50 protein-coding genes and 1 CRISPR repeat array (1 of these 51 cut by a window edge) are annotated in these 57,671 nt (G+C 40.6%); of the genes, 17 read left to right on the forward strand and 33 right to left on the reverse strand.

The annotated features are described in order from the left end of the window. Positions 1–82: 82 nt before the first annotated feature. Together GQR93_RS11565 and GQR93_RS11570 are read right to left on the reverse strand one after the other, a co-directional pair. On the reverse strand, positions 83–637 hold the full coding sequence (locus GQR93_RS11565) for a DUF7679 family protein (protein ID WP_159298794.1): 555 nt from the start codon (positions 635–637) through the stop codon (positions 83–85). Positions 638–945: 308 nt separating this feature from the next. Beyond that, a complete protein-coding gene (locus tag GQR93_RS11570) occupies positions 946–2,133 on the reverse strand; it encodes a phosphopentomutase (protein ID WP_004466613.1) in 1,188 nt (395 codons plus the stop codon). A 302-nt stretch (positions 2,134–2,435) separates the two neighbouring features. Between GQR93_RS11570 and GQR93_RS11575 the strand changes: the two genes are divergently transcribed. Further along, on the forward strand, positions 2,436–3,623 hold the full coding sequence (locus tag GQR93_RS11575) for a PucR family transcriptional regulator (RefSeq protein WP_004466611.1): 1,188 nt from the start codon (positions 2,436–2,438) through the stop codon (positions 3,621–3,623). 323 nt (positions 3,624–3,946) lie between these two features. On the opposite strand, the gene GQR93_RS11580 is transcribed toward GQR93_RS11575, so the two are convergent. Both GQR93_RS11580 and GQR93_RS11585 read right to left on the reverse strand, forming a co-directional pair. Beyond that, positions 3,947–4,264: a hypothetical protein gene (locus GQR93_RS11580; RefSeq protein WP_004466609.1), complete on the reverse strand. Its 318-nt coding sequence runs from the start codon at positions 4,262–4,264 to the stop codon at positions 3,947–3,949. A gap of 302 nt (positions 4,265–4,566) precedes the next feature. Then, entirely contained in the window at positions 4,567–5,805 is a 1,239-nt protein-coding gene (locus tag GQR93_RS11585; protein WP_035444668.1) for a pyridoxal-phosphate-dependent aminotransferase family protein, read from the reverse strand. 337 nt (positions 5,806–6,142) lie between these two features. On the opposite strand from GQR93_RS11585, the gene GQR93_RS11590 reads away from it, so the two are divergent. Genes GQR93_RS11590 through GQR93_RS11615 form a run of 6 tightly spaced genes read left to right on the forward strand, consistent with a single transcriptional unit; the run spans position 6,143 to position 11,655 of the window. Further along, a complete protein-coding gene (locus GQR93_RS11590) occupies positions 6,143–7,225 on the forward strand; it encodes an ABC transporter substrate-binding protein (protein WP_004466606.1) in 1,083 nt (360 codons plus the stop codon). 1 nt (position 7,226) lies between these two features. Further along, a complete protein-coding gene (locus tag GQR93_RS11595; RefSeq protein WP_004466604.1) occupies positions 7,227–8,051 on the forward strand; it encodes an ABC transporter permease in 825 nt (274 codons plus the stop codon). Beyond that, positions 8,051–8,848, forward strand: a complete 798-nt coding sequence (locus GQR93_RS11600; RefSeq protein WP_004466602.1) for an ABC transporter permease — start codon at positions 8,051–8,053, stop codon at positions 8,846–8,848. Before GQR93_RS11595 ends, GQR93_RS11600 begins: the two co-directional genes overlap by 1 nt. A 1-nt stretch (position 8,849) precedes the next feature. After that, positions 8,850–9,887: an ABC transporter ATP-binding protein gene (locus GQR93_RS11605; protein ID WP_004466600.1), complete on the forward strand. Its 1,038-nt coding sequence runs from the start codon at positions 8,850–8,852 to the stop codon at positions 9,885–9,887. A 2-nt stretch (positions 9,888–9,889) separates the two neighbouring features. Further along, a complete protein-coding gene (gene hisJ / locus GQR93_RS11610; protein WP_004466598.1) occupies positions 9,890–10,762 on the forward strand; it encodes a histidinol-phosphatase HisJ in 873 nt (290 codons plus the stop codon). A 14-nt stretch (positions 10,763–10,776) separates the two neighbouring features. Further along, on the forward strand, positions 10,777–11,655 hold the full coding sequence (locus tag GQR93_RS11615; protein ID WP_004466595.1) for a metallophosphoesterase family protein: 879 nt from the start codon (positions 10,777–10,779) through the stop codon (positions 11,653–11,655). Here the strand turns inward: GQR93_RS11615 and GQR93_RS11620 are convergent. Beyond that, entirely contained in the window at positions 11,652–12,299 is a 648-nt protein-coding gene (locus tag GQR93_RS11620) for a cadmium resistance transporter (RefSeq protein WP_004466592.1), read from the reverse strand. The genes GQR93_RS11615 and GQR93_RS11620 overlap by 4 nt on opposite strands. A gap of 279 nt (positions 12,300–12,578) precedes the next feature. Between GQR93_RS11620 and GQR93_RS11625 the strand changes: the two genes are divergently transcribed. Continuing rightward, positions 12,579–13,433 carry an NAD(P)-dependent oxidoreductase gene (locus tag GQR93_RS11625; RefSeq protein WP_187117484.1) on the forward strand — a complete coding sequence of 285 codons (855 nt, stop codon included), beginning with the start codon at positions 12,579–12,581 and terminating at the stop codon, positions 13,431–13,433. Between the two features lie 154 nt (positions 13,434–13,587). On the opposite strand, the gene GQR93_RS11630 is transcribed toward GQR93_RS11625, so the two are convergent. Then, positions 13,588–14,961: an aspartate aminotransferase family protein gene (locus GQR93_RS11630; RefSeq protein ID WP_035444667.1), complete on the reverse strand. Its 1,374-nt coding sequence runs from the start codon at positions 14,959–14,961 to the stop codon at positions 13,588–13,590. Positions 14,962–15,238: 277 nt separating this feature from the next. On the opposite strand from GQR93_RS11630, the gene GQR93_RS11635 reads away from it, so the two are divergent. The 3 genes from GQR93_RS11635 to GQR93_RS11645 all read left to right on the forward strand — a co-directional run bounded on the left by GQR93_RS11635 (position 15,239) and on the right by GQR93_RS11645 (position 19,567). Next, on the forward strand, positions 15,239–16,693 hold the full coding sequence (locus GQR93_RS11635) for an APC family permease (RefSeq protein WP_159298795.1): 1,455 nt from the start codon (positions 15,239–15,241) through the stop codon (positions 16,691–16,693). Positions 16,694–16,820: 127 nt separating this feature from the next. Beyond that, positions 16,821–17,384, forward strand: a complete 564-nt coding sequence (locus tag GQR93_RS11640; RefSeq protein WP_004466584.1) for a DUF1440 domain-containing protein — start codon at positions 16,821–16,823, stop codon at positions 17,382–17,384. 314 nt (positions 17,385–17,698) lie between these two features. After that, a complete protein-coding gene (locus GQR93_RS11645; protein ID WP_004466582.1) occupies positions 17,699–19,567 on the forward strand; it encodes a MucBP domain-containing protein in 1,869 nt (622 codons plus the stop codon). Between the two features lie 88 nt (positions 19,568–19,655). Here the strand turns inward: GQR93_RS11645 and aguB are convergent, their stop codons facing one another. Genes aguB through GQR93_RS11685 form a run of 8 tightly spaced genes read right to left on the reverse strand, consistent with a single transcriptional unit; the run spans position 19,656 to position 27,907 of the window. Next, complete coding sequence (gene aguB, locus GQR93_RS11650; protein ID WP_004466580.1) at positions 19,656–20,507, reverse strand: N-carbamoylputrescine amidase; 852 nt, start codon at positions 20,505–20,507, stop codon at positions 19,656–19,658. Between the two features lie 36 nt (positions 20,508–20,543). After that, on the reverse strand, positions 20,544–21,923 hold the full coding sequence (locus tag GQR93_RS11655) for a putrescine aminotransferase (RefSeq protein ID WP_004466578.1): 1,380 nt from the start codon (positions 21,921–21,923) through the stop codon (positions 20,544–20,546). Between the two features lie 12 nt (positions 21,924–21,935). Then, positions 21,936–23,579 carry an amidohydrolase gene (locus tag GQR93_RS11660; protein ID WP_004466576.1) on the reverse strand — a complete coding sequence of 548 codons (1,644 nt, stop codon included), beginning with the start codon at positions 23,577–23,579 and terminating at the stop codon, positions 21,936–21,938. 14 nt (positions 23,580–23,593) lie between these two features. Beyond that, entirely contained in the window at positions 23,594–24,394 is an 801-nt protein-coding gene (locus GQR93_RS11665; RefSeq protein ID WP_004466574.1) for an ABC transporter permease, read from the reverse strand. Between the two features lies 1 nt (position 24,395). Beyond that, on the reverse strand, positions 24,396–25,304 hold the full coding sequence (locus GQR93_RS11670; RefSeq protein WP_004466572.1) for an ABC transporter permease: 909 nt from the start codon (positions 25,302–25,304) through the stop codon (positions 24,396–24,398). Positions 25,305–25,315: 11 nt separating this feature from the next. Continuing rightward, positions 25,316–26,443, reverse strand: a complete 1,128-nt coding sequence (locus GQR93_RS11675; protein WP_225430327.1) for an ABC transporter ATP-binding protein — start codon at positions 26,441–26,443, stop codon at positions 25,316–25,318. A gap of 14 nt (positions 26,444–26,457) precedes the next feature. Continuing rightward, positions 26,458–26,802 carry a P-II family nitrogen regulator gene (locus GQR93_RS11680; RefSeq protein ID WP_035444712.1) on the reverse strand — a complete coding sequence of 115 codons (345 nt, stop codon included), beginning with the start codon at positions 26,800–26,802 and terminating at the stop codon, positions 26,458–26,460. Positions 26,803–26,845: 43 nt separating this feature from the next. Continuing rightward, positions 26,846–27,907, reverse strand: coding sequence for an ABC transporter substrate-binding protein (locus tag GQR93_RS11685; protein WP_225430326.1), 1,062 nt, complete (start codon positions 27,905–27,907; stop codon positions 26,846–26,848). 259 nt (positions 27,908–28,166) lie between these two features. Here GQR93_RS11685 and GQR93_RS11690 point away from each other — a divergent pair, with 259 nt between their 5' ends. Together GQR93_RS11690 and GQR93_RS15665 are read left to right on the forward strand one after the other, a co-directional pair. After that, a complete protein-coding gene (locus GQR93_RS11690; RefSeq protein ID WP_004466565.1) occupies positions 28,167–28,928 on the forward strand; it encodes a LuxR C-terminal-related transcriptional regulator in 762 nt (253 codons plus the stop codon). Between the two features lie 200 nt (positions 28,929–29,128). After that, positions 29,129–29,374: a helix-turn-helix domain-containing protein gene (locus tag GQR93_RS15665; protein ID WP_004466563.1), complete on the forward strand. Its 246-nt coding sequence runs from the start codon at positions 29,129–29,131 to the stop codon at positions 29,372–29,374. A gap of 585 nt (positions 29,375–29,959) precedes the next feature. Continuing rightward, a CRISPR array of direct repeats spans positions 29,960–30,788; the repeat unit is 36 nt; unit sequence GGGTTTAACATCATTGATTTAACATCCTACTAAAGC. A 21-nt stretch (positions 30,789–30,809) separates the two neighbouring features. Here the strand turns inward: GQR93_RS15665 and csn2 are convergent. The 7 genes from csn2 to GQR93_RS11730 all read right to left on the reverse strand — a co-directional run bounded on the left by csn2 (position 30,810) and on the right by GQR93_RS11730 (position 40,459). Then, entirely contained in the window at positions 30,810–31,490 is a 681-nt protein-coding gene (csn2, locus tag GQR93_RS11700) for a type II-A CRISPR-associated protein Csn2 (RefSeq protein WP_004466561.1), read from the reverse strand. After that, complete coding sequence (gene cas2 / locus GQR93_RS11705) at positions 31,487–31,792, reverse strand: CRISPR-associated endonuclease Cas2 (RefSeq protein ID WP_035444665.1); 306 nt, start codon at positions 31,790–31,792, stop codon at positions 31,487–31,489. The genes csn2 and cas2 overlap by 4 nt, the downstream gene beginning before the upstream one ends. Then, a complete protein-coding gene (gene cas1 / locus GQR93_RS11710; RefSeq protein WP_035444664.1) occupies positions 31,770–32,675 on the reverse strand; it encodes a type II CRISPR-associated endonuclease Cas1 in 906 nt (301 codons plus the stop codon). The genes cas2 and cas1 overlap by 23 nt, the downstream gene beginning before the upstream one ends. Before the next feature lie 213 nt (positions 32,676–32,888). Next, complete coding sequence (gene cas9 / locus GQR93_RS11715; protein WP_004466556.1) at positions 32,889–37,022, reverse strand: type II CRISPR RNA-guided endonuclease Cas9; 4,134 nt, start codon at positions 37,020–37,022, stop codon at positions 32,889–32,891. A 366-nt stretch (positions 37,023–37,388) separates the two neighbouring features. Further along, positions 37,389–37,784, reverse strand: coding sequence for a pyridoxamine 5'-phosphate oxidase family protein (locus tag GQR93_RS11720; protein WP_004466554.1), 396 nt, complete (start codon positions 37,782–37,784; stop codon positions 37,389–37,391). A 420-nt stretch (positions 37,785–38,204) separates the two neighbouring features. Beyond that, the gene (locus GQR93_RS11725; protein WP_035444663.1) at positions 38,205–39,323 is read right to left on the reverse strand and encodes an iron-containing alcohol dehydrogenase family protein; all 1,119 of its coding nucleotides are present in this window, start codon (positions 39,321–39,323) and stop codon (positions 38,205–38,207) included. Positions 39,324–39,664: 341 nt separating this feature from the next. Beyond that, positions 39,665–40,459 (reverse strand): DUF3658 domain-containing protein, encoded by a 795-nt coding sequence (locus tag GQR93_RS11730; RefSeq protein ID WP_159298796.1) that lies wholly within the window; start codon positions 40,457–40,459, stop codon positions 39,665–39,667. A gap of 122 nt (positions 40,460–40,581) precedes the next feature. On the opposite strand from GQR93_RS11730, the gene GQR93_RS11735 reads away from it, so the two are divergent. Continuing rightward, positions 40,582–40,923, forward strand: coding sequence for a hypothetical protein (locus GQR93_RS11735; protein ID WP_004466550.1), 342 nt, complete (start codon positions 40,582–40,584; stop codon positions 40,921–40,923). Positions 40,924–41,017: 94 nt separating this feature from the next. On the opposite strand, the gene GQR93_RS11740 is transcribed toward GQR93_RS11735, so the two are convergent. The 11 genes from GQR93_RS11740 to GQR93_RS11790 all read right to left on the reverse strand — a co-directional run bounded on the left by GQR93_RS11740 (position 41,018) and on the right by GQR93_RS11790 (position 52,211). Further along, positions 41,018–41,230 carry a hypothetical protein gene (locus tag GQR93_RS11740; RefSeq protein WP_004466548.1) on the reverse strand — a complete coding sequence of 71 codons (213 nt, stop codon included), beginning with the start codon at positions 41,228–41,230 and terminating at the stop codon, positions 41,018–41,020. 35 nt (positions 41,231–41,265) lie between these two features. Continuing rightward, positions 41,266–42,042, reverse strand: coding sequence for a DUF1828 domain-containing protein (locus GQR93_RS11745; RefSeq protein ID WP_035444662.1), 777 nt, complete (start codon positions 42,040–42,042; stop codon positions 41,266–41,268). 19 nt (positions 42,043–42,061) lie between these two features. Continuing rightward, entirely contained in the window at positions 42,062–42,502 is a 441-nt protein-coding gene (locus tag GQR93_RS11750; protein ID WP_147605405.1) for a DUF6978 family protein, read from the reverse strand. Positions 42,503–42,751: 249 nt separating this feature from the next. Beyond that, the gene (locus tag GQR93_RS11755; protein ID WP_004466542.1) at positions 42,752–43,798 is read right to left on the reverse strand and encodes a lipoate--protein ligase; all 1,047 of its coding nucleotides are present in this window, start codon (positions 43,796–43,798) and stop codon (positions 42,752–42,754) included. Between the two features lie 12 nt (positions 43,799–43,810). Further along, the gene (locus GQR93_RS11760; protein WP_004466541.1) at positions 43,811–44,683 is read right to left on the reverse strand and encodes an SIR2 family NAD-dependent protein deacylase; all 873 of its coding nucleotides are present in this window, start codon (positions 44,681–44,683) and stop codon (positions 43,811–43,813) included. 2 nt (positions 44,684–44,685) lie between these two features. After that, positions 44,686–45,471 carry a protein-ADP-ribose hydrolase gene (locus GQR93_RS11765; RefSeq protein ID WP_035444708.1) on the reverse strand — a complete coding sequence of 262 codons (786 nt, stop codon included), beginning with the start codon at positions 45,469–45,471 and terminating at the stop codon, positions 44,686–44,688. Positions 45,472–45,519: 48 nt separating this feature from the next. Next, positions 45,520–45,852: a glycine cleavage system protein H gene (locus GQR93_RS11770; protein WP_004466536.1), complete on the reverse strand. Its 333-nt coding sequence runs from the start codon at positions 45,850–45,852 to the stop codon at positions 45,520–45,522. Between the two features lie 18 nt (positions 45,853–45,870). Continuing rightward, a complete protein-coding gene (locus GQR93_RS11775; RefSeq protein ID WP_004466534.1) occupies positions 45,871–47,094 on the reverse strand; it encodes an NADH-dependent flavin oxidoreductase in 1,224 nt (407 codons plus the stop codon). Between the two features lie 166 nt (positions 47,095–47,260). Continuing rightward, a complete protein-coding gene (locus GQR93_RS11780; RefSeq protein ID WP_004466532.1) occupies positions 47,261–50,398 on the reverse strand; it encodes an AAA family ATPase in 3,138 nt (1,045 codons plus the stop codon). Further along, a complete protein-coding gene (locus GQR93_RS11785) occupies positions 50,398–51,531 on the reverse strand; it encodes an exonuclease SbcCD subunit D (protein WP_004466530.1) in 1,134 nt (377 codons plus the stop codon). Before GQR93_RS11785 ends, GQR93_RS11780 begins: the two co-directional genes overlap by 1 nt. A 146-nt stretch (positions 51,532–51,677) precedes the next feature. Beyond that, entirely contained in the window at positions 51,678–52,211 is a 534-nt protein-coding gene (locus GQR93_RS11790; protein ID WP_225430325.1) for a hypothetical protein, read from the reverse strand. A 389-nt stretch (positions 52,212–52,600) separates the two neighbouring features. Here GQR93_RS11790 and GQR93_RS11795 point away from each other — a divergent pair, with 389 nt between their 5' ends. The 3 genes from GQR93_RS11795 to GQR93_RS11805 all read left to right on the forward strand — a co-directional run bounded on the left by GQR93_RS11795 (position 52,601) and on the right by GQR93_RS11805 (position 57,233). Continuing rightward, a complete protein-coding gene (locus GQR93_RS11795; RefSeq protein ID WP_004466525.1) occupies positions 52,601–54,316 on the forward strand; it encodes a DUF5776 domain-containing protein in 1,716 nt (571 codons plus the stop codon). Positions 54,317–54,434: 118 nt separating this feature from the next. Next, positions 54,435–55,301, forward strand: a complete 867-nt coding sequence (locus tag GQR93_RS11800; RefSeq protein ID WP_050757964.1) for a C40 family peptidase — start codon at positions 54,435–54,437, stop codon at positions 55,299–55,301. Between the two features lie 99 nt (positions 55,302–55,400). Continuing rightward, the gene (locus GQR93_RS11805; RefSeq protein WP_004466522.1) at positions 55,401–57,233 is read left to right on the forward strand and encodes an amidase family protein; all 1,833 of its coding nucleotides are present in this window, start codon (positions 55,401–55,403) and stop codon (positions 57,231–57,233) included. 151 nt (positions 57,234–57,384) lie between these two features. Here GQR93_RS11805 and GQR93_RS11810 read toward each other — a convergent pair whose 3' ends face one another. Then, on the reverse strand, positions 57,385–57,671 hold the 3' end of the coding sequence (locus tag GQR93_RS11810) for an NAD(P)-dependent alcohol dehydrogenase (protein ID WP_004466519.1). Its footprint extends 847 nt past the window's final position; 287 of the gene's 1,134 nt are visible here — the last part of the coding sequence; its start codon lies off the right edge, out of view; its stop codon occupies positions 57,385–57,387.

Below are 57,671 nucleotides of genomic sequence, written 5' to 3' on the forward strand. Positions count from 1 at the left end.
CATTTTTTAATTCCCTTTACCTATTTCCTCATCCATGTCAATAATTGTTAGCCAAAGGGTTCAATGTCAACCATTCCCGACCCTAAACTTTCCAATTCTTTAGATCGCTTAGATATTGTGAGTATCTAATTTTTTTCAACTGATGTTTAACACGATAACTCGAAACCCATTTCCAAAACCAATTTTGTCGCGTATTTCTCTTAAATAACTGATTTTGCCAATATGTAATATCGGCGGCAATTTGTTTCTGGCTCAACCAGGGATAATCATGTCTTAAATAAGAGTTGCAACTTTTAAACGGTCTGACCGTCCAATATTGATGACCGATAAACTGGCTTCGCGTGACCTGAAAATAGCGGGCCTGCCCAGATGATAGTCGATAAATTCTTCTAACCAATCCGATTCCAAACGGTGGTTGAGACGTTTGCAGCAGACTTTTCCGATCATCAACGGATTTGGATTTTTCTGTACGCAAATAGGGTGCCAAGGGAATCACAATCAATGCATTCTGCATTTCGTTTCTTCCACGGGAATCGCTATTTAATGCATGCTGAAGATCCCTTGTTAAACGATACTTGACCACCCGGCCATTGGGTCGAATAACATCGGCACACCAAATTTGTTTAAGCCTCGCCATCTTGATTCACCTACCTCAATCTGATCTATTGCGATTCATTGTATCATTAGAAACCAATAGAAAAGGCGTGGACGGCTAAATGTAAACTGAATTTAACGGAAAAGTCTAAAGTGACGTGCCTTATTCACTATATATAACAGTGCTCATCACTATTCCTGCGCGGATAAACACAAAAACACGCCAAGTCTTTATCCTTGAACAAGCGTGCGAACTTCCAGGATCTTAAACTCAGTGTGCTGTATTTGTTTTTGATTCGTGTGCAAAAGGCATCAAAAACGCACTAGTAAATATTTAATTTAACAGTTGGTTTACGAAATTTGATTTAGGAAAGACTTTCCCGGTAATTGATTGCCGATTTCAAAATTTGATAAAATTGTTTTGCCCAAGTCGCTAAACGTTGAACGAATGCCCAGTTGATTGCCATTCGCATTGGGGGATGCAGCAATCAACGGAACAAATTCTCTGGTGTGGTCAAAGCCCTTAAATGTAGGATCATTACCGTGATCAGCAGTAATTAAAATCAAGTCCGTGGGCGTCATCTTCTCAATAATTTCTTTTAATTGAGAATCTATTCTCATTAGTTCTATCCCATAACCTTGTGGATCCCTTGCATGACCATATTTATCCAAATTTCCCAAATCCGCAAAAATCAAACCGATACTTTGAGTTTCCATGGTTTCAAGGAGCTTGTAGAAACTGCTTTGTTTGTTATAAATCTGAATCCGATTTTCAATTCCCCGACCGGAAAAAAGATCATTTACCATGCCAATACCGGAAACCGGGGTATGGTTCTCAGCAAGGAAATCCAAGACGGTATTAGCTTTTGGCACAATTGCAAAATCACGCCGATTATCGGTAAGCTTAAAATCTGAAAGGGTCTTACCAACAAATGGGCGAGCAACAACTCTGCCGATTTCTAAATGACTTTCATCGACCACGAAACGAATATATCTACAAATCCGATACAGTTCCTCGAGCGGTACTACTGCTTCATTGGAGGACACCTGCAATACTGAATCGCTTGAAGTATATACAATTAAGTCACCTTCTTCCGATTGCTGTTGACCAAAATCCTTAATCGCAGTTAATGTTGCAGCTGGACGATTTAGAATCACTTTACGATTTGAAAACGTCTCAATTTTGTGAATCAGCCGAGACGAAAAACCACTTGGAAATGTATCCAATTGCTCTTTTAGCGGTGCACCCATCATTTCCCAATGGCCATTCAAACTGTCCTTACCAGCAGAAATCTCCTGCATTCTGCCAACTTGACTTATTAGTGGTTTCGTCGCTAAAATCCCCGTTAACGGCGATTGACGTGGAATATTTCCCAATCCCAGTTTAGTTAATGTTGGCAAGGCTAAAGATCCCCGCCAGTAATCGCAAACATGTCCCAACGTATCTGAACCTTGGTCGCTAAATTTATCGGCATCGGCAGCTTCGCCAATCCCGACTGAACTAAGCAAAATCACGACAACTCGCTTAAATCTCCTCATGATTAATTCACCCGGTGAAGCTTACGTTAAATCCCCCTTAACAGAAAAGCTGAAATTCTTAGCCTTTCATTATTAGTGTAGCATCTCAGGACAAAAAGATTATTGTACTAAGTTACAAAATATTGGTGACGATTATTGTGGTAGTATACAACAACTATTTTGAAGATTTCCCGCAACCACGCGTTATAATAGCATTTTTTGTAGTTTATACTTAAATAAAGAATGGCTTACCAATGTGTACGTACGAATCAAAATGCGTTAAAGTAGACTAAAAAGTTAGTACACTTTTAGGGTGAAGAATAATGATTGATTTGCGAACAGTAGTTAAAAAAGAAAAGAAGCGTATCTTTCAGGTTAATAGCGCCTCCCTTCATGGGCGAACTGCAAATGCAATTACAATCATGGATAACGACGCGGTCCATCAATGGGCCCGAAGTGGGGAAATCGTCATTACAAGTTCCCGAATGATGCCCGAAAATATCGATATTGCCAAACAAGTGATCCAGAAACTTGCGCAGAAAAACACTTGTTGTCTGATGGTAAAACCATACACTGACAGTATCAGTTCAAAGTTTCCGGCGGAACTCAGGGACTATGCCGATCAACTCGATTTCCCCCTATTCGAAATCGATAAAGATGTTACATATATTCAAATTATGAATGATTTTAATACGTTACTTTTTCAAGACCGGCGAACCAACAAAATGGCCGATCTTGATTTGGATTATTTACTAAAATCAAACTCAGCCAGCGATAAGGACTTTGATTTTATTTCAGGTCTAAAGGGCGTTGATTTATACAAATTGTATACCAGAGTTACAAGAATTTCTTTGGCTGAAACACCAAAATCCAGTGAACGGATGATGGTTCAGTATAATTTGATCAGTCAATTACATGCACTTTTTGCAAAACTCGAAACGGATAAAAAGATCACGACTTACTTTGTTTTGGAGTCAGCAGACGGTGCCACGATCGTTTCTTTCTTCAACGACGACCAAGCTGAAAAGCCGCCTTATGACAGACAGGTTTATCATCGACTTATGAGCACCATCAAAATCCCCCACTTTTCGTTATATGAGGGTGTTGCCAGTCTTCATGAAGCCAAAAACCTCCACCGCTCTTTTACCGAGGCGTGTTTCGGCATGGATGTTGCTAAAACAATGGATTGGCAAAATCATCCGGTCTTTTACCGTGACGTCAGTCTCTGGGAATTAGTTAATCAAATTTCCAGAATTCAGGACAGCAGGCTGTATCCGGTTGAAATGGATCAAATATTGACTAATAAAGAAGTCTTTGAAACTGTTCAACAATTTTTTAATCATAATGAATCGATTAAAGAGACCAGTGAAGCACTTTACACCCATCCCAATACGGTTCGTTATCGATTAAACATGATTTACAAACAAACGGGATTGGATTATCGGCGAACAAATGATAAATTTCTGATCTACATTGCATTAATTGAAAAATTGCTGTCGGAAAAAGAATAGTGTGCGCAGCAAAGCGGTTAACATTCGGAGCATAAGGCGTTTATTTCGGAAATCCCGGGTTTGGATTTTGGAAATAAATCCCTTATGTGTAGAATGTTGCTTTGAGGAGCAGTCCTAGAAGTGTGTGGAAAAAGACGTTTTTGATCCCAGAGTACAAGGAGCTAAATTCAATATTCCCGAATTTGGAATATTGGATTTAGTTTCTTGTATGGCAGGGATCAGTCTTTTGGAACAGTCCTAAAATAGTGTGCGCAGCAAAACACTCACCCATAACCCAAAAATGCCTGCCAATTTCACATTGGCAGGCATTTTTTTCTTATAAACTAAACGCGCCACGTACCATCCATATTTTTACGAATGATTTTTGTCCGTCCAAGATCAACATCGTCTTTGGCTAACTCAATGATGCCCTCTTTTAGCGGCTCGGGTAAATCCCATACAATTCTGTAAAACTCATCGGTTGTCATTGAAGTACCGGTGATTTCTTCATATTGTCGAATTGCTTTTTTACGAAGTGCGGAAAAGATCTCTCCGGCCTCACGATCTGAATACAACTGCTCTTGTAGAAAAACGATTTGAAACTGATATAAATAGTCTTTGGCAATATCCTCAATCTGAGTATGTTCCAATACTTTCATCATAGATCAATCCTCCATTTTTCAAAACAGTGACAATTGATGGGGCTCTCTCTAAGCCCCTTACAATTACAAATCAAAGCGAATCAGTCATAACTCAATTTAAATGAGGTAGGTGTTTATTTCGCAGATTTGGTGACCATTTGTCTGCAAACCTAGAATAACACCTACTTTCCGGAAAACCGGTGAAATTTACGAATCTGTACAAAACATTTACAATAATCAGTCTAAAAGGCATCCCCGTCATTATGGATGAAGTCGGGAATGCCTTTTAGTTATGATTAAAAATAGACAAATAGAAAAATTAATTATACTTCCAATGTTTTTTGCAATGTTTTCAACTTGAAAGCTGCTTCTGTTGCATCCAATCCGGCTTTGAGGTCAATTGAAACGCCGGCTTGTAGTAACGCTGCACCAAACAAAGCTACAAAATTCGTAACAAAAAGACGCTGTGCGCTGTATCCCATTGTTCCAATCCGCCAAATTTTTCCCTGAAGGCTGCCAAAGGAACTGGAAATTTCAACACCAAAGTTTTTAAGTAGTGTGCTTCTAAAGGTATCCCCATCCAATCCGGTGGGAATTTGAACACAGGTCACCATCGGCATGTCATGATCGCCCTCATGATAGATAGTCAATCCCATCGCATCCAAACCGGCATTCAGTGCCCGATGTACTGTTAAATGACGGGCAAATCTGGCATCCAATCCCTCCTGAAGTGCCAAACGTAACCCCTCATTCAAAGCATAATCGGCAACCGTTGCTTCAGTATGGTGATTGAGTCGCCTGGGTGACCAATAATCCTGTAGTTGGGTTAAATCAAGATAGTTACTGGTAATAAAGGTATCGCCATTGGTGTCCAACGCGGTCCTGACGCCTTGTTCAACTCGTTTACGCTGATTGATTTCTTCAGCAAACCGATCATTGAACGTTATCGGGGTAATGCCGGATGGAATTGAAAGACATTTTTGGGCACCGCCAACAACCGCGTCCAACTGCCACTTATCAGCCTCCACCGGCGTTCCCATGTAAGAAGCAACCGCATCAACGACCAAGAAACCACCGTATTGATGAACCGCTTCGCCCAAACGATCAATCGGCTGCAACCGGCCAGTTGAGGTCTCACCATGAACGATTGCGACAACTTTTGGTTTTAAGCGATTAATTTCGTCAATAATTTGATCCTGATCAAAAACGGTTCCCCATTCGGTTGACATAGTGGTCACTTTACCACCGGCTCTCTGTGCCAATTCAACAAATAAATCCCCAAAGCGACCAAATACAGGAACTAAAACCGAATCTCCGGGGCTGACAATACTTCCGATAACTGCTTCGTTTCCGGCACGGCTGGTACCATCAATCGGAAATGCCCACTGATTCTTTGTTCTAAAGCTTTTTCGGATCATCACCATGTTTTCGTTCATAATATCGGTAAAATCAGGATCAAACTGTCCCAATATCTGATTACTCATTGCTTGTGAGACCCGTGGATCAACCATCGTCGGCCCCGGTGTCATGATTAACCGGTGATTTATTTTTAATTCACTCATATGAATCGCTCCTCTTCCAGATGCATCAATAACTGAACTTGTTATTTATTCCCATTAAATGCAGATACCTTTTTACATCAGGTTAAATGAATTTTGGAAAGAAATCATTGGTACAATTGCACAAAAATTACTTTTAAATTGTTGCCTGCATCCAAGTGCCCTAAAAACATAGAAAAATTTTTTAATTGATTTTGGACCAAGTAAAAATCTAAATCTTAGCATGAACTTTATCCTTACTTATTATTTACAAAAGCAAGGCCAAAAATATACCGAATTTTTACGCCGATCCTGTATCGTAAAGTTGTTAAAAAATTGAAGCTATTGAGGAGTGGAATTGATGAAAAAGCATAGATTGGTTTCAGGCTTGGCATTATTAACAATTGCAATTGGTTTGGGTGGTTGTGCAAAGACCAGTGCCGAGAATACTTCCAATAATTGGGGCACCATTGTTAAAGAGGCAAAAAAAGAGGGTGACGTTAAGTCGGTCGGAATGCCAAATTCTTGGGCTAACTGGGGTGGCACATGGAATGATCTTAAAACCCAATACAAGATTTTTCATTCTGATACCGATATGTCCAGTGCGCAGGAATTGCAAAAATTCAAATCCGAAGGCACCTCTAAAAACGCACCTGATATTGGTGATATTGGCATTAACGTTGCCCCTTCCGCCGAACAGGAAGGTCTGCTCGCCAAATATAAAACCAAGTATTGGAATCAAATTCCAAGTTGGGCTAAAGATAAAAAGGGATATTGGTCAGCTGGTTATACCGGCAGCATTGTCTTCATTACCGATAAAAAGAATGTCAAGGCAGCCGATGCCCCAACTTCATGGAAACAGCTTGCTTCAGGCAAATATAAAGTAGCAGTGGGCGACGTTTCAACCGAAGCTCAAGCCCAGTACTCCATTCTGGCAGCAGCTTATGCCAATGGCGGCAGTGAAGCCAATCTAACGCCCGGTCTAAACTATTTTGCCAAATTGCAAAAAGAAAAGCGGCTGTCAACGGTTGACACAACCATTCAAAATCTTCAAAAAGGTGAAATCTCGGTTGCTGTGATGTGGGACTTCAACGCAATGAATTACGCCCATCAAATTGATTCCAAACGCTATAAGATCACCGTCCCAACCGATGGAACCGTTCGAAGCGGTTATGCCGAAGTGGTCAATAAACACGCTACTCATCCCTATGCCGCAAAACTTGCCCGATCCTACATCCTCTCAAATAAAGGCCAAATCAATTTAGCTCAAGGTTACGCCCGACCAATTCGAAGCAACGTGAAACTTCCGGAAAGTGCCCAAAAGAAGTTGCTTCCAGAAAATGCCTTCAAAAAGGTTTATCACGTTAAAAATAATAATACTTGGAATAAAACAACCCTAAAATTGGGACAATTATGGCAGAATAAAGTTTTAGGAGCTAAGTAATATGATCAATCGGCTCAAAATATATGGCCCGTTTGCGTTGCTGATTATTCTTGTTCTACTTCTTCCTTTAATTGTCATGATTATTTCAAGTTTTCAGGCAATTAACGGTGGGTTTACTTTGTCAAATTACCACCAAATCATGACAAATCAGTATTACCACCAAGCCATCTTCAACAGTTTAAAAATCTCGTTTATCGCGTCAATCTGTTCACTGGTTGTCGCAGTGGCGGGTGCCTGGGCACTAACCCATTTAAAAGAAGAGACCAAGAACACACTCATTACCATTTTTAATATGTCATCCAGTTTTGCCGGGGTTCCCCTGGCATTTTCTTTAATCATTCTTTTTGGTAATGCCGGTGTCGTAAAAGCTATCGCAACGGCTCTTCACCTAACCAACCACTTTAATATTTATTCGTTAACCGGCCTAACGTTTTCCTACACCTTTTTCGAAATTCCGCTGGGCATTATGTTCCTATTTCCGGTGTTGGAGGATCTTAATCCGGATTGGAAAGAGGCATCCCAGGTATTGGGCGCCAATCAGGCGTTCTTTTTACGCAAAGTCATTATCCCGATTATTTTGCCGAATCTAGTAGAAGTTTTCATCCTGCTGTTTGCCAACGCAATGGGCACTTACGAAACTGCGTATGCGTTAACCGGAAACAACATCGTTTCCATCCCCATCCTGATCGGGTCATTAATCAATGGTGAATTAACCGCTAATCTGCCGCTTGCCTGCGCCTTTGCCAGCCTCTTTGCAATTCTGATGACCTTAATGGTGATGCTCGGTAATCGACTCACCAAATCCAAAAGCGAGGGGGCAAAGTAATGAAGAAACACAAACAAACGCTTATCCCGAAAATGATCATTGCGTTAATCTCTATTTATCTCGTTGCCCCCATTATTGCGACAACTCTTTACTCCTTTTCAACATCGTGGGTTAAAACCATTTTGCCGGAAGGATTAACGTTTCACTGGTATGCTCAACTGATCGCCAATCCGGACTTTGTTTCAGCAATGATCCGCTCGCTTGGGCTTGGCATCCTGACGACGATTATCGCAATGACCTGTTTTTTGCCAATTATTTTTTACGCCAATGTCTACAACCCGGGACTAAAAGCCCGACTGCGTTTTATCACCGTTTTACCATTTACAATTCCCGGAATTATTTTGGTAACCGGTCTGATCCAGGTTTATCAAAACATTGCCGTCCCAAAAATCATCATTTTGTTGTTGGCGATCACATTATTGAGCCTGCCTTTAACCTATCAAACATTGGATAACGCCTTTATTTCCAGAGATTTTCGGGCCATGTTCGAACAATCATTGATTTTAGGCGATAAGCCGGTTCATGCTTTCATAAAAGTGATTCTTCCAAACATCAAAGTTGGGATTTTCGTCGCCAGCCTACTCACGTTTACAACTGCTTTTGGCGAATATGTGATCACCAATATGCTTCTTGGCGGTGATTTTGAAACGTTGAAAATTTATATGTACCGCTTAATGCAAAGCAACGGTCAAGCCAGCAGTGTGCTGACAACCATCTACTTTGCAATTCTGGCCTTCATTTCATTAGTGCTTGTACTCATCGTTCAAAAGGGATCGGCATCCAAAGGAAAGGAGTGACATGATGGCATCAGATTTCTTAAAAGTAACCGATTTAAGTATCACCTTATCAGGTAACAACGTCATCAATAACATGACTTTCAGCATCAAGCCCAATACGCTCACGACCTTTCTTGGTCCAAGCGGTAGCGGCAAGACAACCGTTCTACGGGCAATTGCCGGACTAAACACCCAAATTTCAGGAAAAATTTATTTAGATGGCCAAGAAATTCAACAGCTGCCGGTTAATCAACGACACATTGGCATGATTTTCCAATCATATGCACTGTTTCCCAATCTCAGCGTTTTCGAAAATGTCGCCTATGGGTTGAGAGTTCAAAAGGTTTCGGCAACAGCCATCAAGGATAAAGTGACCCGAATGCTGAATCTTGTTAGTTTGGCAGACAAAAAAGACGCCTTCCCCGATAATTTGTCGGGCGGTCAAAAGCAACGGGTCGCCATTGCCCGGGCAATGGTTCTCGAACCCAAGCTATTATTGCTGGACGAGCCTTTAAGTGCTTTGGATGCAAAGATTCGTGTAGACCTGCGTACCCAGATTCGCCATTATCAGCAGGAATTGGGCATCACTATGCTGTTTGTCACTCATGATCAGGGTGAAGCAATGGCAATCTCGGATGACATCATTGTCATGGATGATGGTCGGGTTCAGCAACAAGGTTCTCCCCTCACCATTTATACCAAGCCCCGCAATCAATTTATCGCCCAATTCATCGGAAACCATAACTTACTGAGCGGTAAAGATCTTATGCGGCTCGGCTTTAAACGCGCTCAAAAAAGGTTGATTGATCCAAACGATCAGTATATTGTCAGACCGGAATTATTTGTTAAAGACTCTTCAGGTCAGTCAAAAGAAACCATGCCGATTTCCGGAAAACTGACATCGATTGCTGTTCTGGGTGACCGCATTCGTTATGAAATGCAAACGCCCCAACAAATTCGTTTAAAAGTTGAGACGTTAAATCAAGGCCTTCCGCTCGGTATCAACACCAGTCAAACTCTCTACCTCTCCCCGGATGACATTGAGAAAGTCGGTGATTAGTTTTGCTATCAAACAACGATTTTAACCGGATTGACAGAAAAACATGGAACGGTCATACCCATACTGAATTTTGTCCCCACGGTTCCGGGGAAGACACAGAAGACTTCATTAAGGCAGCGATCCAAGCCGGCTTTAAAACCTACTCCGTTACGGAACATTTTCCGATGCCGCCCGACTTTTATGAGCATGCTGTCGGCTCCAGGCATGCCATCTACACAGCGGCCATGTCAGACAGGGAACTACCGGAATATTTGAGGAAAATGAACCGGTTAAAAGAAAAATATGCTGATAAAATTCGGCTTCTAATCGGGTTTGAGATCGACTATTTCTCACAGTATCAACGCTGGACGGCTCAGATGCTGGATGTTTACGGCTCCGCAATCGATGATGCCATCCTATCCGTTCATTTTCTGCCAACCGTTAACGGATTACGTGCCATCGACGACTCCGATTTGGACTTTCGAACCGGCGTTCTGGCCGCCTATGGCACACCGGTCGGCGTTGCCAATGCCTATCTAAAAACGGTTGCAGAAGCAATTGATTGGCAGGTGACCAACAAGCCACAGCGTTACGGTCACATCATGCTGTATCGGAAATGGCGAAACCTGTTCGATAGCAGAACCGTGTGGGAAGATCACGCAACAAGGGACCTGTTAAAACATATCCTACAGAAGATTGCTGCCAGACATGAATTTTTGGACTGCAATATGGCCGGTCTGTTTCGAACCTCCCAAACCGAAAGTTCTCCTAATTTCACCTGGTTGGCCCAAGCACAACAATTCGGTATCCCACTGGTTTATGGTGCGGATGCCCATCGAGTAGCCGACGTTGCCCAAGGATACAATACCTACCTTGAAAATGGTTATGATAAATAGGAGAATTAGTTACCATGAAATTACAAATCCACGATCATCATCCCTTTAAAATCTGTCAGCTCACCGACATCCATCTTGGTGATTACCCGTTCAATGACGCCGATTTAAAAACACTGGCCAGTTTAAAGGTCCTATTTGATACACATTCCTTTGATCTTATCATGATTACAGGTGATCTTTTATGGGGATTACAGTCCTCCGATCCCGCTAAAAGGCTTGGGAAACTCTATGATCTTCTTAATCAATACCCGACTCCTGTAGCCATCACCTATGGCAACCATGATACAGAAGGCATTTTCAGCCGGACGGATCTGCGTGAAATTGAAAGTCACCTCATTCATCCTGCCGACAAGCATCACTCAATGATCATTGATGACAGAGAATCCTATGCCTTGGAAATTTATGACGATCAACAACTGGCCCATATTGCTTATGTTTGGGATAGCGGCGCTTATTCCCACTGGCAAAAGACCGATCAATACGCTGCCGTTGAGCCGGAACAAATTGATTGGTTCTTAAAGCTGCCATACGCAAGAACCTCAAAAAAGATGGATCTGGGATTTTTCCATATTCCGTTTCCGGAGTATCAATCCGCGGCCAATCAGATAATCGATGGCTTTAATCATGAAAAAGTCTGTTCGCCGACGACAAATTCCGGGCTGTTTTATGCCCTCTTGCGACAAAAAAACGTGAAAGCAACCTTTGTTGGTCACGATCACGACAATAACTTTACGAGTTCTTTTCGGGGAATCCAGTTAAACTATGGTAATGTCACCGGTTATAACTGTTATGGCGAGCTGACGCGAGGCGTGCGGGAAATTGATGTCTCAAAAGACGCAATCAAAACGAGGATTATTTTGTTCTCTGAAACATCAGATAATTGCTCCGATTAACCCATAACGCCACTTTCAACCAGAACGTAAATGCCGATAGCAATAAAGATAATCGGGATCATCACACTCTTATAATGGTCAAGCTTATCCTTAATAATCGGCAAATTAGCAATTTTGTAGCCCAAATAACACCAGACACCGGTCATAATTGTAAAAACAATTACCGTCACAACCAGCTCAAAGATCGTGTACTCTGTAAATAATGGGATATAAACTGTCAGATTACCCGCCCCGTTTGAAACAGTCACCAACCCCACACTGACCATCTGAGGATTAATCAGTTTGGAAAGTGCGGTTGCTCTGGGACTGATTTTCTTTGTCTGCTTAATTTCCGCTTGAATTTCGGCTTCTTCGGCCTCGTCGCTTTTGCCGGAATGATGACGGTATTCAAGCCACTTCTTAATACCTAAAACAATCGGAATCACACCAAGCCAGCCAACTTTATCCGTTGGCAAGAAACTAAGACCGTATGCCGCAAAGACGCTGACCAGTACCAGTAGCTCAAAACCAACGAATTGCCCCCACACAATATCACGTTTTCTCAAAACCGCATCAACTTGAGAGAACCAGACGGCCAAGACAAAGGTGTCGTCAATATTGGTACCAATAAATGAAACAATGCTGGTAATAATTGTCGTAACCATCGTCATTCCCCCAAACCTGATTTTAAATCACAGTTACCTGTGGATACTTTATTAATGATTGGTTTCACTAACTTCAGTATACCCTACTCCATAAAGTCTTAGTGCAAAGTGTTTGCCTAAGGCTTTATTTATATGTATGCTGATGGGGAAATATTAAATGATGGATGCAGCTTCAATTTGAACAGCTTGCAAAAATGCTTTTGCAGCGAGCTTAACAAATGGGGATATAAATTGAATCCGCATCTATGTATCTACGCATTTAAAGGGGGATATAAAATCATGACAAAAGTTACTTTTATTGGTATTGGCGATATGGGATCCCAAATGATCACCCACTTGCCTTCTGCCGGTTACGATGTCACCATTTGGGATAAGGATCCGGAAAAAATCACCAACATTGGCAATTCGGACATCCATGCGGCTTCCTCATTGGCTGAAGCGGTCAAAGCTTCAAAAGTGATTATCACGTCTGTCATGTCTGACGACGTATTGACCCTTCATCTCGGTCACGATGGCAAACCCGGGATTGTGAACTTTCTACAGCCCGGCAGTACCTTGATCATTACATCAACACTTGATCCTGAAAAAATCTTTGCGGTTAACAAAGCCCTTCCAAAAGACACCCAATTGTTGGACGTCCCGATCATCGGTGGTGTTAGATATGCCAGAGAAGGCTCACTGGTACTGATTGCCAGTGGCGCCAAAGAGGCGTTTGACAACGTTCTTCCTGTCCTCAAGGCTTTTGGAACCGTCAAATACGTTGGTGAATTGGGTAACGGTGCCAAATTAAAACTCATCACAAACGTTGGCATCATGGCAGCCGAAGCCGGTATTCGAGAAACGTTGGATTTAGCGGACGCTTACGATATTGATTACGATACAGTCTTGGGTCTCATGCAGATGGGCCCGTTAAAACCGGTTGTCAGCCGAGCCTTGGATACCAGCAATCCACGTCCTCTCAAGGGATCGGTTGCCGATGAAGAAGAACTGCTCAACGCCACTAAGGACCTAATCAAGTTGCCGTTGGCAAAAGGATCCCGTGACCGTTTGAGAGATGCGGTTGACGCGGTTGAAGGCGAAGCCCGCTTTATTGATATTACCAATAAGAATACGGCGTTACCAAAGTTTAAATAAGCTTGATGCACTCGACATTCAAGCGTACTGATTCAATTTAAAAGATCAACAAAGCAAAAGTATCTTCAACTTTCATTTACGAAAATTGAAGATACTTTTTTAATTTGATTGATTTTGGAGGAAATCAATATCATGGAAAAGTCGACTATTGCTTTTAAAATTCTGCCAGGGATTCTTTAATCGCATCTTCATAAATCCCAAGTCCGGCCTTGATTTGTTCTTCGGTCGCCACCAACGGGCTCAGGAAGCGAATGACATTATCATGGACACCGGCATTTTCCATGATCAATCCATGTGAAACGGCATGCTTGATAATTTTGGAAACCAATTCCGGATAGGGCTCCTTGGTTTCCTTGTCTTTTACAAATTCAACGCCGATCATACTGCCGATGCCGCGAACATCGCCAATCTCTTCATAGCGTGACTTCATATCGGTAAACCTATCAAAAGCCATTTGGCCGATCCGTGTAGCCCGATCCGTTAATTTCTGGTCTTTGATGATATCAAGTACCTGAAGGCCGGCAGCACACGCCAAAGCATTGCCACCAAAGGTACTGCCGACAATGCCGGGTTGCACGCCTTCCATAATATGCGAACCGGCCGTCACAGCCGCCAAAGGTAATCCAGCGCCAATCGACTTGGCCATTGCAATGATATCCGGTGCAAATCCTTTTTCCTTCCAATAATTTGAAACAAATAGTTTACCGGAACGGGCAAATCCGGATTGAACCTCATCGGCAACCAACATAATCCCATTTTCATCACAAATTTTTCGAAGTGCCGCTACATATTCAAAAGGTGCCGGAATAAAACCGCCCTCACCTTGAATTGGTTCGATGACGATTGCAGCAACCTGCTTTGCCGGAACGGCTTGTTCAAAGACATACTGAAGTTTGTCAAGATAGTATTGAATACTCTCTTCGCGTGAGTATCCCCGTGGTGCCCGATATAAATACGGAAACTCTGCCCGGTGAATACCACCCATCGCTGGTTCAATCCCATATGAATACGTCTTTTTAGCCGTCATTGTTGACGTTAATGCGGTCCGCCCGTGAAAAGCACCGGAAAACACAATCACGTCGCCCCGGCCGGTAAATGATTTTGCAATTTTAACGGCATTTTCGACTGCTTCTGCGCCGGAGTTAACGAACATCGTTTTCCTGGTATCCGCGTTAACGGGCGCCAACTCATTGATCCGAGCAGCCAAATCAACGTAATTGGCATGGGTGGTAATGTTGATCATCCCGTGAAAAAACCGATCTGCCTGCTGTTTAACCGCATCAATCACCCGTTGCTGGCCATAGCCAACATTCATAACGCCGACGCCGGCAACCCAATCAAGGAACCGGTTACCATCAACATCCTCAATCATGGCGCCACTTCCACGATCAATGACGACAGGGTAATTGCATAGAACAGCGGATGGAACATTTTCAGCTCGTTTGGCTAAAATTTTCTTGGCATTGGGTCCTGGAAGCGGCATCGCAACTTGAGGCAATGCCCCTTGTAATTCATCAGTTTCGAGCATAAACAACACACCTTTCATTTTTAAATCAAATGGCACATCATGTGACAAGATCCATCAAAAACGGTTGCTGACAAAATTTATTGACTGTTAATGATTAGAATATTACCACCTTTTTTTGCTTAATCAAGCTTTAAATTAAAAACACGTTAGATAATTTAACATTTAATTAAATTTAGGTTGCTTTATTCACATTTTGATCCTATAATTTTGGCAATTCATGTTATGTGTTCTAACATTGTTAACCGTCTTTTTTGGATTTAGCGAAGGAGTGCTGTTCATGCGTGAAAAACTATCGGATACCAATTATGTTGCACCTTCTCAAGAAATTAGTCCCCAGCAGCCCAGCTCGGCTGCTACAAATACTTCCGGATTAAAAGCAAATTCACTCTCTTTTTTTGAAGTGTTAGGCGAGTCTGTTGCCAATATTGCGCCTACTGCAACGCCGGCGATTACAATCCCAGTCGTCTTTGCACTAGCAGGCAACGGTACTTGGATTTCCTATATCATTGCAACAGTTGCCTGTGTCCTTTTAGCCAAGCAGGTAAATGTCTTTTCTCGTCGATACGCCACTTCCGGTAGTATCTATACTTATGTGACCGATGGGCTTGGCAGCCGGGTCGGTTTCATGTCAGGTGCCAGTATCCTGTTCGCGTACATCACCACCGCAGTGGCAGTTTTGGCAGGCTTTGCCATCTATGCGCATAACTTACTTGCCTACTTTAACCTGTCACTGCCTTATCCGGTTTTAATGGCAATCGGAACTGTCAGTGCATGGTTCATGGCTCAAAAAGGTGTTGAACTTTCAACCAAAACCATGATGACCATGGAATTCCTATCCGTTTCAATTATTTCAATTCTTGGTATTGTTCTCCTGTTCAGCCATCATTTTTCAATCAATCCCAATAATGTCGCCTTCACCAATATATCGTTCAGTCACGTCGCATCCGGTCTTGGGCTGGCATTCTTTAGCTTTGTCGGTTTTGAAGGTGCCGCTTCAATGGGAAAAGAAGCTAAAGAACCGCTTAAAAATATTCCACGGGCTGTCATCAGCAGTCCACTTGCCGTTGGCATTTTCTTTGTTATCATGTCTTTAATTATGATGATGGGCTTTTCGGGAACCGGTCACTCACTTGGCGAATCCACATCCCCACTTGCTTTTTTGGCTACCAGCAACCATGTCTCATTTCTTGGTTACTGCATTACGCTGGGGGCTGTCATCAGTTTCTGGTCCAGTACCGTAGGCGTGATTACGGCCGGGTCCAGAATTATGATGAAGATGAGTCACGAAGGTTATTTACCAAAAATAGTTGCGTTTGTTAACGAAAAAAAGAAAACGCCCACCTTTGGGATCGGCATTTCCGGAGCAATCATCGGTCTACTGGGGGTCGGTTTTGCCCTAATGACGACAATTGAAAACACCTATGAATGGTTTGGAACAATTGCCGTTTGGGGATTTTTAATTGCTTATCTTCTGGTTACCATCAGTGCCCCGGTCTTTCTTCACAAGTACGACGAACTAAAAGCACGACACATCATTTCATCCGTCATTACCGGTATTCTCCTAATGATCCCACTTGTCGGAAGTGTTTATCCACAACCGGAAGGCCCAGCCAAATTCTTCCCATATATCTTCGGTGCCTGGCTGGCAATCGCCTTCCTGTTTCATGAATTTAAAGATCAACAGATGGCCTCAATCAAACAATCGGACGAAATCAAAACACAAAAGTCTTAAAATCAGCAACGTCTAACTGAGATTTTGTTATCCCCCAAAAACGAGTGCTTTACAAAGAAGTGGAAACGATTAATCAAACAGCCTCAACAATTAAATATCAATTCGAATAGAAGAAGCTTCCTTGATTATGCGGTATACTGAGGTTGTTCATTACTTTTCCGTCAATCATTTAAGGGGGTCGATCGTATTGAGACTTAAAAATATCAATGTGCCATCAGCTGTCAAAGCCGGTATGGTGGCCGGATTCTTATCCGGACTTGTTAAACTCGGCTGGGAGGATGTCTTGCCTCCAAGAACACCACAAAGAGACGCCACAAACCCACCACAGGCAATGTTGGAAAAATTCGGAGTTCCTACTTCAATTACCCATTCAACCTATACTTATTCAGAACAGAAAATGCCTTGGGTGAGCTTTATCATTCACTTTGGTTTTTCAACGACGTTTGCGGTTGGCTACAGTGTCATGCAACACGTGATTCCCCCTGTTCGTTTGGGACACGGGGCACTTGCCGGGATAGGTCTTTGGGGTGCTTTTCACCTTGGCGTATTGCCAAAAATGGGCTTAACACCGGAGGCAAAGGATCTCCCCATCGAGGAACAGGTTTCAGAAGCTTTGGGCCACATTGCCTGGATGAGTACGATTGATCTTGTAAGTAATGCGTTGTATCAGGGAAAACAATTAGATAAGTAAGTTTATTAAAGTAAAACAGATGGTTCGGATTGCCGAGTTGGTGACCTGAAACATCTGTTTTTTGTTTGTTCGATTATATACTCGAACAAGTCATAACTGCCTGTTTAAAGCCACAACCTCAAGATGTGTTTAAACATTTCAACAGCTGTCAGAAATTCCCACTAAAAATAGCGATGATACCTCTAATAACATTTTTTAAACGGAACCAACAATATATGCCTATTTAATTCGAAAAATAACTAATCATCAGTCAAAAATGTTATGGTAGTGTTAGAGGGTATATCTTTGATAATCATATAAGGGGGAGGATATCGTTGAGAGCAACAAAATTAGTTCGATTTATGTTACTTATACTCGGTGCATTGCTACTATGTATTGGTTTCGGCTCTGCTAATGCTTCCGTCGCGAAGGCAGGGCCTATTTATACTGATGAATCGCAAGTTGAAATTCCCTATGTCACCATCAACTTTACTTACGATGATGGCTCAACCACTAAGATTATCGACACCGTGTATGAACAGGGAAGTGTATATGCAAACTCATGGCATTACGTTAATGATTATCTTCCCAAGGGATATAAATTCGATTTTAATAACAAAGCCGATTATCCAGTACAATACCAGCAAAGCGGAAAAGTTTTAGTTTGGACCAGCATGGGAAATTCAAAAGTAAACATCCCGATCCTACCAATTGATGCCAACAACGCATCCGTCACTATCCGTTACCTCAATGCGCTAACCCACGAACCCATTCATGATCCGGTTCAGGTCACCGGCACGGTTGGAAATCGCTATGATGTTTCTGACAAACAGATAACAATTAATGACTACAAATTGGATGAAAGTGGTGACTCTTGGCCTGCCAACATCATCGGAACGTTCACTAAAGAGCCTCAAACTGTCACCTTTTACTATTTGCCAAAAGCAGGAAACATTACCATCAACTATATGGATAAAGCGTTAAATAAAGAGATTTCGGATCCTGTCGTCCTTTCTGACCATTACGTTCGTGATCCATATGATATTACAAACGAGGAAAAAACCATCCCAAATTACAAACTCGTTGAAAAACCTGCTGCACTAAAGGGTGAATTTAAACTTGATCCACAAACTTTCACGTTCTACTATGCCCAAAAGGCTCAAGATGTGACTGTTCAATATTTAGATGAAAATGATCAATCGATTGCAAAACCACAAACGATTTCGGGTTACGTTGGAGATGCTTACGATGCAACCACTGATCAGTATCAATTAACCATTTCTGGGTACACGTTGGACACTAATAGATTACCCAAAAATGGCACGGGAAAATTTAGCAGGGATGCTCAAACCGTGACGTATTTTTACAAAAAGCAATCAACACCCGTCAAACCAGAAGAGCCGGGTACCCCCGGCACACCAACAACGCCATTGATTCCTGCAAAACCTTCAATACCAACGACACCATTAGTCCCTTCAACGCCGATTATCAAGCCTAATCTGCCTAATTACGCTGCAACCAAGGGCACGGTTGTCTATTCCTTGAAAAAAATCGGCCTATATCGATCCGCGAATTTTTCAAAACAAGCCAGAAGCGCTTGGTATGTTAAGAAGCCTAGAGTCCATCGACCAATGTTTGTCGTAACCGGCTACACCAGATCGGCTTCGGGTACATTAAGATACAAGGTTCGCGATGTTAACCACTTAACCACTCATCGTTACAAGACAGGCTACGTGACAGCAAGCTGGCGTTACGTACGACCCGTTTACTATGCTAAAAAACATGCCAAAATCACCGTTATCAATCCAAGGGGAGTTAATGCCTACCGGAAAGAAAATCTGACTAAAAAGACGCGCCATTATCGTCAAGGTACCGTGTTGACCGTTAAACGACTGGTCAAGCATAACCTCACGACCCGGTTTGTTCTGTCCAACGGTCGATTTGTGACCGCAAACAGAAAGTTGGTCACTATGGGATCTCAAAAACCGGTTCGATACGTTCAGACGAAGCGCCCTATCAATCGATACAAAACTGTTAATCTGACCAAGAAAAATAAATTATTTTCCAAGAATACCAAGATTAAAGTGATTGGCTTTGACTTTTCACGGCCTCACAGCACCACTCAGAAGGGCGCGTTAAGATACCGTGTTGCCGGTGGTTATATTACCGGTAACACTGCTTATGTCAAAAAAATAGCCAATTAAAAATGAGCTCATATCAAATTCACATTAAAGAAGGAGTCGCCCTGATTGTCAGAGTGACTCCTTCTTTATGGTTTTCTTATCCTATTGATTACATTGATAACAACTTCCGATACATTTCAGGTCGTCGATCACGAAAGACACCCCAGTCTCGGCGGGTTTTATTTGCTTCGTCCAAATCCAGTTCTGCTACAATAAAATCCTCGGTTTTTCGATCAGCCTGTTTAAGAATATCGCCAAACTGATCGGTAATAAATGATGTGCCATAAAAGGTCATTTGAGTCTCATCAATTTCAGTGCCGATTCTATTGCTCACCACAACTGGAATGAGATTGGCAGCAGAATGTCCTTGGATTGTCCGTTGCCAATGAGGTTGACTATCCCGTTTTAAAACCGGTTCACTACCAATGGCGGTTGGATAAAAGATAATCTCTGCCCCCATTAATGTGAGAATCCTGGCAGTCTCAGGAAACCATTGATCCCAGCATATTCCGGCACCAATGCGCCCATACTTGGTCTTCCAAACTTTAAACCCAGTATCTCCCGGAGAAAAATAGAATTTCTCTTCATAATTATGACCATCCGGAATGTGGGTTTTTCGATAAACATCCAACACTTTTCCATCTGCATCAATAACAACCAATGAATTGAAAAATGTGTTTCCGTATCGTTCAAAGAAACTCACAGGCAAAACAACTGCCAACTTTTTGGCCAAAAATGACAGTCTGGCAATGACCGGATTTTCATTTAGCGGTGTCGCCAACTCAAAGTATTTATACTTTTCCTGATGACAAAAGTATGGCGTCTCGAACAACTCCTGAAGCAGGATAATTTGGGCACCGGCCTTTGCTGCACCTTTGATTAACTCTTCCGCTTTTGTTAAGTTCTGGGCTGTATCCCATTTGCAAGCCATTTGAGTAGCCGCAACTTTAACTTTTCTCAAGTGATCGCCCCCAGCATTCCTGATAGTATTACAAACTTATAGGCCAAATTTTTCTTTAGTATCTTCCAATGCACCGTGCATTCGCTCAATGACCTGATCCAATTGATCATATTCAATGATTGCAGGCGGCTCGAAACGAATAGTCTTCGAATTAACGAGGGTTCCCGCTGTCAGCACCCCTCTATCAAAGAGTCCTTTTGCGACACTGTACCCGATTTCGTCAGAATAAAATTCTACCCCGATCATCAAACCAATGCCCCGGACTTCCTGAATGACTTCCGGAAATTCATCTGCCAAAGCTTGAAGTTTAGGAATCAAATAGTTTCCTTTTGCCCTGGCCTGACCCGGAATATCGGCTTTTAGCATGTATGAAATAGTCGCAATTGCAGCTGCACAGCAAACCGGATTGCCGCCAAACGTTGGTGATCCTAATAACCATGGATTATCAATTAACTGCTGCACCCACATTTTTGGCCGACAAATCAAACCTGTAATCGGCATAATACCACCGCCGAATGCTTTTCCGTAAGTCAAAATATCCGGTACCACATCTTCAGCCTCACAACGCCACATTGATCCTGTTCGACCCATTCCGCATTGAATTTCATCAAAAATTAAAGCAACACCATATTCATCACAAATCTCACGAACTTCTTTGAGATATCCCTTTGGTGGCACTATAATTCCGGCTTCACCCTGAACTGGCTCAATAATAACTGCCGCTACCGTTTCGCCGACAGCCACTAAATTACGGATTGCTTTACGCATATCCTCAGCATTGCCATATTCAACGTGTTCAACCTGTTGAACCATCGGAATGTAAGGCTTTCGATATGTTCCTTTTCCACCCATGGAAATTGCACCCATTGATTTTCCATGAAAAGCGCCAATGGTTGAAATGTACCAGCGACCGCCCGTTGCAATCCGAGCTAGTTTCAAAGCCATTTCAACCGCTTCTGCACCACCATTTGTGAAGAAACATTTTTCCAAATCTCCGGGCGTAATATCGGCAACCGCTTTGGCTAAATAACCCCGCAGAGGATCCAACAGTTCCTGGGAATGAAGCGCCTGATGCTCCAGCTGCGCTTTAACGGCATCCAAGATGTACTTATTTCGATGACCGCTTGTATAAATGCCGAAGCCGCCTAAACAATCAATAAATTCTTCGCCCTTCAAACCATGAATGACCGCATCCTGATCGGTCCATTCCAATACGGCTGCGTCAGTTGATACAGATTTTCTGTACTTTAACCATCCGGGTGACACGTAGTTATCAAAATAGTTCAACGTGTCCTTTGTCATTTTGTCCTTTTGATCGTCGGTCATCTCGTTTCCTTTAATAAAGCCAAGGATTTCATCAAGATCATCAATCACGGACTCTTTTGAAGCATCTTTTGTAATCGGTTCTTTTTCCATCGCAATCACTCCTCATTTAATTAATTGACTCGTCTTTTGATACTGCCACTCACCGCCAACCATCGTGCCAACCACTTGAACATCTTTCATATCTCGTGCCGTTGTATGTTCAAGATTTCGATCCAAAACGGTTATGTCAGCAAATTTACCAGCTGATAATGAACCGATTTTATTTTCATAACTGCAGGCCTTGGCAGCATTAATCGTATGGGCTAACAATGCCTGGCCCAAATTCAGTCGTTGATCGGCATGCCAACCCTTTGCCGGTTCACCAATCAGAGTTTGACTGGTCATCGCAAAATAAATATTCTGCATGGGTGTCACATTGACTACTACCGGACTATCCGTCCCAAATGCCATTGGAATGTGATGAGTCTCAAAAAATAGGAACGGCCACATGGTCTGGCTGCGTTTGCCAACATACAAGTCAGCCGTTTGATAATCCAACAACGGATGACTTGGTTGTACCGAAGCAACCACACCGCTTTGCGCCATCAGTGACAAATCCGTCGGGTCAATTGTTTCGAGATGTTCCAAACAATGTTGACCTGTCTTTAATTGTCCAAACTGATTCTTTGCGGCAATGAAATCGACCAAAGCCTCATGAATTGCCCGATCACCAATCGCATGAATTCGCAGTGGTAACTGATTTGCCTGTGCCGAAAAAATCAACTGTTTCATTTCAGATGCCGGTATCATTGGTCTGCCATGATCCTCTTTTCCTTCATATGCTGCTTTCATCCAAGCTGTATAACTGCTGGTAACACCATCAAAGAAGAGTTTCCCACCAGCAACACGAATCCGTTCGGTAGCGTACCTGGCCGATAATTGTTTCAGCGGCCCCACGCCCCGTTTGAAATAAGGATATAAATGAACCCGAATCGGTAGTCGATTTTGATGAGCCAGTAAATGGTAGGCTGCCGGATAAATCTGGTCATCCAGTTCGGCAGCTGTTTTAGCGGGCAATAGTGCCAAATCACAAATCGACGTTAAGCCAAACTTGGTCAAGTGTTTTAGGTAAGGTCCCAGCACGGCCGCCTTTTGTTCCGTTGAATAATTGAAGATTTGGTGTAAAAAGGCCATCGCTGTTTGTTCACCAATAACGCCGGTCGGATCTCCTCTGGCAGTCACAACCACGTCCTTGTCAAAACGAGTTGAATTGACCGACGGCAATAACTTGTTTAATGCTTCGGTGTTCAGCCAAAGCGTATGCAGATCATCCGCAATCACTGCCACGGGATGATCCGGGAAATAACGATCCAAGGTTGCTCGACAAGGCATCCGCTTATCCGTCCATGACGGTACATACCAGCCCTTGGCAACTATCCATTGTTCGGGTTTCAATTGATCACGGATGACCTTTTGATCCAGTTCTTTTGCACACGCCAATTCGGAATTTCCTGAAATCAGTGTTATCTGGTGACAATAAACCAAAGCCGATAAGAACATGTGACTATGGCTCTCAATGAACCCGGGAACAATGGTCTGATCCCCAAAATTGGTCACGGTTGGCCGAGTTGCCAAAAAACGGGTTGGAATCTGGTCAGGATAGACACCAGCAATCTGATGATCGACAACGACAATCGCTCCGGAAATAAATTTCTCGGATTCTGCGGTAAAAATCGAGTTGCTTTTCAAGATTTGAACTTTAGCCATCTGCTTTCATCTCCTCATTTACCTTTGGACCGTTTAATTTTTCTCACCTGAAAAACCGCATTCACTGCAATTCCCAAAACAATGACCAGCATCATCAGCGTAGAAATGGCATTAATCTCAGGTGTAATGCCGGTTTTTACCATCGCATAAACCTGCAGCGGAAAAGTCGTGCTGGCGGGTCCCGTGGTAAAGAAGCTGATAATGACGTCATCGATTGATAAGGCAAACGAGAATCCGGCCCCACTGATAACTCCAGGTATGAGAAGCGGTAGCATCACTTGCATGAAAGCTTTGAAAGGTGTAGCACCCAAATCCAATGCGGCTTCCTCAAGTGTTTGGTCAATTCCGATCAATCGGGAACGAACCGTCAAAACGACAAACGGAATACAGAAAGTGACATGTGCCAGAATCAATGAAAATAAGCTGAGTGGAATACCTGCCAATGAATAAATCGATAGGAGTGCAATTCCTAAAACAACTTCCGGAATCACAATTGGAATATAGAGCACCTTATCCAAAACTGCTTTCCCGGGAAAATCATATTTATTCATCGCAACTGCACCAACTGTACCGATAACAGTCGCAAGTGCTGCACTGACAATTCCCACAATCAACGTATTTTCCAACGCTGACATGATTTGGACATTTTGAAAAACCAGATAGTACCATTTTGTAGTAAACCCTTTGAATAGAATGTTCAGCTTGGACGTGTTAAATGAAAAAACGACAATGACCAGAATAGGGAGATACAGAAAAACAAATACCAGTCCGATTAACGAATTTTTCCAAAGACTCCCACTATTTGATTTTTCCATGCTAACGACCTCCCAGATCCGACATATCACCACCCCGACGTTGAAAAACGATCAGTAGAATAATCGTCAGTAGAATCAGCATTACCGAAATAGCGGATCCCAGTGGCCAATTACGCGATGTCTGAAATTGGTTTTCAATTAAATTCCCCATCATGGTACTGGTACCGCCACCCATGACATCACTAACAAAGAAGTATCCGAGCGATGGGATAAAAACCATAATACATCCCGCAAAAATACCGGGCTTAGAAAGTGGAATAATGATTTCTTTGAGTATTTGCCACTTGGTTGCACCCAAATCTTCGGCCGCCTCAATCAAGTTATGATCAATCCGATCAAGTGAATTAAAAATTGGAATGATCATAAACATCAGCAGTAAATAAACCATCCCAAGCACAATACCATTAGTGTTATAGACCATCGCCAAAGGATGATTAATAATGCCCAATTTCTCCAAAGTGGTGTTCACAATTCCCGTCTTTCGAAGCAATGTGACCCAACTAAAAAGTCTGACAAGCGAATTTGAAACGGAAGGCACAATCACCAGTGCCATCAAAATGGTTTTGGCAACAGGTCCCTTTTGTGCAATGAACATGGCAAACGGGTAAGCAATTATCAGACAGATGATGGTACTTAATCCACCTATCCAGATGGATTGTGCATATATCATCAGGTTTTGGGTCTCAAAGACCTGGGCGAAGTTATTTAACGTCAATTTATAGACAATCCCACCATAAAAGTCCCGCGACATGAAGCTCATGACCAAAACGTATATTAGCGGAATCACAACCAACAGCAACATCCAAAGTGAAATGGGTAGAATCTGGCTCCATTTCGTTAGTGTCTTCGACAAATGATGTGTTTTTTGTTTGGTAACGGATAAGGTGTCCCTATCAATACTTTTTTCCATTTTTACTCACCTCACGACTGTTGGTTCACAGTTGAAAAATCCGGATTATCTACGACGTTGTAAACATCGTCGGAAGCAGTCTCAACCAAAATGGCATCGGATAATTCCCAATAAACAAATACCGACGTTCCAATTGGTAGCAGTACCTGTTCACCCGGCGTATTCATTTTTAAAGCCATGCCATTCGGTAACCGTAATACAGTCTTGTTCATGTTACCTGCGTAATAATGTTCAGCGACAGTTGCCGGAATATGAAAACCGGCAACTTCGGTTTCAGACAATTTTACTTTTTCCGGTCGAATCACAATATTAACAATTTGGCTTTCGGATACCGGTTTCTTGGATTGAATGGACAGATACCCATTTTCAATTGTGACCTTTGCGCCGGCTTTGGTGATTTCGGACACCTTGCCGTAAAAAATATTGGATTCACCGATAAAATTAGCCACAAAACAGGTTTTAGGCTTTTCATACAATGTTCTGGGATCTGCAATTTGTTCCAGATGCCCTTTATTCATAACGGCAATACGATCACTCATCATTAAAGCTTCTTCCTGATCATGTGTGACGTATACAAACGTAATTCCAAGTTTTCGTTGAAGACGCTTTAATTCCAATTGCATTTGTTTACGAAGTTTAAGATCCAATGCCGAAAGCGGCTCGTCGAGTAAAAGTACCTGGGGATGATTAATCAGTGCCCTTGCGATGGCAATTCGCTGCTTTTGACCACCCGAAAGTTGATCCAATTTCCGGTTACCATAGCCTTCAAGTTGAACAAGTTTCAGCATTTTTTCAACTTGAAGGCTCCGCTTTGGCTTTGGTACTTTAGCCATTTTTAATCCGAACGCAATATTTTGGGCAACTGTTAGATGTGGAAATAGTGCGTAATTTTGAAACACGGTATTAATTTTCCGCTTATAAGGTGGTAAATCACCCACCGGTTTTTCATCAAGGAGGATTTCGCCGCTGGTTGGTTCCTCAAAGCCGGCAATCATCCGAAGCGTGGTGGTTTTGCCACAGCCGGAAGGCCCCAGCATGGTGAGAAATTCGCCTTCATAAACCGTAAAATTGAGATCTTTAATAATTTTAACGTCACCGTAATTTTTCTTGATCGAAGAAAGTTTGATCATTTCTTTCATATCAGTCATCCTTTCTACAAGGCATTTTCTCCACGTTCCCCGGTTCGAATCCGCATCACTTCTTCCAATGGGGAAACAATTACTTTACCATCCCCGACTTCCCCAGTGGAGAGTCGTTCGTGAATATCAATCAGAATATTACCTACTAAATGATCTTTGACGTAAGTAATCACGTGAATTTTCGGTAACAGATTAATATGGAACTCACCACCCTTTAAAATGGTGGTTGTTTTTTCGCCCTTTTGGTTTCCAGCACCCATTGCTGACAAAATCGTCATACCGGAGACACCCCTGTCAGACAAAATCTGTTTGACCTCTTCCAGGTTTTCTGGTCGAATCGTTATTTCAAGTTTCTTCACGTTAATCACCTTTCCTTTAAGTGCTTCGATTTGGCATGATGGTTTATTGATCACCCTTAAAATCATTCCAAACCTTATCAATTTTTGTTGTGTTTCTACCAAGGTTCAAAACCGTTTGGGAACGCGCCAGTATATTGTTCGGAACCGTTACCGCTGGATTATCACGAAGCTTCTTTGGCAACAGCTTGACTGCTTTCTTATTTGGATTGTAGTAAGGAAATGCTTTGGAAAATTTAACGCTGGTTTTGGGTTCCAGCATGTAGTTGATGAATTTATCAACATTGGTCCCGTTCGGCGCTTTCTTTAATTTCATGAAAACGTCATAGGCAAAGTAAATTGATTCCTTTGGGTAAACGATTTTAATGTCATGATTATTCTGCATAGCCAGTGCAATTTCACCACCGTAGATCAGGCCAGCTGATACTTCGCCGTTGATTAAAGACGTTTTCGGGCTTGAGCCGTCAAAAATCTTAATATTCGGTTTCAACTTGGCAAGATACTTACTGGCATCCGACAGGGCGGATTTACTGGTATCATTAATCTTGTGACCGGTTGCCATCAATGCACAGCCAACAACTGCCCGTGAATCTTCAACCGTGACCAGAGCGTCTTTGAATTCCGGTTTTAACAGATCCTGATAACTTGTAATCGGCGTTTTGACTTTTTTGTCGTTGTAGGCAATTCCCATGACCGTTCCCAAATATGGTGCCGAGTATTGATTGGACTTATCATAAGGTTCATTCAAAGCAGTTTGACTTAAATTCCTATAATTGGGAATCTCTGCCTTGTTCAATTTATCCAGCCTGCCAAGTTTTCGAAGAACTTGAACATACATACCAGGCGCTAAAACCATATCATAGGTTCCATTAGCGGATGAAAGCACTTTGGAAAGCATCTGGTCCGGATCGGAATAAGAAGTGTAATTAATCTTAATACCTGTTTCCTTGGTAAATTGATCCAGCACGCTTTGCGGTACATATTCACTCCAGCCAATCACATTAAGCGTCTTACTGTGTTTTGCGGCATGTGAACTGGCACATCCGGATAAAATGAACAGACAAATGACAAGTACAATGCTCAATAGCAGTGCTTTTAGCCTTTTCATTAACTCGCCTCCAATTCTTAGTAGCATTCAATGTAAGATTAAGTAACATTTATTTATTGAAATTAAGTATAATCATCTTTCAATTAAATACCCATTGCCAAAAAGGGCCAATTTTGTTAACTCTTTTAAGTAACCAATACTTAAAAAGAAGTACAAAATTGGCCTTTTCAGCAAAAAAAATTTTGAATTATCTTTTATTTTTAATTTTATGGCATATAATATAACATTATAAAACAATTAGAATTTGGGTGATTCTCTAATGAAAACTTTCTCAACAAATGATCTATATGTTCTTAATAATATTGTCCATCATATTTACTGCTGTAAGAATCCCAATCAAATGAGAGAACAGTTGATTTCTCAGCTGTCATTTCTACTCGATTTTGATGGCAGTACCTTTTACTTGGCATCCCCGCAAAACGATCAACAACTAACCAGCCCGGTTGTTGTTAATATTGACCCGGTATTTGGCCAAAAATATTTAGCCTGTTACGATCAGCTGGACTACTCAAAAGGGTTAATGTTTACTGGAAGAAGCATGACATATCGAGAAAGTGATATTATTCCGGATACTCAACGAATTCATTCAAAATACTACCAGATTTTTTACGCAAAATACGGGTTTCATTATTCACTTCATTCAAGTATTGCTTTTCAGGGTCATTTCCTGGGTATTCTTTCATTCTTCAGAACAAAGGGGAAACCTAATTTCACCCAAAATGACATCGAGTTGATCGGTTTATTAACCAACCATCTGGAAGCCCGCCTGTTTAACGATTATCAAGCAGCCTGTTCCTGCAAAAACAAATTAACTTTGCACGATGCTGCTCTACGCTATGGCTTGACTAAACGGCAACAAGTTATTACCCGAAGTTTGCTGGATGGGATGGACAATGATGAAATTTGCGCCCAACTTTATATCACCAACAATACGCTGAAGAAACACATCTTGAATGTTTATCGGAAGTTGGGGATTAATAATCGGGTGCAACTGTTTAAGATGGTGAGGGAGAAAGAATAATTGAGTTTTTCGTATACCTTTCCATAGCCATTATTTAAGGGAAGATTTGAGTGAAAGTAAATCAGTTTGTTCAACTTTCATTGATTAACACGTAAAAAAGATTATCTTTTCTCAACTAATAATTTAATACAAATTGTAGTATTAGGTTTAACATCATATCAAAAGTAGTATTATGTGAGCATAGGAAGGGAGATTAAAATATGTTTTATCAAAAATTGAAATTACTGCGAAAAAAATATCAGTATACCCAGGAAGACCTTGCAAAGGCACTTAACTACACCCAAGGTGCAATTAATTCTTGGGAACATAATATAAGTCGTCCACCATTAGAAATCATTTGTCAAATAAACAGGATTTTTAAAGTTTCCACTGATTATCTAATTTGTAAACCAGAATCTATTACCTTGAACAGTAAAAAGATTAGACAAAGAAAACACAAGTCCTAAATCATCCGAGTTAAAATATGTTCCTAATGGATCATAGAATCGGCTTTCAACCGATTTTACGATCCATTTTTATTTAAATCTACGCACTATCACATCGTGAGGTAAAAAAAGATTACCTTTTTGATCATCTATACTAAGCAAAGATGATTTTAGCTTAGTGTAACTGGTCATATACATTAATTCAGAAACATAATCCTCAACATTTTTTCATTCCACGACTTTATTGATTCATTAAATTTTTTATGTCTTAAACAAAAAAGCAAGTCTAATTACAGACTCACTAACAAATCTTAGGAATGATCAAATTCCTACATCAAATTCAACATCATTAGTTTATTCATCCACTAAAGCAAATCATCCTACGGGCTTTCCTTTAACAAAGAAGTCCATTATCAAAAAAGTATTAGATTAATACGTAAGACTTTAACACAAATATTCAAACAATAAAAATCTCCGTTTCTTTTTGTGTTCTTGCTTAAAGCATGCCTCAAAAATCAACATCCTGATGGACCATGCAAATAATTGAGTACAACACTTAAATTTAGCATCCTACTAAGGCCTGAACCAGCAAGCAAAAACATGCAAGATTGAGACATCATTGATTTAACATCCTACTAAAGCCTGAAATCCTTAAATGATCAAGTTGCCAAAGGGTTTAACATCATTGATTTAACATCCTACTAAAGCAAAAGTAAGCCATTACCTAAACAAAGACTTGGGTTTAACATCATTGATTTAACATCCTACTAAAGCAGTCAATAACTTTGTATAACTTTTTATAACGGGTTTAACATCATTGATTTAACATCCTACTAAAGCGGATAAATTGGCGTATTTGCTTGCTTCGTCGGGTTTAACATCATTGATTTAACATCCTACTAAAGCGTCGGGAACTATACGCCGCCACTCTGGATAGGGTTTAACATCATTGATTTAACATCCTACTAAAGCCATCACTGATGTCGATGGCATCGTTATTTTGGGTTTAACATCATTGATTTAACATCCTACTAAAGCAATTGAATCGCACGCGCAATCGCCTTATGAGGGTTTAACATCATTGATTTAACATCCTACTAAAGCTATCTTTTGCTGTGGCGACCGTGACCTGTGGGGTTTAACATCATTGATTTAACATCCTACTAAAGCGTAGGTTCTCTTGCGTCCCGTCGGCACTGGGGGTTTAACATCATTGATTTAACATCCTACTAAAGCATACCGTTGAGTTTATCGGCGGTAATTAAAGGGTTTAACATCATTGATTTAACATCCTACTAAAGCACAATAATAGATGTTACGAATATCTTTATTGGGTTTAACATCATTGATTTAACATCCTACTAAAGCCACGCTGTATAATGCACGTCATCCGGTTCAAGGGTTTAACATCATTGATTTAACATCCTACTAAAGCCCGTTAAATTATCATCATAATTTAATGGTTAGCATTATGCCAATCAACGAAGTCTTCATCGATGTAGTAAAAATCAGCGTTTCCATAGAAATCTTGATGCTCCATTTCTGTGAATTCGATAAGTACAACCGACACCCTTATCTCTTTAATCATCGCCTCTATCTCTCTCAATTGATCAATTGAAAGATATTGTCTGACATTGGTAAAAATTAAAGTCGTCTTTAAATGACATTCTTCATACACTTTAAGGATTGATTCAATCATAGCACACGGGTTGTTGGCAGTACCAGAATCAAAATGAATTTTTGCAAATCTTGTGAGTTCCTTCAAATCGAAATCATAGGTGACCTCAATGGGCAAATCGATCATGTACAGCTGTTCCTGAACCGTATTGTAAAGTCTGTTCAGCGAATCATGGATTCTATTCCTTTGTGGATCGGTTAAGTCATCAAGAAACGCTTTCGTGATTCGACTCAAATAGCGTCGTTCAATCTCCTCACCACCAGTACAGACGTCTCCAACCAGATCAATTGTCTTAGAAACTTCAAGTTCATCATAAGTATCGCTACAAACCTTAATCTGACCGCCATCTCGAAATCCTCTTAACAAATCCTGATAAACAACCGAGCTGTTCGTTCCAATCACTGTGACCTGCTCATTAGAAACTTTAACCGGTTGATGGCTAGCGTAAGAAATAATCATAAAATCACCGTCCGGTCAGACGTATTGCGAACATCTTCTTTTGGCTTTCCGGTCAGAAAATGCATGTCACTATACTGCTTTTCAGTCAGCATCAACGATTGAATTACCCCAGCTTCCGGTAAAAAAGTTGAAACTCTCTTTTCCATAAAGTTAGCCGATTGCCGACTTACACAAACCCGGACATAAACAGAATACTGAATCATCAAGAATCCCTCATTAATAAGTTGCTTACGGAAGCGCCGATATTCCCGTCTTTGGTGTGCTGTATCAACAGGTAAATCAAACATTATCATTAATCGCATTATTTGGTACCTCATCTCTGAATCCCACCTCAATTTGAATTTTGTTACTTTTACCACTCAAATACTTGAGACAATTCCGAACGTGCTCGGTCAAAGCGTTTTTGAGCAGTGTTGATTTACCATTAAACCCGATTTCCATGCTTAATAGCTGAACCAACCCATACTTCACATCGGGTGTCAGCTGGTCAAATTTTTGTGAAGCAATCCAAAAATCTACAACGGGACGGAATGGTTCCATTAAGTCTGACCCCAAGTTAAACGGATTCTCTTCACCTCTGTGATGAATACCAATATAAGTTAAATAGCCATTACTCACAATTTCTTGATTAATTGATGATAGTAAAATCGAATACCCATAATCCAATGCTGAATTGATTGCAGAACCATTTCGACGGGAAAAGTCATTATTAAATAATAATGGAAAATACTTTCTGGCAACTACTGCTTCCCGATTACTGGGATCGGCTACCTCCAGTTTATCCAGTTCTTCATTTACTTCTGTTGTATCCTTTTTATAGAATGCTAAAACATTGACTTGATTGGTCATTTTGCTGCCAACAATTTTGGTCCATAAGACTTCCTTTCGTTGCTCATCCCAGTTCACCTGTTCTTGCAGCAATTTTACGCTTCGATTGTTCGGGTAATACCCGACCGTTTCGCAAATCGGTTGATTGGTCCCGTCTGTGAAAATCACCTTCGTTCCTACTTGTGCCAACTCACTGATTAGAGCCGTAGTAATCACAGCTCTTGTCGTCGAAATCAACAATATACTAATATCATCAATTGGAATCTGATTGATTCCATCATTAGTCTGGACGATCATCATATGTGATGAATAGGATAATTTTGCGTGTTGTGTAATAATAACCGAACGCCACCCCAATATAAACATCTCCTTGAAATTCGAAATCTGACAGTGTATTATTTTAGTTAAGGGATTGATCATCCCTGTTTAACATCATTGATTTAACATCCTGGTTTAAAGTCAAACAAGGCAGTAATGCCAAGTTCTTACTTATGACTCACGTATGTGAGCATACATATAAAAAATGGAATCATTCTCTTTAATGGGAATGGTTCCATTTTTGTATTCACATTAAAGATCGCTAAGTTTAATTTGTCTTTCAAATAGCCCCGTTGGTGACTGATAGCAAATAATCGAATCAGGATCAATGGTTAATCCATTTGAAGCTTGCATTTTTCCAAATGGTGAAGAAATACCTAGATATCTTAAATTTGACATTGTTGCATTCGCATGTAACCCATTCAAAATTGCGTCAATTGTTTCATACTTACCATAACTAGTTAACTTACTGCCATCATATTGGTTGCTGAGTGGCAGATTCACAAAAATGCCTCTTCCTTTATGAAGCGATTCTCGATAATGCCTTTGATCATACAGTTCAAAATATTGATCAACCTTTTCCAAAATCTCGTCATAAACATCAATTAGATTTTGATTTTCATCCTGGCTTTTCACCTTACCATTCTTACTCAAAACCTGCATCGCTTTATCCGATAAAACAAGCTGTTTGGCGTTGTACTGGTAAGATGAACTTCCCAGCATAAATTTCTTATTGCCGTCAACAATAAGTTGTCGATAATAAACTTTTCCGAGGAGTACATCAAATTCATCCACTGTCTCAGTAATTTCACCGGTCTTGCGATTTTTCTTTTTCTTGGTGAACTGGGGCTTTAGAACCTCATGAACAGCATTAAGGTAACTATCATGGCCTTCCTTCTCAGCCTTTTTAAGCTTAGTTACAGCTCGCATCGGTATCCCGACCACTTTGTAATTATCTTCTTTTTTACCATGAACACGAACAATTGCCATATAGGCATCTATATTTCCGCTATAACCGCCATAGACATCGACCGGTTTGCTATTCTTAATCGGGATTAACTTTCGTTTATCGGCATCTGAAGCCGGATAAATCGTTTGGTTAAACAATGCATCCTGCCTTGTATAAACTTCTTGGGAAACCAACATGAATTTATAATGATAAACCTTTTTTAATTGCTTAACTGACCCGTGCTTCTCCCAAACAATTTCGCCGGTTTCTGAATCAACAATTTTATCCAAGCTTTCATTATCTTTCAAATCATGTAAGAAATTGAAATTTCTAATATTGAGATCTTGATCCTCTGCTTTCTTAAAATCACCATAGACAAAATATGGCCTTAACTTGGGATAACGGAGATATAAATAATCCCCAACATACGCAGTCAAATATGCATCCATTGCATGATGATAATCATTCACATTCCGATTCTTAATCAAGTGAAAGTCTTCGCGCAATTGACGATTCATTTTAGCACTCACTTCAATAATAGTTGTACCGGCTTGACTATATTCATTTCCTAAGATATTAGCCACTAATCGAATAACCTGACTGGTTTCAACTAATTGCCGATGAATAAACCCTTTTGCGCTATATTTACTAATCTTCTCAGGATCGGTAGTCAAGTTCTGAAATTTGCGGTTACTAATCAAGCCATTATTCAAAAGATCTTTCCAAAAGCCCATTCTTTTTGCGCCAAAGAATTTAAGCGGTACTCGATTGGACTTCCTTGCATTTTCTTCTTTACTAATGAGTACCCTATTGTCAATCGAATCATCTTTAATAAATGCCTGTGGAAGAATGTGATCAATATCATAATTGGGTAAATTATCAATATTAATTGTCTTGTCTTCATACATATCTTTACCCATTTGAGTAAAATATAAATAAAGCTTATCAGAAAGCACTTTTTTACTGTCAGCAACCGATCCAAGCTCTGCCATTAATCCCGATTTCATGATTTCTCTAGGTATATTCTTATACGCTGCTTGTAGCTGACGTTGACGTGAAACCGTCCGTTGCGGATTATTTTCAAGTGACCTTGTAAATTCAATCGCAATTTTATCCGGTGCATACCCAACCGCCTTGACAACATCTTGAACCACTTTATCTACTTGACGAATAGCCTTTTTATTTTGGGGTGAAGTAAATGCATCATCCAAAATATCATCAACATTATTTGCCTCGTGGAACTGCTTGGCATTCTCGTCATGAATTTGTTTGGCAAACTCATCTCTGGATTGAATTTGCATAAAGTTATCGTTTGTTTTCCAAAGCTGGTCCAGAATCGAATCGCCATTCTGATCTTTTAAGCCTGTCAAAAGTTTCTTGGATAGTCGCCCCCAACCCGTGTAGCGCTTTGTTAATAATGCTTTTCTCTGTGGCTCTGTCAGCCAATCCAACTGATTCAGCTTTGCCTGGTAGATTTTTCTATCTTCAAAAACCGTTGACCATTCGATAATTTCTTCATAGTCTGCCTGACGATTTGGATCATCGACCTTTTCTCCAAAAATATCCCGAAAATCAATATACGTTGATAAGCTTGAATTGAATTTATCCGGATCAGCCAGACCGGAAATCATCACAGAGGGTAACTCCCAATTTGTTCGGATATATGTCTGCAGTTTTTTTGTTCGAATAGTCTTTTGCTTTTTAAATAGATTGTTAAAAAGATCCTGCTTCTGACTTGGACTAAGTCGACTATCGTTTACTTTAAGCATATTTAATTCATTCAAAGCTTTGAACTTTTCGTAAATCAGACTGGCATCTGGTAAAACATCTTCAGCTACCAGATAGCTGTCCTTGGTTGTCATTCTGCGAATAAACCTATTCGCGGAAGCCATTCGATCTACCTTTTGATCAAAATTCCAAGGTGTAATTTCTCCCTCTTGTCCGGGTTTACGTATCATCCAGGCAAAGTCTGCACCTGAAGTTTTTTCTTGGTCCCGCTTTGTGATAAGCGGTCCCACGTAGTATGGAATCCGAAAAGCAACCAATTCATCTAATTTGTACTTGCCACCATTTGGTTTATGAGTGTTTGGGTTCGGTTTTTTTAAGAATGGATAATAGCGCCCCTGGTTTTCAATAATTCGGTCCAATTCCAATTGATGCAACTGGTGAGGGATAACGCCATTGGCCGATGTCCGCTGCTTGGGCATAAAACTTGCCTGTTCAATAAGACGCTGAATTTTTGGAGAACGTTTGGAATCTTCGTCCAAATTCTTTTTAATTGCTGCGTAAAAATCATCCTGATTCAGTGTTTTATCATCAGACTTGCCAACGTATTGTGTATAAGCTTCCCTCAACTTAATCCCTTTGGCTGAATCATCCCCCAATTCATGAATCAATCCCATCAGTAAATCTAAATGGTCTTTATGGTCATTATATTTATCCACCATTGATTCGGACAACGACTTTCCTTTGGGAACAATTGCGTTCAACGTAATTTGAGCATACAAGTCGCGAATAATCGTCACTATTTCCTGGCGGGATTCGTCCAAGTTCTCCACGAGTGCAGGCAACTTGTCATCAATGTCTTCATCATCCAACCGAATTACCCAATCCTTAGCATTTTGAGTATCTAAGTTTAAAATGACGTCCAGTTTTGTCTTATATCCAAGAATAGCTTTGGAAAATTCAGTTGCAATCCTGGTATATTGCTTATCAATTGGCTTGTCATTATAAATCACAGGCAATAACTTTGCGACCTGCTTTTGAGTATCAAGTTTCAAAGCGTCGTTATCCAAAAGCTTATTGGTCATCTCATCAACTTGATCCATATTAATTTGAAATGGCTCATCCAGAATAACTTGCCTGTACAGCTCATTTAGACGATCAAATTGACTGGTAAAATCAATATTTGATGTTTTAAATGAATCAACAGTTGCTGAATTCAGAAAATTTCCTCGATACTTCACAATATGATGAATAGCTAGATAGACTTCTCGAATATCAAACTTGCGCTTCTCGGTCATTAAAGCATATCGCAAATGATACATGGTTGGATACTGTCGATAAAACGCCGCATCTGTTTTATCGGGAAATAACGTTGATCCATTAAAATGCTTATTGTCATCTTTGGGTGAAAGGTTGGATTGCCTCAGTCGTGGCAGGAAGTTTGGATCAACTTCTGATAAGTAAGGATCAAATAGTCGATTCAGTAAATTCAATCGCCACTTGCGGCGTTTCAGTCGTCGACGTGTTGTCCGAAATGCCCGCCTATCAGCCGCCGTTTGACCCTCTTGAAAGAGTCGAACGCCAATGACATGTTTCCCTTTTGCCCGAATGGGTTTTTGATGCTTATCAATTGCGGCATAGCCAATTGATGATGTCCCAATGTCTAATCCCAATGTGTACTTAACTTGTTCCCCATCATGATTACTTTCCACTTTAATCCCCTCAATCTACTTAATCTTGTGAACCAATTAACCTTATTATCTTATGCTATCTAATGATAATCAATAGTGAATATGTATTTTTGTAAACACTTATTAAAAATAGTTTTATAATGATTTTTTGCCAATGAGCCTATAGAAATCTCCACCAGAATCCCAGCAAACACCCAATTTAAAACACATTAATTACGCATCAACAGTTAATATAAAAGGCATTATACCTGTAGACGTTTCCATTCTACTGTTCTAAAAGCAACTGTTTCCGTTACGTTAAACAGTTTACGATGTGCTCGTTTATTCTTTAAGCAAAACAAAAAAGCATCCGATTGATAATCGAATGCGATACTCTATGACTTTGCTTTAAGCCAGCCGCGTCCCAGCGTCCAAGTTATTATCCAGCTGATAAATATGCTCAACATCAATCACTACAACGGCCGCACGGGGAAAGCGGTCAAAGATTTTCGGTGGCAAAATTTTTTTCGCCAATGAATCACCCTCGTGAATATGGGACTTGCCCTCAAAGCGAAATCCTTTTTGTGCCGATCGATCAGCCACGGCTACGGCCGCATAAGCATTTTGCTTCAAATTATGGTAGGCATGACGGAACGTATGCTCATAATACAATAGATGGGAATCATCCATTACCTGCAGTGATCCCTTGGGACCAACTTTTGGAACACCATTTTCATCAGCAGTTGCCAAAAAAGGTAATTGCTCGTTAATCATATTTTTCATTTCTTCAGACAGATTAGCCATATTATCACTCCTTTTTATTTTCTATAATTATGAAGACACCAGACGTAATCATCAAGTTTGTGCATAACAGCACGTTAACTTTTGAACCCTTTCGAGCACAAAAGAAAACACCTATCGGGGACGATAGGTGCCGTATTCATATTTTGGGGGTATATGAATATGAAGAAAAGTTACCTTCCAGATAGCAACTATTTTCTTCGGGGTAGCATGAACAGTAACACACTGTGAAACTATTCATGGCATAAATTATAGCACCATTCCAGATTAATCAACAGCGTATCATCATAATTATAAACGATTATTATATAAAACATTAATTATCATTCCGCTTAATTAATTTTGTTTTTATTTTTTCAATAAAAAAGGCGCCTACGAAACGCTTATCCAAAGGTTTCGCAGGCACCTATTCAATTTTATCTGTTAATTACCAACTGCCACTGATGCTTTATACTTATCAGTAATCTCTTCCAATTGACTAATTGCTTGAGCGACGTCCGGCTCCGTGACCTTAAACGGCAAAAGATGGATTGCTTTTTCCGGCGTCACTGTTTCAGCAGCAATTGCATGTACCAATTTGTCTGATGGATTCTTAAAACTCAATTCCTTGAGACTGCGTGGCAACTTCAGTGTTCCGTAAAGTTTCAACAGAATTTGAATTTCTTCAAAGTGCTTTTCCAGGGAAAGCTGTACCAAATTTCCATAGGCTACCCGTTCACCATGCAACAACGGCTTTGTTTCATCGAAAGTTGTCAATGCATCATGAACTGAATGAGAACCGGTGGAACGACTGTATTCATCACCCCAGCCGCCAACAGTTCCAGCTGTACATATAATGGTTTCAACAACACTCAACCATTCATCAGTCAGCTTGCCGGCTTTCATATCCTGAACAGCTGCAACCGAATTCTTCAACAAAACATCCTTACAGTTTTCAGACATCTGTTTGGAAATCGTCAGTGCCACATTCAATGGTCCCTTCTCTTCCAAATCCTTAAAAATTAATTCGGATTCGTAAAACTTGGCCAAGGTATCACCGATCCCGGCTACGAAGTAATCAATTGGTGAGTTTAAAATAACTTTCGGATTAATCAAGAGTAAATTAGTAGCATTATCATAAACCTCATGGTCAATATGCTCGCCATTTTCTTTATAACGCACACTCAAGCAAGACCATGGCGCACAATTACTGGCTAAAGTCGGAATCGTCACAATTGGCCGATGTTCATAATGGGCCGCACTCTTGGCGGTATCCAGAACTTTGCCACCACCAAGACCGATAATTAATTGGATGTCATTATCGCGTACAAGTCCTCTGATCCGTGCAATCTCTTCAGGTGAACATTCACCATTGAAATAAATATCGTGAACCGTGACTTCAGGATCCCATGCGGGTAAATATGGTTTTGCGGCATTCAGCGACTTAACACCGTGAAGAAATAGAACCCGGGTATAATCGTTATTTTTTATGTACTTCGGTAAGTAATCATAAGCGTCCAAATTTGACAAATATTGTTGTGGTCCGATGCGTGAAATGATCATATCATTTTCCTCCAATTGTTTGATACTTCGAGGCACTTATGTTAATTCATCCGAATAAAACAGGCTTTTCCGTATGTATGATAAAATAATTAATATAATAAAAGAAATTCTAATTCTAAATATTATGAATGTCAACTATTTTTTAGATAAAAGTAACATTCCTACGTCATTACCAATAGTTAATTTCAATCAAATTAACCATTGACTTCTTTTGACGGTTCATTACTTTGCCTTTGATTGGTTTGATTACTTTGAAGAAAAAAAGCTGCTTAACATCGACCACATAACAAAAATATCCTCAAATCTTTTAGCGATTCTAAGGACATTTTGGGTCATCATTATCATTTTCTAAGACGAATCAATTGTTTCATGGGTATTTTGCTTTGCTTGGCTTCCAGTTTCTCTTCATCAATTAATTTTTCAATCCGATACCAGTACCAGCCTTCCAAAATCCCAACCCCATAATGCAAAACGATCTTGCCAAGCAATCGATCCAATTCAGTAAAATCCGTTTTACTTGTTTGTTGATAGATAAACTTATCATAAAAAGTGACCGGTTGACTGAGTAAATGATCATTAATCAGAACCCGGATCGGCTGGTTCTCCTCTTGCAGCTCCTGCCACATGTAGCTATAATCCCGCCGGATGGATGCTGAAAGCTTCTGTTGTCTTTCAAATAATTTAAACTCATCAATCAGATCGCATGAAAGGCCACTAAGACCCTCATTTATTTCCAAGAGTGTTTGATTCTCCCGGGGAAAAAGTGTTGGCACTTTAATCTGCTCGACCTCATTTTCAACCGTTTTGAGCCGATCACATAACCAGATAAACCCACAATAATCAGCAGCTTTGTTAGTCCACCAAATGCGAAAAGAAGTTCCCGATTCAATTAACACTTCCAAGAATGATAAATTATCTCGAATCTTTTGAATCTCTTCTTTTACAGAATAACCATGCGTATTTCGTGAAAGTTCTTCTAAAAAAGAGGCTCTTGTTCTAACGATATTCGCCGTTTTGATATTTCCAAAATCAAGCGATAAAGGCAACGTCAATATTCGCTGCTTAACATGTTTTTTTCGATAATAGTATCGCAAAAGACCGCTAAACGTATCATCAAAAGTCACATCGACCGGCATATCTTCATCTCCAATGCATGTCATTAATGTCATTTTACAATAATTAACCACGACACTAAAGTTGAATTCCAAGAATCAATCGATTACCATAAAATTAATTAAAAATAACAAAGGTGGCTATTATGCAAAATAAAAAACATTTAACAGGACCACAAATCGTCGGCTGGATTATCTGGTGGTTTGTTACCATCCTGATCTTACTTGTATTAGTGGCAATCATGGTTTTTAATCCACACTCATGGATCACGAATACAGTTGCCGTTATCTTTGGCACGCTCTATGTCATCCAGCAGATCATTATGATTTTTTGCTTAAAAAGACTTCATCGAAACGACAACTATGCTTGGCCGATTGTCGCCATTGTTGTTGGCGTATTGGGAAGCATCCTATACATTATTCCCGGTATTTGGGCGCTTATGATCAATAACAGCGCGCAAAACCGCCACCGAAATACTATTAACTAACAAAAGGCAGCCTCTCGGATAGTGTCCGTTTGAGGCATGCCTTCTTATATTCTTATTAAATTCACTTTATCAGTCATTAAATTTTTGAATGCCACTATACCCGACTGGAAATAAACCGATAGGCCAACCAGCCGAAAAAGGCCAATGCGGCGACACCTGTTAACCAAAATCCCCAAATAATGACCTTGGTCAAAATAAAAAAGATCAAAATCAGTCCGATAAAACCGCCGAAGAATCGCAATAACGAAAACCCCATCCGAAAAAGCAGGTAAATCCAACCAAACATCAGGAACAATATCAAGCCCATCTTAAAGCCTCCTCAAATCATTCACTTATTTTAGTTTATTCAGCGAGTCTTTTAACAAATTCATTTCGCTTAGAAAACGGAACTGTTGTAATACTTTCAGAATTAAATAGATTAACAATCGTATCGTCAACAGGCGCTTCCTCATCATTTACAAACGCATAGAAATCCGTTTTTCTCTTAACTACTGGGACTGTTTGTCTAACATCCATTGCAACAGTCTTCGCATAATACTCATTATGTGGTGTATTTAAGACGCGAATTAGTTTGTCCGGAATATCTCTAATACCTGCAATTGAAAATTCGTAATGCAAAACCATCCCACTGATCCCAATTAAGTTTGGTCCGTCATAAGCTCGTATATCATTTTCAGTTAAAAATTCAGCAACATCGTTTACAAAAAGTTTGGAGACCCTCTCTTTAGATAACATAAACATATCATTTACAAAGAGCATTGCCTGTATAAGCAAGTTTTGTTTAACCGGATAATCACTAATGTTAGCATCAACGTACAACTCATGTGTCACTTCATTAAATTTAACAGAGTAAGACTTCAATTGTTCCTTAAGAATAGTCATCCGCTTCCTTGATCGCGTAATAAACATGCCATCACTTTCAAGGTCATCAAGAATATAACCGGCATCCGTTAATCGAACATTTCCTTCTACCTCACTGGCATATAGAATGATCGCATCATTATGTCGATCAAAAAACGGTGTATCAATTCGAATATAATTTTGATCTGTATTGGAAAAAGTAATCGATTTTTTATTGAAATCATTAACAGATTTCTCTAAATTATCTATCGTTATCATTCGATACACCTCCAGTAAGTTATTTTGGATATTCCGTAACATTAGTATAAGCCAAAAAGTCCTCAAGAGCAGCAAAAAGAGACGTGATATTATGGATTTCTGCTGGTAATGGAATTGCAATAACGTCCTTTCGTAACCCCTTTACAAAATGATAAACATGCATATGATTTTCCGGAATCAGTGTGCCGTCAGGATTCCTGTGAGTACCATTGTGAATATCAATTCGTATTAAGTGATCATTTGTTTGTTGAAACCTGATATGTAAGCTAAATCGTTTTGAATCGAACGGATTTCGATAGCGATGCAAAAAATATTCTATATGATTTTTAAAATCAACAACGGGTGTATCATCTTTAATACGCCCAATTAACGGCATGTCTTCTGGTATTTGCCGCGTACATCTTTTTAAAGATTGTAGAAGTTCTTTTACTTCATTATCCGTTAAACCACCTAAATCCAATTTGTCACGCCCCTCATGTTCTAGTTGGTACAAGTTAATTAAAGAAAAACAGGTTAACCAAATTGTTCACCCACTATAATTTTATTAATATATCATAACTTGATTCGTAATAAATATCAATAATTAATTCACGTGAAGCCATTAAAAGCCCCCATAAGCGCATGTAGAAACTCCTTGCTTATGGGGGCCATTAGTTACCAATATTTTCAATGATCACAATAAAACTTTTCAAACGCTATATTCTTAATGCTAACGCGCCGGCATGCTCTGCCCAAGGATCAAATCAACCAACTGCTCTGCTTTCAATCCATTAATATAATCATTCAAATTAACGGCTTTCAGTGCATCAGTTAAGTCTTCCCGACGCATTTTCGTTCCGATCAGCGTATTAAGTAAGGCCTGATGGTCGTCTTTACCGAAAAAGTCACCATAAATCGAGCAGTCTTTCATTCGACCGTTCGCGACATCAACATAAATTTCAACAGTACCTACCGAATCCAAATGTGTATCGTGCTCATACTTATATTCCGGGGCTGCCCCATAATTCCAATCCCAATTCTTATACTTTTTGGCTGCCAAGGCATCAATTTGTTTCCAATCGGCTGTGGTCAACTCATAATATTTAATATCATCATCGGTTTTCGCGCCCACAATCTTCTTGGTCATGATATGCATAAACGCTTCCGGTGATAAGTCCTGATAATCAGATGCCAAATGACTGCGAATGTCCGTTACTCTGGCCTTGACCGACCTAATCCCCTTTGAAATCAGCTTCTTTTCATTTGGTGTCAATGAACGCACCATGCTTTCATAATCAATATCCAGCAGGAGTGAAAAGCCACCATAAATCCGTTGGTTAACAATTGCCATTGCACCGCCGGAAATTTTCTTACCATCAATTGTCAGGTCGTTTCGACCGCTATCCTCAATGTTTTTGACACCCATTGATTGAAGTGCCTCAATTCCCGGTCGATACATTTTAGCAAAATTGCCGTATAAATCCGGCGTAGCGGCATCAGCCAGAAAGCAAAAATTAATGCCATGACGATCACAATAGACCGAACCGCCACCCGTATCTCGACGAACAACCTGAATGTGATGGTCGTCAACATATTGTTGATTGATTTCCTGACGGGCATTTTGAAATTCACCGATTTCGATTTTGGGATCACAGTTATATGGAAACAAAATCGGTTCATCCAAGAACAGATGATTCATGCACCATACCTGGCTGGCTAACGCTAAAGCACCATCGTAAATCCGTTTGCCGTTTCGTTTTAATTCAACAACGTACATTTTCTGCGCCCCCTACAAATGACCGATCACTTGCGTCATATCCTGATTTAATCGAAGGCTTTGTCCTTGGAGCTCTTCCGGGATCTGATAATCCTTCTGATTCAGCATGACATACAAAGCGTTGGGATTTTCCCGAGTCATCTTCCAAAATGGCTTGCGAATAATCCAAGGCGTTGTATTCCCCACACCAATTTCCAAATAAAGAACTTTACGCCCATGCCATCGGTCTAAAAAGTCATGATAGTTTTTCGCCTCCCGATGCCATTCTTCATCTTCCACCATCCCTGCATCCGTTCGCTTATTGACTTCAAGCGGTGCTCCGCAATTCGGGCATTTTGGAATCAAGCTTTCCGGCACCCGCAACTCTTTTTGCTCCCTAACCATCTTCCGAATCAAGTCATCATCCCGGTAAGTCACCGGGGTGCAAAATTTTGAACATTGCATTCTTGAATACTGTCCCTGATAGTTAAAAATCCGGTTGCGGTCAAAATGGGCTTTCTCCAAAGTGTTATCCCCATTTGTGTTAATAATGGTGTAATGGCGGTCACCATGATCCATGAATGCCCGAAAATGATGATACAGTTTACCTTCCGGTTGCTCAATACCGTTTAGCAGGACGAATCGACTCTCAAATGCCCAGTATTCCGACCAGTCTTCAAAGTCGGCCAAAAAGGCCTGCAGCATATCATAAAAATGGTACTTCTGAATAAAATCAGCAAAATGGGTTTCAAATCTCGGCCCAACGTAGCTGAAACCATCGGCTGCCGGCATTCCGGCACCAATGCCGACAACGGTTGCTTCGGCTTCATCAATCAAAGCCCGTAATTGATCAGCCTGACTACCGGTTTGCCCCAAAGATTTCCAAATTTGTGTTGCTTGAACCATTCTTATTCTCCCTCCAATTCATGAAGATAAAGTGCCTTATCAAGATCCGAATTGACCGCGAAAATGACGTCTGGTGCATTGATATGACTGCTTAAATAGTCATTCACCGTATTAACGGCAATTTGGGCTGCCAAATCGTGTGGAAAGCGAAACTCGCCAGTAGAAATACAACAAAAAGCCAATTCGGACAGGTCCTTTTGTTCGGCTAATTTCAAACAGGATTGATAGGAATCGGCCAACAGCTGCCTTCTTAATGGCGTAACTTGGTGAATGATGACCGGCCCAACCGTGTGAATAACAAATTTGGCAGGTAAATTAAATCCGGGTGTGAGTTTCGCTTTCCCTGTTGCTTCCAACCGTTCGCCAGCCATGGCTTTTTGATCGGCCAAACGCAATTGAATACCTGCTTTGGTATGAATCTGGTTATCCAAACAGCCGTGATTTGGGATAAAGCATCCCAGCATTCTCGAATTTGCCGGATTAACGATTGCATCAACCGCCAACTGGGTAATATCCCCCTGCCATAAATAGATTTTAGGCCGAATCATGTCTAAATCTGACTGATAAATGATTGAGGCAACATGATTTTCATTAAATAGATACCGATCCTGAACCCGCATAAAGGAATCACTTGCCGGTGCCGGCCCACGCAAGTTAAACAGTTTTCGCAATAACCGTTTTTGCGCCGTTGCATCATCGGAAATGACTTCGGGTCTCACATTGGCCGATTTCAATCGTTCCTGTTGCATATACTTAATTAAGAATCGTCGTCGCGCTTGCTGATCCAAGACACGGTCAACTCCTTTTCCCCATTTTTTAACAATCACTCAATCAATTCAGGCACCCTTTAGTTGATTAAAAGCGGACTCGTCAACATCCTTTAATTTAACCAGCCAATTTTGGCTGTCATCGGGAGAATTCAGCAGTTTTGGATCATCTTGTAACTTGGTATTTTTCTCAACCACTTTTCCGGCTAATGGAGACGGCACATCCAAAACGGTTTTGGACGCTTCTAATTTTGCTAACGCATCCCCTTTTGAAACGGCCTTTTCATTTTTGAATTCAACGTAACCGACCGTACCGATATCATCTTGTAATTCCGGCGTTAACGAAATTGTATACACACCATTATTTTCATCAACAAACAAGTAATCTCCACGTTTTTTCATGATTTAACATCCTTTCGGTTATTGATATTTATTAAAGTAATCCACATCACTCTGGTTGGTTTCAGAACGAATTTCATCCCGGGTTTTCTTGGAAAGTGACCCGCCGAAATCCATAAACTCCACAATGTCTTTGAAGGCGTTTGCAGGAATAGCTAAATCCGCCCACTTTTCTTTGGTCAGTGTTAAATCAATGTCATCTTCCCTACCGGCTTTTAACTTGGAAACAAAATCGGGTTCGGTAATAAACATCGATGACGCGCCGACCATATCTGCATGTTCGGAGGCCTCAACCGCTTTATCGGCAGAATTAATCCCACCGGTCGCAATCACGGGCACCCGTCCACGCATATGTCGCAGAACAACATCGTTAATGAGTTCACCCTTATGCTTATCGGAGCGAACCGTTTCCCTGAAAATATTATGACCCCAGCTGGCAATCGCAAAGTACTGAACATCGGCAACGTTGAGTAGTCGATCAAAGTATTGATTGAATTCATCAACACTGTAACCGATTTCCGAACCACGCGTTTCTTCGGGCGTTCCTCGAAACCCGATAATAAAGTTTTCAGCGTGCTCGTCATCGACCACTTTTTGAACGGCCTGCATGACCTCAACGCCAAATCGGGCCCGGTTTTCAATCGATTGCGGTCCGTATTCATCGGTTCGCTGATTGGAAAATTTTGAGAAAAACTGTTGTGGTAATAGTCTCTGGGCATTTGAAATTTCAACACCGTCAAAACCGGCTTTAATAGCGCGCCGAGTTGCGTTGGCATACTGGGAAACAACATGTTTGATTTTACGCTTACTCATTGCCAGCACATCATGCTTGACCGGTGAATTCAGATGCATCCCGCTTGGTCCATAAACCACGCCAAAGTCCTTAAGACTGATTCGGGCAAACCGGCCGGCATGTGTTAATTGCAAAATTGCTTTGGCACCACCGGATTTCATTGCTGTGGCAAGTCGACTCAAGCCTTTAATATACGTATCGTCCCTGACACTTGGACCATATTCAAAAAGCTGCGCGTATTCTTCAATATAGGCAGCCGTTGTGACTTGCAGCGGTGCAGAATTCACCCGACGCTTTGCATAAGCAACATCTGCATCGGAAATATAGCCCTCGCTGGTTGAAGCGTTCAACGTGATCGGATTTAAAGAGAACCGATTAGCCAATTTAATCCCATTTGGCAGCGTAATCGGCATGAATAATGGTGCATACTTAGTCGTCGTTGTTTGTGCCATATCTAAATATCCCCCTTTAATTTATAATGTAATAAATAATTGTACATAATTTAAGTATACCATGATCAAAGGGCATTTAACGTTAATGATGTAAACGGTTACTAAAGTGTAAAATAAAAAGACCATTTAACTGGTCTTTAGATACGTCTGCTAAGTTAACAACATGCTAAGGTGCCACAATCTTTGTCCGACTCTTTCCCTGACCTTCAGTCTGTACCTGAATTTGGTAGGGAATCCGTTCCTGTAGCATTGTGACGTGACTGATAATACCAATCATCCGGTTGTGGCTTTCAATATTTTCCAAGGCGGCCATTGCCATCGAAAGTGACTCTTGATCAAGCGATCCAAAGCCTTCGTCGACAAATAGCGTGTCAATACTGATTCCACCGGACTCATTTTGAATCACTTCGCCCAACGCAAGTGCCAAGCTCAACGCGGCAATAAAGCTTTCACCACCGGAAAGTGTATGAACGCTTCGCAACTGGCCGACATTATCGTCATAAACATCAATTTCAAGACCGGTGTTTTTCTGATATGCGCCTGCCTCTTTGTGTAATTGCATGGCATAACGTCCGGAACTTAACTGTTTTAAATGCTGATTGGCGACTTTGAGGATTTCCTTTAGTTGTGCCTGTAGAACATATCGTTCCAAGCCCAACTTGGCATCCCCGCTGCCATTAACCGTTTCAACCAACAGTTGAAGCTGGTTAATGGTCTCTTGTTGATCATGAATGGCATGATCATTTTTCTTAACCCGTTTTAATAGTTCATCATTAATCAAAGTCTGCCGATACTTTTCATCATATTGATCCTGTAGTTGATCCCGGGCTTGAACAAGTTGGGCAAGTTGGGTCTGTTCTTCTTTCAAATCAACCAGTTGGTGCTCACCCACAATTTTTTCGTACGTTGAAATTGATGCCGCAACATTTTTTAGTTGGTCTTGATAATGATCGATTTGTTTCTGAAGGTCAGCCAACTGCGATACATTTTTCACTGACTTCTCCAGCATATCCCAGCTCTTCGTTCCAAACTTTTTTAAAACAGCTGCTGTTATATCATTTTGAATCGTGTCTATTTTTTCCCTGGTATGGTCGATCTGCTTCTTCAAGCTGATTTCAGTTGCCTGGGAAGCAGCCAGTGTACGCTTGGTATCCTCCAGTTGGTTACGGTTGGTCTCAACCGCTTGATCATAATCGGCAATTGCTTGTTGTAACTTACCCAAGTGTTGATCCAAAGAAGCCAAGTCACTAAATTCGCTTGGTAAGCGATGTGCAACATCATCCAGTTGAACGTCATATTTTTGCTGAGTAGACTGTGCGTTTTGATAATCTGCCTTTAATTGGTCGACTTGCGGCATCAGTTGATCCAGATCCTGTTTAATGTGGACCTGTTTTTCCTGTTCGGCTTTCAAATCATCCTGTTGTTTTTGAATAACATGTCGTTCACGCAAATTTTTTTCATTATCATCGGCAACTTGTTGACTAACAGCCGCCAAGCTATCCGGGGTCTCCTGCAAAATGTGTTCTGCCATGAGTTCGGCAACCAGTTCCTTAAAGGTACTATTGATCTGTTGGTCCTGCTTATCAGACTGCTTGACCTGTTCGTTAATTTTGGTTCTGTCAGTGGCTTGTTGATTTTGCAGCTGCTGTAAATGGGCTTCTGCGGTTTTAATGTCATCATCACTGACACTGGGTAAGTCGGCAACGTGTGCAGGGCTTGGATGATCCGTACTTCCACAGACCGGACAGGGACTTCCCGGCTCCAATTGTTTAACCAAATTGACAATCTGATTACTTAACCAATTATTGCGTAAAGCCGTATACGCAGTCTGGGCATGGTCTACCTGAGCGGTTAATTTGAGCAACTCATTTTGACTTTGCCTAATTCTTACTTTCAACTCATGATTGGTCTGCTGGTCCAAATCCAGTTTAGTCAGTTGCTTGGAAGCCGTTTCCAAGGTTTTGGCTGTCTGAGTCAACTCGTTTAACTGCTCAGTCAGTCCAACAACTTGAGTCAGCTTTTCGGTAATTTGATCATTTTGTTTTGTCAGATCAGAGACCCTTTTCTGTTTAGCCTCAAGCTTACGGCCAGTCTTTTCAACGACTGCTTTTGCCTGCTTCAGTTGATCCCGTAACTCACTCGCCTGTTTAAATATCGGTCGTTGATTCTCCAACACCGATTTCTGACTAAGTCGTTGTTCTTGCTCAGGCTTTTTCGCCTGCAAGTTAATCTGTTGTTTCGACTGCTTTTCAAGTGCTTTGGTTCGAGTTTGGCTTGTTTCATTGACTTCTTTTAATTTTCGCTGATCATTTGATACGTCACTTTGTAATTCCTGAAATTGTTCATATTTGGGTTTCAAATCTTTCGCCCATTCCAACTGCGCCACCTGCTCGCGTAATTGATCATATTGAGGCTGCAGGGCTTTTAAATCAACCTGCTGATGCCGTTGATCAGCCAACTGATTAATCTGTTGATTCATCTCACCATCTGCATGAAACTTTTGATTGGCTTCTTCATAACGCTTCTGGGCAGACTGATGCTGTGCTTTTAAGTTCTTTAAAGCTGTATTGGCTTGTCCCTGCTGCTGAGATAGGATCACTATCTGATCACTAACATTGCGCGCCTTAACGTCATCCGGTGCATCATCCAACCAGACCACTTTTGCCAAATCATTGTCAATCGCCTGCTTGGCATCTTTATTTTTAGTGTTTTGCTTCTTGAGCATATCCCTTAGTGCATCACTCCACCTTTGATAAAGCTGAGTACGAAAAATTTTTCGCAAAACATCTTCTTTATCAGAGCTGGAAGCGGTCAGAAAGCGTCGAAATTCTCCCTGCGGCAATAAAACAATTTGAACAAATTGTTCACGACTGATTTGCAGAACATCCAGTAATTTAAGATTGATGTCCCGCATTTTAGTCATCTCATCGGCTTTTTTGCCATCCTTGAAAATCTCAAGTTTTCCGCTGCTTTCAAATATTTTGGTACCGGTTCCCCGTTTCTTATCCAACTCTTGTTTAGGGAACCGGTTAATCCGATAAGTCTGTCCCTGATGCTCGAATAACAGGGTGACTTCTGTCGGTGCCTTGGTATCCGCAAAATCCGAGCGCATGCTTTGCGGTGTTCGATCATCACTGGCACTGTCGCCGTACAAAGCAAATGTCATCGCATCAAAAATAGTCGTTTTCCCACTACCGGTTTTCCCGGAAATCAAAAAAACAGAGGCCTCATCGAGTTTGGTGAAGTCAATTGTTTCATTTTCATATGGTCCAAAATTTTTTAGTGTTAATTTTAACGGCTTCACTATTTAATGCCCCCATTGTCAGCAATTTTTAACGCTTCCTGTGCCCATTTGATTTGTTGCGATGACAACTCATCTTTTGCAACCTGTTTGTAAAAATCACCTAACAAATCCATTGGGTCTTTTTGTCGAATCTGCTCACCACTTTCACCGGAATCTTCAATGTCGGTTTCATAACCATCCGCCCGATCAAGGGAAATAATGTTTGGATAAATGTCACGAAGCCTGGCCATGACGTTTGGAATCGGTTTGCGGTCTTTTAACGTGATCCCAAAATAGTTATCCAGCTTTAGATGCTCATAAAAATGGTTATCTGCCAACGTCTCAAAATTTTCGGTTAATTGTTGAACATCTCTGATCGGCGTTAGCGGCTTAAAAGTCAACTTGAACGGTTCTGTATCGACAATAAAGACACCCTTTTTCTGATTGGCTTCAGATAATGAAAACTTCACGGGTGACCCGCTATAGCGGGCATTTTCCGCATGTAAAGCATCCTTACCGTGTAAATGTCCCAAAGCAACATAGTCAAAGCCCTCTAATAGTCCAACCGGAACAGCTGCCAGTCCACCCACTTTCAACTGGGTTTCCGAATCAGTGGTCGCACTCCCATCCACAAAAAAGTGGGAGATTAAAAGATGCTTTTTATTAGGATCAAACAAGGACTTCATTTTATTGACAATCGGCACAAACGCTTGGTCCAAATGCTGTAAGCTGTCGTCATTAAAATATTGTTGTGCATCGAACGGTTCAAAATATGGTAATAAGAACAGTTGCGTGTCTGGCAACTCGACAGGAGTAAATGCCTGGTCCAACCGGGTATGCATATAAAATTGGGTACTTTTGAACCACGGTGTTCCGGTTGAAAGGCGAATAGCACTGTCGTGATTACCGGAAATAGCGTAGATTGGTAACTTGTCGACCAGGTTCAGCTGCTGCAGCATGTGATTAAGTTGAGCTACAGAAGCTTCAGCCGGCATACTCCGATCGTATAAATCGCCGGCAATCATCACACCATCCACGTGTTCGTTCAAAGCAATCTGCTCAATTTGTTTGAATGCATGGTTTTGTTCATCGGTTAAATCAAAGCCATGCAGCCGACGGCCAATATGCCAGTCGGCAGTATGTAAAAAGCGCATATCCGCTACTTCCCTTCAGTTTTTAAACTTTTTCAAATCAATTCAATTAGATAAATGACCACTATCTCTACGACAATGTTAATTTCCCCACAGAACCAAAATGTGTCTTAATTATATAACAAACGTACGTTCATTTTAACCATTTTTTATCGATGGACATATCTGACCAATAACCGCCCATTCAGAATAATCGCATTGTGCGTCACTTTCACTTTAATCGATTTTCCTCTAGTCACTGAAAAAATTGGCTTGCCATCGTGATTGGCGATCTCAATCAATTCTACTTCTTTCTCATTGGTACTAACCACCCTATAATATTTCGTCTGCTTATTTAAATCGATAGAATTACATAAAATGTTATCAACAGCAACGTTTAACGAATTCACGGCCTTTTGAGGATAGTCCCTTAATCCGCCCTTTCTGATTTTTCTTAATAACAACCTCAAATCATCAATCACATCAAGCGAGTACATATTTTCGTCTTCATATTGTGTGATGTAACGAAGGATTTTCGGCAAATCCCTGGGCAAGAAAAATATTTCTGATTCCGGAACTGTATATACCGTCACCTCCGAATTAATTTCTCGTGTAAAAAACGACAAGTTGCAATGTTTCATTGCAAATTCGTTGTAGTTAATAAAAGCTAATTCCAGATACATCATCAATTCATTATTTCTCATTTCAGTTTCCCCGATACACTTCATATATAGCATAAATTATCATTTATATTATAAACATGATCATGACGTTATATACGATTGAATCTCCATATTTCATAAAAGCTTCAATTTAATTTCAAAAAAAGGTCACATTTTTTCTGCCATAAAAATCAATCGAAGTAAATTTCATTGATTTAATAATACTTTGCAAAACTTCCAATCCATCAGAATAAACTATTCGGAAAAAACGACAAATGTTTCGCTTACATGACAACATTTACATTTTCTGTCAAACTTTCTATCCTAAATTGACATATTATGTTGTGTAACTCAATAATATCAACATACATTAACGTCTTCATATCACTAAATGGTGTCAGACGGTACAGATATTCTAGGAGGGGTTTAAAATGAAGGCTAAATACTTCATGATATACATTATTTTATTTCTGCTATTTATCAGCAGCATGGCAATGACATCGCTTAATAGTATTGAGGTCTACGCAGATACTTCAAAAAGCAGTAACGCAGGCTACAAGAATCTATTAAATGCGGATTCAGGAGTCGGTAACATTGAAAACATAAACAATGACATTGACAACTACACGCCCAATTCCAGTCATTCATATGACAATCGCTTAAAATCAGAAGTTTTTTACATTAATTTAACGGCAAACTTTGAATCCGGCGGTGAAATCACTATCAGTCCGGATTATTCAAATAATCCCGGATCGGATGTTCCTGCAATCATTGGCAATGCATACGTATATAACAGTGATTCGAAAGAAACGGTTCCTTTATACACGGATAACACAACCAGTACGCCTTCAAATAACGGATTTTCAATGATTAAATCAGGAAATGATTACAAAATATCAATTCCAAGAAATGATAAGATTTCAAACTACACCATTGTTTTTACAATATTACCCCTCACTTCCGGAAATTCAGTTGAGCTGCATCCATCCTACGGTGCTGATTTGACAGCCCAAAATAACGATGGGAATGTAGATGGCAGTGCTTATTCTAATGAACATGGCTGGGGGATTCTTTGGGGACAAATGGAGAATAGCAGTACTCCGGAAATGACAAGTTCAGCAACTGTCACACAAGGTGATCAAATTCCCCTATCATCTTTTGTAAAGGATTATAAAGCAACCGAAAATCAGCAATTTGTTATTCGAGACAGCGAGGGTAAGTTATTAAAAACTACTTCGAAGTCAGTCGATAATTGGACAAATTTACCCGTTGGCAAATACTACCTGACTTACTACACCCAAGATCAGAATAATGACAATATTTGGAATACAACAATCATTACAATTAAAAATCCGACACCTCTTCCTGATACCAATACCAACACCGATACCGGCAAACAAAACACGACACCGACTGAACCAACACCAACTAAAGGTACTGTAATAACACGCTATGTTGATCAAGATAGTACTCGGATTGCACCTGATCACACCCAAGACGGCATCACAGGTGAACCCTATAAAACCACTCAAGAGTCAATTAGTGGTTATACGCTCAGCGAGATTCCGGGGAATGCCACTGGAACCTATACTGACGGTACGGTTCTTGTAACTTATGTATATTCAAAAAATGCGTCTATAGCTCCAAGCATTAATAATAGTCAGGTTCCGGTTAAAGGAGAAGCAGTTTATGCCATTAAAAAAATCGGTTTATACAAAAGCCCTAATTTTTCAAAGAAAAACAGAATAAAATGGTATGGGATTGCCAAGCGGATTAATAGAGCCGAGTTTATCATTCGAGGATATAAGCGAGACAAATTTGGGCATCTAAAATACCGTGTACAGCAGTACAATCCTTATACGCAAAAGTATGTGAACGGAACAAGGGGATATATATCTTCAAGTTCAAAAGATGTCATTTCCGCATATTATGCTTTGGTTCCAAAACGTCAAAAAATCACCATCATCAATAAAAGGGGCATTAATTCCTACAAGAATCAATCATTAACAAAAAAAGTAAGTCACCACAAAAGGGGAGAAACGCTACTCGTTAAAAAAATCATTCAATACAAGCTTTCAACTCGCTTTATATTGGCCAATGGGTCTTATATTACTGCCAATAAGAAGTTCATCCTAACAGAAAAATAGCCATGCGCAAAATTATATATGCGGTAAATAGCTAACGGGGTTTATAATTAATTTATAGGCCCCGTTTTTGGTATTAGAAGCGATGGCCAATATACTATAGCAAAATGGGGTAATCAAATTGTCGTTAAAAAAGTGCACACGTTTCATCTTTTTAATCTTTGCCACAATTCTCTTTGGCGTCAGCGTTCTCTCACCTAACAATGCCAACGCTTCATCAACCAACGATATTTTCCGAAGCGCTTATAATATTGGTCGGCAAAAACATATCCTGACCAACACAAATATGACTTTTAAAGACTTTAAAGCCATCTGTAAGAACAGTCTTTTCCCTAGTTTCCTCAAACAACTTAAAGCAAATCCGGAAACAACCTTTCAACAATACATAGCAAAAGATCACTACGAAGTTCCGATTCATCGTGTTGGGGATCATCCTCAAACAATTTCACTGAAAAAGGCTAATGTCACCGCTTCACAAACTGATAACTCATCAACCGATCAATCAGACTATCAAATGGAGCCGGGAGACATTTTAATCATTTATGGGACCAGCTCCTTTAAAGAAGCCAAAATATTCGGCCACTGTGCGATCGCTATTTCTTCCAATGACATTCTTCATATGCCCGGAATGAACCTGGGTACTCAGCAATGGACAAAAAAACGCTTCTTCGATTACTACACCGGTCGTGGCTCTTACATCGAAGTCTATCGGATGACAAGTCATCCCGAGTATGCCAAAGAGGCTGCTCAATACGCTTATAATGATATGTACAAAACGGATAGTCCCGTTTATAATCTCGAGCCATGGTTATACCAAAAGGAAAAATCCTATTGTTCTAAATATGTCTATCTCGCCTATTGGTTTGGCGCTGCCCACGCTGCTTTAAAGCGGTTTGTTACCGGATTTCACTATATTATGCCCCATCATCTGATTTATGACTTTTCAAGTGGTTATTCGCCGGCGGATATTTATAAGGTAACCGAATAAGCAAAGGCAAATTAAAGATTTAAAAGGGATTGACCACTCTTGTGAAAACGCTTAACATATTTAGTGGAGTAGTTTCAGTGTTGTTTCAAGGAGGCAATCATGAAGAAACAGGGTATCTTTACAAGTTATTTAAAAAAGTCATTTCTACTAGGAGCATCAGTAGTATTACTTGGATTTGTCACTGAAAGTTCACTCACTATCAAAGCGGATACACCAACCACAACGACGTCAGTCACAAATAAGTCTGCACCGGACATTTCAAATGCGACCTATTATAAATCTTCAGCGACTCAACTCGCTAAAATGGTTCGCAAGGGACAGGTCACACCTACACAATTGATTGCCCACGCTGTTGCCAAAATCAAAGCAGATAATCCCCAATTAAATGCGGTTATTTCCATGAGAGAAGATCAGGCAATACAAGAGGCCGCCAATCTAAAAGATACGGGACAACCATTTTATGGCGTTCCTTTGTTGATCAAAGGCCTCGGTCAACCAATTAGCGGCTCTTCAAATACTGACGGTCTTATCGCTTTAAAAAATCGGACGGCCACCACTACCAGTTCATTTGTTCAACGGTTGCAATCAATGGGCTTTATTGTCATCGGCCAAACTAATTTTCCCGAACTTGGTTTAATCAATATTACCAATTCAACGCTTAACGGTGTCGCCCATAATCCGTGGAATCACGCGGATAATACGGGTGGTTCATCAGGCGGGGCGGTTGCCAGCGTGGCAGATGATATTGTTCCGGTTGCCACAGGTAATGATGCCGGTGGCTCATTGCGGATTCCGGCTTCTTGGAGTGGCGTTATCGGCCTGAAACCAACCCAAGGTGTTATTGAAGGTGACGATACAACGCCGTCCACGGTTAATTTTGCCGATGCTAAGAACATTCAGGATTTGCAGACATTATTTGATGGTTTGTTAAGTACGTCTGATCATTCGGGCGCCAACATGCTAAAAGCCGTCCCAAGTCATTTAAAGAAAGTTCCAATCGCTTACTCAACCAAATCACCTGTTAACACGCCTGTCAGCAAGGATGCCGTTAATGCGGTTAAGCAAGCTGTTACATTCTTAAAGTCAAAGGGGTTTAAAGTTGTTCATGTAAACTCACCCGTAGATGGTGTTAAACTGATGCACATTTATTACCTTGAATCAACCGGCACCGGTACCGACGCTAATAAGCTTGTTAAAAGCGCACTAGGGCGGGATATGACATTTGACGATGTTTCCCCTATGACCTGGGCACTTTATCAAGCTGATCAAAAACAACCGACCAATGTTGATTCAATCGTAAACAACGAATTCAACTTGGTTAACCAACAAATGACCGCTTTTCATCAAAAATACCCACTGTACTTAACGCCAACCACTGCAGTGACGGCACCTAAAAATACTGATCCTGCTTATTTGCCAGAGTATGTTGAAAAGCTCAAGACGATCGGTAATCTTGACCATGATCAGCAGATACAAACCATCTATGATGCGTGGCTTCATGGATTAACCAAAACACCTTTCACCCAACTTGCCAACATCTCAGGGGAACCGGCTATCAGTCTACCAACCTATGTCAGCAAACAAAACATGCCGCTTGGGATCCAGTTTGAAGCGGCAAAGGGTGAAGATAAGCTCCTTTTAAAATTAGGTGCTTATTTCCAAGATCATAATCAATTCAAGTTTTTAGATAACTACAAGCAATCCCAGACAAGTTCTACCAAGCCCAAAATTGCAATTGCAAAAACCCAACTGACATTATATAAAGATAAGAACCTCACTAAAAGGGTTAAAACCTACCCGTTTAGAAGCAAACAATCCGCTCATCACTTCAAATTATTGGGAACAGTTTTCTCAACAAATGGTGCAACTCGCTATCAGGTGAAGGGTGGCTATATTACAGCTAATCCAAAGTATGTCACAATTAAAAAATAACGCACTAAAAAGCAGCAGCCTCATTTTCCAATGAGGCTGCTGCTTTTAATGCTCAATTAACCGGCAAAAAAGTGTCCACCAAAATCGTTTATGATAAGCGAACACTTTTAGCTAAATCAATTAAAATTGCAGATCAATATGACACTTTAGTTTATTCACCGGGTTTGTAATCCTGATCAATAATCATGACGGGCTTAATAACCGAGCCATCATTCGAAGCTTTGTTTGCTTCATTAATTTGCTCGAAAGTATAAAACTTCTCCAGTTTATCAAATGGGAACTGTCCGGCTTTCCAGAAATTGATCAGTTTTTGAAGAGCCAATTGTGGAATTGCATCCCCCATCAATACGCCATCCACGTGTTTTTGAAGTGCAGTTAATTCATTCCACGGCATAAATTCCAATGTCTTTGCGGTAACAGCAATCGGTGCCAAGTGAC

Source organism: Lentilactobacillus hilgardii, assembly GCF_009832765.1.
Taxonomy (GTDB): domain Bacteria; phylum Bacillota; class Bacilli; order Lactobacillales; family Lactobacillaceae; genus Lentilactobacillus; species Lentilactobacillus hilgardii.

Bases quoted from the DNA above. Each gene is read 5' to 3' on its own strand.
- GQR93_RS11685 (WP_225430326.1), bottom strand. From the start codon at position 27,907: ATGAAAAGGCTAAAAGCACTGCTATTGAGCATTGTACTTGTCATTTGT.
- GQR93_RS11790 (WP_225430325.1), bottom strand. From the start codon at position 52,211: ATGAGAAATAATGAATTGATGATGTATCTGGAATTAGCTTTTATTAAC.
- GQR93_RS11620 (WP_004466592.1), bottom strand. From the start codon at position 12,299: ATGGTTACGACAATTATTACCAGCATTGTTTCATTTATTGGTACCAAT.
- GQR93_RS11770 (WP_004466536.1), bottom strand. From the start codon at position 45,852: ATGAAAAAACGTGGAGATTACTTGTTTGTTGATGAAAATAATGGTGTG.
- GQR93_RS11805 (WP_004466522.1), top strand. From the start codon at position 55,401: ATGAAGAAACAGGGTATCTTTACAAGTTATTTAAAAAAGTCATTTCTA.
- GQR93_RS11600 (WP_004466602.1), top strand. From the start codon at position 8,051: ATGAAGAAACACAAACAAACGCTTATCCCGAAAATGATCATTGCGTTA.
- GQR93_RS11670 (WP_004466572.1), bottom strand. From the start codon at position 25,304: ATGGAAAAAAGTATTGATAGGGACACCTTATCCGTTACCAAACAAAAA.
- GQR93_RS11640 (WP_004466584.1), top strand. From the start codon at position 16,821: ATGCGGTATACTGAGGTTGTTCATTACTTTTCCGTCAATCATTTAAGG.
- GQR93_RS11745 (WP_035444662.1), bottom strand. From the start codon at position 42,042: ATGATAACGATAGATAATTTAGAGAAATCTGTTAATGATTTCAATAAA.
- GQR93_RS11795 (WP_004466525.1), top strand. From the start codon at position 52,601: ATGAAGGCTAAATACTTCATGATATACATTATTTTATTTCTGCTATTT.
- GQR93_RS11625 (WP_187117484.1), top strand. From the start codon at position 12,579: ATGACAAAAGTTACTTTTATTGGTATTGGCGATATGGGATCCCAAATG.
- GQR93_RS11630 (WP_035444667.1), bottom strand. From the start codon at position 14,961: ATGCTCGAAACTGATGAATTACAAGGGGCATTGCCTCAAGTTGCGATG.
- cas2 (WP_035444665.1), bottom strand. From the start codon at position 31,792: ATGCGATTAATGATAATGTTTGATTTACCTGTTGATACAGCACACCAA.
- GQR93_RS11760 (WP_004466541.1), bottom strand. From the start codon at position 44,683: ATGGTTCAAGCAACACAAATTTGGAAATCTTTGGGGCAAACCGGTAGT.
- GQR93_RS11570 (WP_004466613.1), bottom strand. From the start codon at position 2,133: ATGAGGAGATTTAAGCGAGTTGTCGTGATTTTGCTTAGTTCAGTCGGG.
- csn2 (WP_004466561.1), bottom strand. From the start codon at position 31,490: ATGATTATTTCTTACGCTAGCCATCAACCGGTTAAAGTTTCTAATGAG.
- GQR93_RS11755 (WP_004466542.1), bottom strand. From the start codon at position 43,798: ATGTACGTTGTTGAATTAAAACGAAACGGCAAACGGATTTACGATGGT.
- GQR93_RS11735 (WP_004466550.1), top strand. From the start codon at position 40,582: ATGCAAAATAAAAAACATTTAACAGGACCACAAATCGTCGGCTGGATT.
- GQR93_RS11565 (WP_159298794.1), bottom strand. From the start codon at position 637: ATGGCGAGGCTTAAACAAATTTGGTGTGCCGATGTTATTCGACCCAAT.
- GQR93_RS11585 (WP_035444668.1), bottom strand. From the start codon at position 5,805: ATGAGTGAATTAAAAATAAATCACCGGTTAATCATGACACCGGGGCCG.
- GQR93_RS11720 (WP_004466554.1), bottom strand. From the start codon at position 37,784: ATGGCTAATCTGTCTGAAGAAATGAAAAATATGATTAACGAGCAATTA.
- GQR93_RS11580 (WP_004466609.1), bottom strand. From the start codon at position 4,264: ATGATGAAAGTATTGGAACATACTCAGATTGAGGATATTGCCAAAGAC.
- GQR93_RS11725 (WP_035444663.1), bottom strand. From the start codon at position 39,323: ATGATCATTTCACGCATCGGACCACAACAATATTTGTCAAATTTGGAC.
- GQR93_RS11660 (WP_004466576.1), bottom strand. From the start codon at position 23,579: ATGGCTAAAGTTCAAATCTTGAAAAGCAACTCGATTTTTACCGCAGAA.
- GQR93_RS15665 (WP_004466563.1), top strand. From the start codon at position 29,129: ATGTTTTATCAAAAATTGAAATTACTGCGAAAAAAATATCAGTATACC.
- GQR93_RS11675 (WP_225430327.1), bottom strand. From the start codon at position 26,443: ATGAAAGAAATGATCAAACTTTCTTCGATCAAGAAAAATTACGGTGAC.
- GQR93_RS11595 (WP_004466604.1), top strand. From the start codon at position 7,227: ATGATCAATCGGCTCAAAATATATGGCCCGTTTGCGTTGCTGATTATT.
- GQR93_RS11730 (WP_159298796.1), bottom strand. From the start codon at position 40,459: ATGCCGGTCGATGTGACTTTTGATGATACGTTTAGCGGTCTTTTGCGA.
- GQR93_RS11665 (WP_004466574.1), bottom strand. From the start codon at position 24,394: ATGGAAAAATCAAATAGTGGGAGTCTTTGGAAAAATTCGTTAATCGGA.
- GQR93_RS11690 (WP_004466565.1), top strand. From the start codon at position 28,167: ATGAAAACTTTCTCAACAAATGATCTATATGTTCTTAATAATATTGTC.
- GQR93_RS11785 (WP_004466530.1), bottom strand. From the start codon at position 51,531: ATGCGCTTTTTACATACTGCCGACTGGCATATTGGCCGTCGGCTGCAT.
- GQR93_RS11775 (WP_004466534.1), bottom strand. From the start codon at position 47,094: ATGGCACAAACAACGACGACTAAGTATGCACCATTATTCATGCCGATT.
- GQR93_RS11605 (WP_004466600.1), top strand. From the start codon at position 8,850: ATGATGGCATCAGATTTCTTAAAAGTAACCGATTTAAGTATCACCTTA.
- GQR93_RS11590 (WP_004466606.1), top strand. From the start codon at position 6,143: ATGAAAAAGCATAGATTGGTTTCAGGCTTGGCATTATTAACAATTGCA.
- GQR93_RS11655 (WP_004466578.1), bottom strand. From the start codon at position 21,923: ATGGAAAAAGAACCGATTACAAAAGATGCTTCAAAAGAGTCCGTGATT.
- GQR93_RS11615 (WP_004466595.1), top strand. From the start codon at position 10,777: ATGAAATTACAAATCCACGATCATCATCCCTTTAAAATCTGTCAGCTC.
- GQR93_RS11575 (WP_004466611.1), top strand. From the start codon at position 2,436: ATGATTGATTTGCGAACAGTAGTTAAAAAAGAAAAGAAGCGTATCTTT.
- GQR93_RS11740 (WP_004466548.1), bottom strand. From the start codon at position 41,230: ATGGGCTTGATATTGTTCCTGATGTTTGGTTGGATTTACCTGCTTTTT.
- GQR93_RS11635 (WP_159298795.1), top strand. From the start codon at position 15,239: ATGCGTGAAAAACTATCGGATACCAATTATGTTGCACCTTCTCAAGAA.